The following is a 57,671-nucleotide window of genomic DNA, read 5'->3' as shown; positions in this document are numbered from 1 at the left end:
ATAAAGAATCAGACGATAAAGGTTACGGGGAAGGCTCATGGACTGTATTTTGAATAAGCTGCTGACGGCCGTTTTCCTGGTTTTGTCGGTGTCGGCAACGGCGAAGGACGGCCGCGGCTATATTCCCGACGACTACTCATGGACGACGCAGAGCAGCAACAGCAGTGGGTCGATGCCTTGCGGCGGCGGGTCGATAGGACTGAACGTGTGGGTTGAGAACGGCGACCTGATGTTCTACGCCCAAAGGAGCGGGACCTTCGACGAGAACAATACGATGCTGAAGGCAGGACGCTACAGGCTGCGGCTATATGACGCCAGGAATCAAAAAAGCAATGGTAAAAACGGCAACGGGAAGGTGAGTGTCTTCGACAGCAGGTCGTTCCGCCAGACACTTCATGTCTACGACGGTTATGTGAGCGTAGCGACGGATAAGGTAAACGTCAGCATCTGGGTCGACGTTTTCCGTCCGGTGATTCACGTCGACATCCACGGCCGTGGCTTCACGGGCACCGTGAGCTATGAGTCGTGGCGATACCGCGACCGCGAAATACGCAAGATGGAATGCCAGCAGTGCAGCTATAAATTCGGAAAGGTACCGGGGCTGAAGACCACCGCCGACAGCATACAACCTTATGCGAACGGGGTCTGGGCATACCACGAAAACGGCGATTCCACCGTCTTTGATGCCACAGCCATTGAGCAGGACTTAGGCAGCGAGCGGAGCCGGACGTTCAACCCCATAGGGCGGCTCGTGTCGGGAGGTCTTTTAGTGTGTCCCGATTTCCGGTTCAGTGGTACCGGCGACGGCATCTATGCCTCCACCGACTACCGGAGCTGGAATTTCACGACGACGAAGGTGCTGACGCGGACGCAGATTCTCATCGCTCTCGACGACACGCAAGACGGTGTCGATGCTTTCAAGCGGCAGATTAGGGCTCTCGTCAGCGGCAGCAAGAGGACGAAAGCGGACGAGTCGCGACAGTGGTGGCATGCTTTCTGGCAACGCAGCCACATCCGCGCTACGGGTGAGGCGGCAGCGATAACGCGCAACTACACGCTCTTCAGATATATGCTCGGGTGCAATGCTTACGGCAAATGGCCCACGAAATTCAACGGAGGACTGTTCACTTTCGACCCCGTTTATGTCGACAAGCGATATCCTTTCACTCCCGACTTCAGACGATGGGGCGGCGGCACATTCACGGCTCAGAACCAACGGCTCGTTTATTGGGGAATGGTCAAGAGCGGCGACTACGACATGCTGAGGACGCAACTGGACTTCTACAAGCGCATCCTGCCCACGGCAATGCTGAGGGTGAGGACATACTGGGGTCACGGTGGGGCAAACTTCACGGAGCAGATAGAGAACTTCGGACTGTCGAATATCGATGAATACGGCAAAAAACGACCGACGGACTACGACAGAGGGGTCGACTACAATGCGTGGCTCGAATATACCTGGGATACTGTCCTGGAGTTTTGCGGGATGGCTTTGGACGCAAACAGAAACGGAAATATGAACATCAGCGACTATATTCCGATGATAAAGGAGAGCGTGAGGTTCTTCGACGAGCACTATCAGTGGCAGGCGCGGAAGATGGGACGGAAGACTCTCGACGGCGACGGCCACCTTATTATATATCCGGGGTCGGGATGCGAGACGTTCAAGATGGCCTACAATCCGGCAAATACGGTGGCGGCAATGAGGGTGGTAGCCACGAAACTGTGTGACTATCTGACCGTTAACCACGCCGACAGCTCTACGATAGCTTACTTCAGGGGTGTCGTCGGCAGAGTGCCGCCAATCCCGACAAGAATCATCGACGGCCATAAGGTGATAGCTCCGGCAATGGTCTGGGCGAGAATAAACAACCGTGAACTGCCTCAGCTCTACCCCGTGTTTCCGTGGCATTGCTACGGCGTGGGCCTCGACTCACTGCAAACGGCCGTCAATACGTGGAAGTTAGACCCTTACGTGCAGCAGTTCAAGGGCGTAACGAGCTGGGAGCAAGCAAATATCTTTGCCGCCGACTTAGGGCTGACCGACGAGGCCGCCACGCTGAACACAGCCAAGTTGAAGGACGGTCCCTACCGTTTTCCGGCTTTCTGGGGTCCCGGTCACGACTGGGCACCGGACCATAACTGGGGCGGAAGCGGGATGATTGGACTTCAGGAGATGCTCTTGCAGCGCGATGCTGAGGGCCGACGGATCCTCAAACCGGCGTGGCCGGAGAAGTGGGACGTGGATTTTAAATTGAATTAGACGTTTAAACGGACTCCTGCATAGACTCTTACCGAAAGAAAAACAATTCGAACGGTCTGTCGCTTAGACTGTTACAGAAAGGAGAAGCGATTTGAATGGACTGTTACATGGATTGTCGCAGAAGGAAAAAGCCGTTTAAACAGATATTGACAAGGACGATTTCAAAATGAATCAGCCCTGAAAGCTGAAGAGCGGGAGGACTGATTCATTTTGTTTTTTCGTTATACTGATGCAGGAAAATGGCTGTGGGGACTCAGAAAGAACGGGCTCCCGTGAGTTTCATCTGGCGGAAAGTCTCCGACGAGCGCAGCTTCATCATACCACGGTGTACGAGGTTGCGGACGCATGGATAGTTCATCTGGAGAATCTGGCAGATTTCATCGTACTTCTTCTGCTCTATGAAATAAAGGTTGAAAGCCTTGCGCTGACGGGGTGTGAGCTCGGCAAAGAGCTTGCTGACATCGGCATGAAGGATGCTGTCGTCCTCCTGACGGATAAACAAATCCTCAGCACTGTCGTCGCTTCTCCGCATCTTATTGTCGTTGATGGGGGTGTCGGTGCTGAACGAACCGCGCCGAAACTCATCGGTGAGACGATTACGGAGGGAGATAAATAGGTAGCTGCTGACCTTGCTTATCTTACTTGTCTTGCACTTGACAAGGAGCTTCACGAATACGTCATGAACACAATCCCTGACCATTTCCTTATCGGAGGTGAGACACATGCCGTAGTTCAGCAGTGCCACGGCATACATATTATATAGTGACGAGAAAGCTTTCTCGTCTCCATTGCGATAATCATCGATCAAGCGCAATGCCATTTCCTCTTTTGCAACAGTATTTAAATCCATGAGCTTGTTTTAGTTTTTAGCTTAGTGTAGGTTGATTTGATTCTGTTGCAAAGATAGGAAAAAAGTGCGTTTCGATGTGGAAAAATCAGGTTTTAAAATGGGAAAAACTGGTAAAAACGACTAAATAATACCATTTTCAGTCGGAAAGTGAGGTCTGAATGCGTTTTTTCAAGCCATCGATCTCAGCATCGCTGAACTGGCATTCCATCTCGTCAAGATGCAGCAAGAGGTACTTCGACCGCAATACGGCATCCTTCTCTTCGGGTCGACGGGCTATATAGCCACGCCAATAGTTCAACTGCGAGGGTGTGCCCTCGAAGACAAACCGAATGAAATCGGCATCTTTGATGTAGCGGAGTATGTCGTCGTTGATTGTCATGACGTAGCTGTTATTATTTTGTTAAAATTATCTTTATATGCTATTAAATGCGGCTTAATCTGGTCTTTCATGCATTTTAATCTGTGATTTAATGCATTCTAAGCAGCGGTTGATTGCATCATAACACGTAAATCATTGCATTTTCATCTGCAAATCATCACATTTAAATCTGCGGTTCACTTTGTTTTTGTCAGCCAATAGATGCCGCGATTGAAGTCGGCGGCTCCGTTTTTAATTGTAATCTTTGTCGGACGGCCGACGATTCCGGTCTTTTCGTCGATCTTTCTGACGGCAAAGGTACCGTCAGACAGTCCCCTCGCAATGTAGACCTGGTCGGTATCGACATATATTACGCAGTCGCCGGCGGTATTCATGATAACGTATGAGCCATCGGTCGAAACCGCCGGATTCATCGTCGCGACAGCTTTGAGGAAAGCATCGTCGCGGACCGGAATAGCGGGACAGCTGCCACCGGCCATGAGAACCGCCCACCCGAACTGGTCGTAAGCGTTGGCATAATAGACAACGGCCTTGTCGGGCCACTGCGAACGGCACTCGACGACACTACGGTAGACATCGGCGAAAGTCACCTTTCCGGGCCGCAACCGGCGCAGATACTGTCGCGGGGCGATATTCTTACCGCCTTCCGGAGCATAGAGCCCTTTCTTATTATACCACCATTGCTCTATATTTATGATGTCGACAGCCCCTGCCGATACCGAATCCTGCATGACCGAATCCTGCACATCCTTATTAGCGGCGAGCGCGACGAGCACATGCCGACCCGTCTGAGCCTCCCAGTCGGCGATGGTATGGAGCCAGAAAACAGTGAAATGGTACGGTCCGGTGTACTCTTCTCCGATGGAATGGATGATATTTGGCTCTCCGGCGAAGGCCGAAAGCATATTCTTGATATAATGAGAATGCAACCGCGCCATCGTTGGATTGGCCGTATCGTAGAAATATTCGGCCATATAGACGCGCTTGTCACCAATGAACGGCACCGGCTCAGGGAACGCGGTAGAGTTTAAGTTGTTCACCGGTCGCCACGGACAGTCCACCCAATGGGCTCCGGCCTCAAGGATATTATGCTGGAAATAGTGCTGGTTGAGGATAACGATGCCGTCGGACGACGTTGCCTCGGCAAGGCTCTTGACGCGATAAACATACCACTGGTTGAGTCGGCTGAGGTCATACTTGCTCAGTCCGTCCCACGCATGGCCCTCTCCGCTGCGCGCTATCGTCTGCTCATAGAATGGAGCCCACACGTCGCCATCGCGCCGACGGATGCGCTCATGGTCGTCGCGGCGACGGTCATACCATAGTCCGTAGTTCTGATTAAAGAGCGCAATATGGTGCATTTTCAGGTGAGCAGCAACGCTGTCGATACGCGTTGTCGTTCCCTGACCCTCCATTCCGGGTACGAAACGGGTGACGGCATCGGCAATTTTAGGGAAAGCCGAGTAGCGCACGCGTCCGTTCCACCATGGGGTATTCTGTCTTCCGCCGACTATCAGACGCCCGTTCATAACGAGTTTTCCACCGACAACGGCATAATTGTCGGCCGTTTTACCGTTTTGATCGGTTGAATTCAGACTTCCATTATGATTTTTTCCTTGTACAGCAAGGTCTTTATTACTCTTTTGAGCAGTTGAGTTCTGGTCTCCGCGGCTACCTCTCAGCACGAACGAAGGCAACGGAGTAGCGACCGGAGCCGACAGTTTAGCACTGTCAATCCACGATTTCATCGTTATTCGGGGCACCTTTGCGATGTCCGCCATCATCCTTGCCTCAGCGGGAGTAGGATTGTTGCTGACTGAGTTTAGGCTCCTCTCGAGTACGCGGCAGACCTTTCCTGCCGTCGCACTGTCCGTTCTCGCGGCGAGCTGAGCCCAGAACAAGCTCCACGGCTTTACGTGATCGTTGAGTTCGGAGAACGACCCCGTGCCGTTGAACTGACCCCAGCAGCCCCGGACAACGTTGCCGCTGCCGTCGGGAACGCTATCGGCAAAGATGCCGGAAGCAGTACACTGATAAGCCGTTCCGTTCGACGAAGTCCATCCCGAGCCATATCCCTCAAGACCGCGGAACCCGAGATTTATGTCGTTTCCATCGATATTTACGCAGTCGAGGAGCAGTCCTGTGCACCAAGGGCCTAAGGAACCGCTGAAGCCCAGCGACTCGTAGCTGTCGCACTGGGAGAAGACGTTAGGTCCGGCGGCACACAACCCCACAGCGAAGTCGTGGATGCCATGTTCCGAATAGAGCCGTTGGAAGAGACAGCACTCACCCATACAATAGAATGTCCGGCGACGATAGCCTCCTATCTCCGATACCGGCTGCGTCGACTCACAATCCTCCACCGTCACCTGCGAGGCCGACCGCTGGACGACAACTGCCGACCCCGCAAGATGGCGGAAGTCGACCATGCGCACCCAGCAGTCGGTAGCATTGGCCACATAGACCCCGTCCCAAGCGTGGTTCTCATCCTTCGGGTTCGAGCTGTCGGTAGCGCAGTCGATTGTCAGGTTCTCTATTCCAGAGTTTTTCAGTCTTCCGTCGGCCTTAATCCGCATCAGACGGACGTGTCCCAACTGCTCCGGCGTCATGGTGAGAGGCACGTCAAACCCGATGAAACCGCCGTTTTTGGCGTTCAGCACACCTCCGTTTTGATTCTCAGACGTCCCGACAGCCGTTACCGTCCGGGTCCATTGCACATCTATTTCGCCCGGATGCCAACCCCAATAGCCAAGGTCTCCGCCACCGCCAAAGTTGTCGCAGCCTAAGAGATGAATCCATTGTTTTGTCGAAGGACGCACCACCACGACCCTGTCGCCGACCCTCACGTCGGACAAGGGGATGCTGTCGCCGGTGACGATACCACTCTTTCCTTCGATATAAACCACCGCACCACGGTCTACACCTTTCTTATATAGTACCGTTGCCTGCCTCCCCGCACCACGGATAACGATGCCGTCGGCACTGAGGCGCAGAGGTTCGGAGAGTTCGAATCTACCCTTGCCGAGGAGGATGGCACCCCTCAGCCCCGTCCGTCTGTCGGCTTTCCGACGCGCAACAGCATCGATGGCGGCCTGGATGCGCGCACTCTGGTCACCCGGTTGCCAGTCGACGAACATCACGACCGGGGCATCGGGAATCGTCTGCGCCGACTGTTTGTATCCCACCTGGGAATAACCGAAGGGCACAGTGTAAGCATCCGACGACACGACGGTCAGCACACAGAACAATAACAGGGATAGAATCTTTCGCATTTTTCGTTCGGCAGGATTTACTTTTTGTCTTTTTCAGACTATTTTTTATTTCCTTTCAACTGATTTTTCTGTTTCGAAGCCTCGATGCGTTTGTACCATGCCTCACGCTCAGCCTTTAGGTCGTAGCCACGGCGAGTAAGCCAATTGTTGATTCGTCCCTTGTATTTTCCGAACCAGCCATGCTTCGATTTAGCGTCGGGAGCGTCGATGGCAAACTCACGGGCCTCCTTGAGCCAGTTGAGAATCTGCAGTTTCTCACAGTCCTTGAGTGTCGGAATCATCTCGAGATGAGCCTGATACGTCTTCGGCACCACCCCGAACGTCATTCCGTCCTTAACCTTCTCTATCTGACTGTCGTCGAGATAGTTGGCCAGGTCGGCTGCAAACTCGAAGTGATGCTTGTAGAGTTCGGCGTCGCGCTGGGTAGGATCAGTGTACTTACTGTCTATATCGTTAATCTTGAAGTAGCGGTTGCAGACGATGTTCAGCACATTAGCGTACTTCGCCTTGTCGGTAATGTTCAGCGCGTCGACAATCTTCCGACTCCTGTTCACAATCGTTGTGACATACGCGGCACTGCGCCCGGCACTGTCGAGAGCCACATCCTGCGCGGCGGCTGCCAAGAAGCAGCCGACGCAACAGGCTATAGTCAATAATATCCGTTTCATATCAGCACATTAGTCCACGCCTCCACGCTCCTCGAGAGTGTCGTGGTTGTTCTTCAAGTCGGTCCAGTCGACCTTCTTCTTAGTATCGATACCGTTGATGTACTTCTCGATATTGGTGTAGCCGTCGCCGTTGATGTCGCCGTTGGCGTCCGTCGGGTCGTTGGGGTTCAGGCCGTTGGCAATCTCCCAGTCGTCAGGCATGCCGTCGCCATCGCTGTCCTTGCGTGGTTTTCCCTTATATTTCGGGTAGCCACCCATCTGCCGTGGGTCGGTGATAATGCCGAGTTTATAGGAGTCGTTGCCGAGACGGCGGTACTTGAAGAGTCCGTCGGCGTTCTTCGACTTGTCGGCGAGGCCCCATGTGTCGCCGTAAGGATTATCCTTCGGGAGCTTGTCGACATAGTAAGGTTTTCCCGTCCGCACCTCGTCGACAACCCTCTGGTCGATGATATCGCGCTTTGGCAGGGTGGCTCCGACATGAGAGAGGACATAGTCGAAGGTCTGCTCCTTAGGCAGGATGGTCACTGTCGGCATCGGGAACGGCTCGTCCGACCGCATCAGTGCCTTTATCGTGTCGGGGAAGTTGTTGTAACCGTTGATTTTATCGCCAATCTGCACACCGCCGTCCCAGTTGTCATTCGTCACGCGGTCGTTGCCTTCGATGATATTTCCGTTGGCATATACACGTCCATACTGAGGATAGGGGAAGAGCTTTCCGCTGCGGCTCTCCGACTTTACGATTCTCCATCCCACCGGCTGGTCCTTAGGTGTGACGGGTCCCGGCTTATAATAGTTGTTGATGAAGTTCGACATCGTCGAATATTCGCCGCCGTCGGCAGTGCGGTGCATCCAGTTGTAGACGATATTATTGATGAAGTTGAACACCCCACCCCATCCTATCGACGGGTTGCGGCCCGTGTTGTCGGCCCAGAGATTGCGCATGAACGTCGTGTTCTCGCCGCCGATTGTAGAGCCGAAAGCATGATTATAAGTGTCGAGTGCCTTCGCCGAGATAGTATTCTGGATAGTCACGTTCACGGTCGGTTCCTTTCTCTTTCCGAATTTATCGCCCAATGAGAACATGTGGCGGTAGAAAGAGATGTTCTCGTCGAGTCCCCACTCACACGAGCAATGGTCGATCATGATGTTCCCCACGGGGTTGCCGCCGAAGGAGTCCTCCCGATACCACACATGGGTGTTGCCCCGGCGGAAGCGCATGTGGCGAACAATGACATCGTGGGTATCGACCTGGAAGCTCTCACCACCGATGCAAACGCCGTCGCCCGGTGCCGTCTGTCCGGCTATAGTAATATAAGGTGCACGGACAATGATTGGCGTTTTCAGCATTATCACGCCGCTGACGTTGAACACGACGATACGGGCGCCACCCTGCTCGCAGGCCCAGCGGAACGAGCCGGGACCGTCGTCGTTGAGGTTGGTGACCACAATCACCTTACCACCGCGGCCTCCCGCTGTGTACATGCCGCCGCCCTCAGCACCGGGGAAAGCCGGAATCTTGGCCTGCTTGAGGTCGTAAGGACGGAAAGCCCATGGCACATAAGGCCGTCCGTGCATAGCTTCTTCTTTGACGATTGGGAACGCCACGGCCCAGGCACTGTCGCTATGGGCTGTCCATTCAGCCTGGAGCGCATCGAATTTAGCTTGGGCCTCCGGTGTTATGGAGGGATATTGCGCATTGGCAGTCATGGCGACGGCCAACGAACAATAAGCGGTAAGCAATAACTTTGATTTCATAGTTTAAGCGATTTTGTTTTCTTTAATGACGTACCGGAGCCACTTTTGTAACGCCACGAAACGGTAAAAGACTGTCTGAGAGTCAACGAAGAACCGCCATGAGCCCACAAATGATAAAAAAGATGAACTTCATGATTACGCCACCGTCCTTAGTCCGTCATAAAGGAAAATAACTAATTCAAACCAAAAAAGCTTATGAACAGAATTATTACCCTTGCAGCTGTAGCCCTGATGGCTATGAGCGCCAATGCACAAACCGAAAGTTGGAATGCTGTTGCAGCCGACGGCACCATCGACTCACAGTTCGGTGCTGATGGAGCATGGAACAACGACCTGACCCTCAACCCCACATCGAACGTCACAGTCCACTTCCTTTCGAGCGGAAACCCCATAGAGGTAGAGAAGAGCGGAGCCTGGGCCACCGTCTGCCCCACTCAGGAGCAATGGCCCAACTACTCGGAGGCTTCCTACAAAACAGAGAATATCATGGTCGACAGTGTTGACGCCACGGGAGCACAGGTAGGCAAGCGCTTCTATGCTGTACATGGATCAGGAGTCCCATATACCATGTTCGTCGGCGAGGAGCAGATGAAGGACGATGCCCCAACGGGCTTCTGGTATGTGAAATCGCAGGAGATCGGTGCCGACGACGGTAACGGCGGCACTAACACCACCGGCTACAAGTACTACGCTCCGGACGGTTCGAAGGGCGTACCTACCCACGGTTTCTTCGTCGAGATTACTCCTAAGGTGGCTGGACAGATGAAGGTGGGTTTCTGGGCCAACAAAGGCGGCGGCCGCAAGCTCTACATCGTCGACAAGGCTACAGGAAAAGCCCTCGACCCGGCTACCGACTACCATGCTGAGGGATGGGTGCAGAACGTCAAGGACGCTGCCGGCAACATGATATATGAGAAGCCGATGCCTATCACCGACTACTGTTTCGCAGGTCAGTTCCACACAGGAACATTCGACGACAATGGTGAGGAGAAGGTCGTCGAGATTGCCAACCAGCGCAAGGTGGGTTATCTCGTATGGAACGTGGAGGCCAACAAGACCTACATGCTCTTCGGAAACAACTGGCAGTTTGGTTTCCAGGGCTACGAGTTCACCACCGGAACAACAGGTATCAGCGAGGTCAGCACCACCGCAACGGTCGCTGCCAACGCTCCTATCTACAATCTCGCAGGACAGAAGGTAACGAAATCGTATAAGGGTGTGGTCATCCAGAACGGCAAGAAATTCGTCCAGAAATAACGATTTCATCGGTTCGCGCTGACCGTCAGGACCATCCGACAGCTGCGGCTGACGGGTTTCTCGCTACGGCCGCGACCGGACAATATGACAAGGGCATTGGATCACGTATCCAATGCCCTTGTTTCGTTACGGTCGGAAAGAGGGAATTTCTCTTCGGCGGAGGGGACAATGTGATTCTTTCTGACCGAAATACCATCACCACACAGCACGCATTTAATGTAAATTTATTTCAAAGCACAATACAAAATTTACCCCGTTTGTAAATCGCTGAGTACCAGCCAGTTGACAATACATGCCATTTGGCGTTCTAAAACAGGCCGTTTGAGGCTCTAAAACGGACCGTTTCATCGTGCAAAACAGGCCGTTTCGCAACGCCATTTGGCCCATATTGAAATGGTGTAAGGATTTTTCAGAAATGGAAATGCAATCGGAGGGTAACAGATTACGTATCTTGTTATCTGGATTCTTGGACCTTGAATCATCCTTAAATAATTGATTCAGTGAGATTTTTACGGGAGAAAGCAGGCAAGAAAATGCAGGTTTCGGCGTTTTACTATTACAAAACCGGGGGATAATCGTCTGATTAATAAAGTAGTATAGCATGAAGAGAATCCTATTCCTTAGCAGTCTGCTGATGGCTACCGCCACTGTTCAGGCTCAGAAAATCGACTTCGACATGGCCGGGCGCCAACCGTCGGAGGTCACCGAGGACGGCTACACCGGATGGTCTGTGGCCGGAGCCACCGACACGAAGACTGTCGACGGCATTACGTTCACTATCGAGGCTGCGGGCGGTGCCAACATGTTGCGGCCGCAGTGGAGCAAGGCCGACGTCAAGTCGGGGAAGGCCGACCTGAAGCTTCTCGGCGACGGTGTGGCCGCTTTCATCGCTGATGCCGACGGCAACACGCCGATACTCACCGACAAGAGTGTAGCTGTGAAGGTGACAATCAGCGGTCTCAGTGCCGGCCATCATACCATCCAGGCCTATCACAACGGGGTTAACGGCTACAAGAATCTTGCTCCCATCGACGTGAGCGTCAACGGACGGACGGTCGAGACGGGTGTGGCTCAGTCGGCAAACGCACAGACTGCCGCCGACGCCGGCATGAGCTACGTAAGCGTCGAGGCCACCGCGGGCGCCGATGTCGTTATCGTCTACAAGAGTGTTCCAGTCAGTGGTCAGACTTACGGGGCCACGAATGTATATCTCAACGGCATTGTCCTCGACGAGGTCAATACGCGAATGATGGCTCAGACACCATCGCCGGCCGACAAGGATTATCACTTCGATGCCGACACTGGGCACGCAACGCTGTCGTGGACGGCTGCCAATGGGGCCACACGCCATCACATTTTCTTCGGCACCGATGCCTCAGCGATGCGCGAAATTGCCACAACGACGCAGCCGAACTACACCGTTGACGGTCTCAGTCATAAGCTGACATACTTCTGGCGCGTCGACGAGGAAATCGACGGAAATACTTATACGGGTGCGACATGGACGTTCCGGCCGCGCCATCTGGCGTTCCCCGGTGCTGAAGGCTACGGCCGCTGGGCCATCGGCGGGCGTGGCGGTGTGGTCTATCACGTCACCACGCTTGCCGACAACGGCGACGACAGTAATCCCGTCGAGGGCTCGCTGCGCTACGGAATAAAGAAGGTGAGCGGACCGCGGACCATCGTCTTCGATGTCGGCGGCATCATCCACCTGAAGAGCAGGCTGACATGCGCCGACAAATATGTGACGATAGCGGGACAGACGGCACCAGGCAAGGGCATCATGCTCGCCACATGTCCCTTCGGTATGGCCAGCGACGGACAGACACGGTTCCTGCGCATGGGTCTCGGCCATAAGAAACTCGTCAACGGAGTCATTCCCGGCACACGCAACGGCGAGAGCTACGGCAGTGAGGCCGGAACGTCGTACGAGACCACCGTCGACGGTATCGACGGCATGGGCATGGCCGGCAACAACTTCTCCATCATGGACCACTGCTCCATCTCGTGGACCATCGACGAGGCATTCTCATCGCGCAGCGCACAGAACGTGACACTCCAGCGCACCCTTATCTCGGAAGCACTCAACGAGGCCGGTCACCCGAACTATGAGGCGGGCAAGTGTCACGGTTTCGCAGCCACCATCGGCGGTGGCGAGATGCTCTCGACGCTGTCGGTGGGCTCCTATCACCATAATCTCTTAGCGCACAACGAGGGACGCAACTGGAGCATCAGCGGTGGTCTCGATGCGTCGGGCAGCTACGACGGTCACCACGACATATTTAATAATGTGGTATACAACTGGGGCGGACGCGCCACCGACGGTGGGTCGCACGAGATAAACTTCGTGGGCAACTACTACAAGATGGGGCCGGCAACGACACAGAAGAAGCTTCTCCGACTGCAGCTCGAGGGTACCGGAAAGGGCACTCAGAGCGCGTATGTCAAGGGGAACATCCGTCAGGCCAAGGACAACGGAGCTCTCACCACCGACAAGGAGGGTGACACGTATGCCTACGAACTTTCTCACGGACAGAAGCTTACATGGCAGCCGTTCGTCGCCGAGCCGTTCTTCGACAGTCAGGCTACGGTCGAGACGGCGCTCGCGGCATATAAGAATGTGCTCTCCGATGTGGGTGCCAACGAGCCTTTCATGACCAATCACGACCGCAGAATGGTCAGCGAGACGATAAGCGGAACGGTATCGACAAAGGGCAGCCGCAGCGGCAAACCAGGACTCATCGACTCGGAGGAGGACACGGGATGTGAGGGTTTCGACGGTCTCGGCCTCACCGAGGTGCACCGTCCCGACGGCTATGACGACGATGGCGACGGCATGCCGTACTGGTGGGAGATGGCTGTGGGCACCGATCCGGAGGTCGCCGACAACAACGGCGACGACGACGGCGACGGTTACACTAATCTTGAGGATTATCTAAACTGGATGGCCTGCCCCCACTTCACAATCAACGAGCACGAGACGGTCACCATAGACATGAAGGAATATTTCCGCGGATACAATAATCAGCCTTCGTTCAGCATCAGAACGGAAGGCAATGTGAGATATTCCGATAAGGGGAATGGTGTCGTCGACTTCGAGAGGAGCACCGGCGAGGCTATGCCTTTGGCCGCAGCCGTGGTGACAGCCACCGATGCCGACAATGCGGGACAGTACACCCGCACGTTCAACTTCTATCTTCCGCCGACGGGAACGGGCATCAGCGCAAAGCAAAAGACTCCGAAGCCGACACGATACGAGGTGTACAATCTGGCCGGAATGAAGGTGGCCGACGGCAAGTCGGTCAAGGGTCTGCGACCGGGAACGTACATCGTCAAGGGAATCTGCGGCGCAATGACCGTTAAAACCTATAAAACAGTTGAAAAGTAACAAAAAAGACAGGCTGCCTGTTAAAATAACATAAACATCAAGCGCAAAGTTACCATTTTCCAATCAAAATGATAACTTTGCATTTGATTGTACATAAATTCCACGGCTATGGAGTTTTTCGCACTCATGAATGACGTGGAAAAGTATTAATTGAAAACCAAGAAGTAAAATAGTTATGAAGAAGAACCTTTTTGTAGTAGCACTGATGGCAGGAGCTCTTCTCCTCTCCGGATGTGCAAGTAAGAAAGAATTGCAGAACTGCCAGACTGAGAACGCGCAGCTCACCAGCGACTATAACACTGCCAAGACAACCATCGCAGCCAACAACGAGCGCATAAAGAGTCTTGAGGAACAGCTCGCTGCCGCTAAGAGCCATGCCGACGCACTGCAGTCGAGCCTCGACAAGAGTCTGTCGAACGCAGGATCGAGCAACGTGAATATTGAGAAACTCGTCGACCAGATCAATGAGTCGAACCAGTACATACGTCACCTCGTGGAGGTAAAGAGCAAGAGCGACTCGCTGAACCTCGTCCTCACCAACAACCTCACACGCTCGCTGTCGAAGGATGAGATGAAGGAAGTCAACGTCCAGGTGCTCAAGGGTGTGGTATATATCTCGCTGGCCGACAACATGCTTTTCAAGACAGCAAGTTATGAGGTCAACGACCGCGCTAAGGAAACGCTCAGTAAGATTGCCAAAATCATCAACGACTACAAGGACTACGAGGTGCTCGTAGAGGGCAATACCGACAACGTGCCGGTCAACTCGGACGCTCCGTCGATGAAGAACATTCGCAACAACTGGGACCTCTCGGCTCTCCGCGCGTCAAGTGTGGTTCAGTACCTGCAGAATAACTTCGGTGTCGACCCGAAACGTATGACCGCCGGCGGACGTGGTGAGTACAACCCGCTCGTCAGCAACGACACCGAGATTGGCAAGCAGCGCAACCGCCGTACGCAGATTATCATCACGCCGAAACTCGACCAGTTCATGGATCTCATCGACAAGGCACCGGAAGAGAAATAACAACGGACGGAAAGCTGAATGAGGAAAGAACGTTTTAAATAGTACTATAATAAGAAAGGTAAACAGATAAGGACAAAGGTCTTTTCTGTTTACCTTTTTGCGTTTTCTTTGCACAATATGGAAGGCATCCTACTTTTTATTCTACTTTTTATGGTTCTTCCTTCCTTCTTTTTCAGTTTTTTACTACCTTTGCAACATATAAATATACACCTATTTAATAAATAAGCAATGATTCTTTTCTTCAAAACACAGTCGAAGAGCGTGATCGCCACTGAGGCCGACCACAAACTGACAGACGATGAGGTCAGCGAGCTTTGCTGGCTTTATGGTGACGCAACACTACTGAAGGACGAAAAACTTGACGGCTACTACGTAGGTCCACGCCGCGAGATGATCACCCCGTGGAGTACCAATGCTGTTGAAATCACTCAGAACATGGGATTCAAGGGCATCAGCCGCATCGAGGAGTACTTCCCCGTCGACAGCAAGGATGCCGACCACGACCCGATGCTGCAACGCATGTATGACGGTCTGGACCAGAAAATCTTCACCGTCGACCATGAGCCGGAGCCGATAAAGCACGTCGACGACATCGAGAAGTACAACGAAGAAGAGGGTCTTGCCCTGTCGGAGGACGAGATTGCCTATCTCCACAAGATTGAAAAGGAGAACGGACGTCCGCTGACCGACTCAGAGATATTCGGTTTCGCACAAATCAACTCCGAGCACTGCCGCCACAAGATTTTCGGCGGACAGTTCATTATCGACGGAAAGCCCATGGAGTCGTCGCTGTTCAATCTCATCAAGAAGACGACAAAGGAGCACCCGAATAAGATTCTCTCTGCTTATGCCGACAATGTAGCGTTCGCTCAGGGTCCTGTTATTGAGCAGTTTGCCCCTGCCGACCAGTCGACAGCCGACTACTTCCGCATCAAGGACATCGAGAGCGTAATCTCGCTGAAGGCTGAGACCCACAACTTCCCGACAACCGTGGAGCCGTTCAACGGAGCCGCTACGGGCACAGGAGGTGAGATTCGCGACCGTATGGGTGGCGGAACAGGCTCATGGCCGATAGCCGGAACAGCCGTTTACATGACTTCCTACCCCCGTCTCGACGGCGGACGCAAGTGGGAAGATGTGCTACCGGTACGCAAATGGCTCTACCAGTCGCCGGAGCAGATTCTCATCAAGGCCTCCAACGGAGCCAGCGACTTCGGAAACAAGTTCGGACAGCCGCTGATTACCGGTTCACTGCTGACCTTCGAACATCAGGAGAACGGTGAGAAATACGCTTACGACAAGGTAATCATGCTTGCAGGAGGTGTCGGTTACGGCACCAAGCGCGACTGTCTGAAGAAGGAACCGCAGAAAGGCAACAAGGTCGTTGTGGTCGGTGGCGACAACTATCGCATCGGTCTCGGCGGCGGATCAGTATCGTCGGTCGACACCGGACGCTACAGCAACGGCATCGAACTCAACGCCGTTCAGAGAGCAAACCCTGAGATGCAGAAACGCGACTATAACCTTGTGAGGGCTCTCACCGAGGAAGACAGCAATCCGGTTGTCTCGATCCACGACCACGGATCGGCCGGTCACCTCAACTGCCTGAGCGAGCTCGTAGGCGAATGTGGCGGCAGCATCGACATGACAAAGCTGCCAATAGGCGACAAGACGCTCAGTGCCAAGGAGATAATTGCCAACGAGTCGCAGGAGCGCATGGGCATTCTCATCGACGAAAAGTACCTCGACCACGTGAAAAAGATTGCCGACCGCGAGCGTGCTCCGATGTATGTCGTCGGCGAAACGACCGGCGACGCTCACTTCTCGTTCGTTCAGGGCGATGGAAAACGTCCGTTCGACCTCGACGTAGCGCAGATGTTCGGCCACACTCCTAAGACTGTGATGAAGGACGAGACCGTTGAGCGCCACTACGCCAATGTGGAATACGACCCCGCAAATATCGATGAATATCTCAACAACGTCCTTCAGCTCGAGGCAGTAGCCTGCAAGGACTGGCTGACGAATAAGGTTGACCGCTCCGTTACGGGTAAGGTGGCACGCCAGCAGTGTCAGGGTCAGATTCAGCTGCCGCTGAGCGACTGCGGCGTTGTGGCCCTCGACTACCGCGGCAAGGCCGGTATCGCCACCGCCTTAGGCCATGCACCGCAAGTGGGACTGGCCAATCCGGCTGCGGGCTCGGTGATGTCGGTGGCCGAATCGCTTACAAACATCGTCTGGGCACCGCTCGCCGACGGCATGAAGAGCCTCTCGCTGTCGGCAAACTGGATGTGGCCGTGCCGCAGCCAGAAAGGTGAGGATGCACGACTCTATACTGCCGTAAAGGCCCTTTCGGACTTCTGCATCGCCATCGGCGTGAACGTGCCGACCGGAAAGGACTCGCTGTCGCTGAGCCAGCAGTATCCTAACGGTGAGAAGATTATCTCTCCGGGAACCGTTATCGTCACTTCGGGTGGTGAGGTCAGCGACATCCGCAAGGTCGTTTCGCCCGTCCTCGTCAACGACAAGAACTCCTCGCTCTACCATATCGACTTCAGCTTCGACAGCCAGCGCCTCGGCGGCTCGGCCTTTGCGCAGAGTCTGGGTAAGGTTGGCGACGATGTTCCGACGGTGAAGAACCCCGATTACTTCGTCGACTGCTTCAATGCCATCCAGGAACTCGTCAACCGTGGATGGATTATGGCCGGTCACGATATCTCGGCAGGTGGTCTCATCACCACATTATTGGAGATGTGCTTCGCCAATACGGACGGCGGCATCAACGTAAACCTCCACGATCTCGACTCAACGGATATAATCAAGACCCTGTTTGCGGAGAATCCGGGTGTCGTTATCCAGGTTAGCGACAAGCATAAGGACGAGTTGAAGAAGTTCCTCGACGAGGCTGGAGTGGGATTTGCCAAGATTGGCTACCCCGTACCGTCGAGTCGCGAGATAACGGTCGTCAACTACGGCTACGAGCACAGTTTCGACATCGACGCTCTTCGCGACGTATGGTATAAGACGTCCTACCTCCTCGACGAGAAGCAGAGCTTCAACGGCATGGCCCGCAAGCGTTTCCTGAACTACAAGAAGCAGCCTATCGAGATGAAGTTCCATCCTTCGTTCAAGGGCAGTTTCAAGAGTTACGGCATCAGTCCCGACCGCCGCAAGCCGTCAGGAGTTAAGGCCGCCATCATCCGCGAGAAGGGAACGAACGGTGAGCGCGAGATGGCTTACAGCCTCTATCTGGCCGGATTCGACGTTAAGGACGTTATGATGACCGACCTCATCAGCGGCCGTGAGACCCTTGAGGACATCAATATGATTGTCTTCTGCGGTGGATTCTCCAACTCCGACGTTCTCGGCTCGGCCAAGGGATGGGCAGGAGCGTTCCTCTACAACCCCAAGGCCAAGGAGGCCCTCGACAAGTTCTACAGCCGCGAGGATACCCTCAGCCTCGGTATCTGCAACGGTTGTCAGCTGATGATTGAGCTCAACCTCATCAATCCCGACCACACTCACCGCGCTCATCTGACCCACAATGTCAGCCGGAAGTTTGAGTCCAGCTTCCTCGGCGTAACCATTCCTCAGAACAACAGCGTGATGTTCGGCTCGCTGAGCGGCGACAAGCTCGGTCTGTGGGTGGCTCACGGCGAAGGCCGTTTCTACCTGCCGGAGCCCGAGGACCACTACAATGTCATCGCGAAGTACAACTATGCCGAGTATCCGGGCAATCCTAACGGCTCCGACTACAACGTTGCCGGCATCTGCTCTGCCGACGGCCGCCACTTAGCGATGATGCCTCACCTCGAGCGCGCCATCTTCCCATGGCAGCAGGCATGGTATCCTCACGACCACATTGATGACGATGTCACTCCTTGGATTGAGGCTTTCGTCAATGCGCGCAAATGGATTGAAAAAACAATGAAGTAACAATAACCAATCTCCTTCCACAAGTCAGTTGTGGAAGGAGATTTCTTTCAGACAATTATGAGTTTCTATTGGCAGGCTTTTACCACATTTTTCAAGATTGGAGCGTTCACCCTTGGCGGTGGCTACGCTATGATACCGATCATCGAGAATGAGGTGGTTGAAAAACGGAAGTGGATAGACGAGAAGCTATTCACCGACCTCATAGCCGTTGCCCAGACCTGTCCCGGTGTGTTCGCGGCCAACATCAGCATCTTCATAGGCTACAAGCTGCGCAAGACGCGGGGAGCCATCGTCACGTGCCTTGGAGCCTGTCTGCCGTCGTTTCTCATCATTCTGCTCATCGCGATGTTCTTCCACCAGTTCATGGACATTCCATGGATAGCCGCCATGTTCCGCGGCATCCGGCCGGCAGTGGTGGCTCTCATCGCCGTTCCTACCTTCAACCTCGCGCGCCGCACGGGTATCAACTGGCGGAACGCTTGGATTCCCATCGTTTCGGCGCTCCTGATATGGCTCTGCGGGGTCAACCCGATATGGATAATCATTGCCGCCGGCATCGGTGGCTGGCTGTATGGGAGGATGGCAAAATGATCTTCGTAAGTCTTTTCTACACCTTTTTCATCATCGGACTCTTCGGATTCGGTGGCGGATACGGCATGCTGTCGCTCATCCAGACCGAGACCGTATTCCATCACCACTGGCTCACGACCGCCGAATTCACCAATATCGTGGCTATCAGCCAGATGACGCCGGGTCCGGTGGGCATCAACACCGCCACCTACTGCGGCTACGTGGCCGCCCGCAACGACGGTTTCAGCATGTGGATGTCGGTTCTCGGCAGTGCCGTCTCGACCTTTGCCCTCGTCCTGCCGTCCCTTATCCTCATGATTCTCATCAGTAAGATGTTCATGAAGTATATGAACACGAAGATTGTACAGTCGGTATTCTCCGGTCTACGCCCCGCCGTCGTCGGCCTCTTGGGTGCTGCCACACTGCTGCTGTGCAACGGCGAGAACTTCTCCACACCTAATATAAATATGTGGCAGTTCATCATCAGCATCTTCCTCTTTGCCGCCACTTTCGTCGGCACGATGTGGATAAAAGTCAATCCCATCCGCATGATTCTCTATGCCGCCGTCGCCGGACTCGTCCTCCTATACTGACCACCACCGGCAGAAAACGGAAACAGGGCTGGATTTCCACTGTGGAATCCAGCCCTGCTTTCGTTTTACACTTCTTTGTCGTCACCTCCGGCGACAAGAAACGTATTATACGAGATTACGCATAACCTCGGTAAATATCTGATCATCAGTGAGATTATTGTCCTCGATGAGCTTGTTGACGTCGTAACGGTCGTAGAGTTGCTTGCTGATACCGAAGTTCAGCACCTTCACCTGCGTAGGACCATAGTAGCGTGCGATGCGCTCGCCGAATCCACCGTCAAGACATCCGTCCTCGAGAGTGACCACCACCTGATGCGAGAACTGCAGGTCGTGAAGCATCTGCTCGTCGATTCCCGAGAGATAGCGCGGGTTGATAAGCGTTGCCTGGATATTCTCCTTGGCATCGAGGGCGTCGACGAGGTTGCGGCCTTTCTGATAGAAGTTGCCGGCAGCGATGACAGCAATCTTCATTCCCTTCTTTACCATCTTATACTTATTGATGTCGCTGTAGTCGGTATCATACTCTGTTGTGGTGTCGTGCTGCACCTTTCCTGCCGGCACCCGGATAGCCACGGAGTACTTCTCCTGCGCGATGGCCCAGTTTTCCATAGCTTCGAACTCCTCCCACGTTGTCGGTGCGAGGTAGACGAGGTTCGGGATGTGCGCCAGCATCGGTATATCGAAGAAGCAGATGTGCGTGAAGTCGTTCATGCCGTAGATACTTGCACCCATAACATTGATTACTGCCGGATTGCCGTTGACGGCAAGGTCCTGAGCCAGCTGGTCGTAGGTGCGCTGCAGGAATGTGGCATAGGTGGAGAATACGGGGTGGGCACCACCCTTGGCCATGCCCGACGCGAGGGCCACAGCCTCCTCCTCGGCTATGCCGACATCTATATATTGCTTTCCAGCGGCACGACGGCGCTTCTTGTCGAAGCCGAAGCTTGCCGGCACTGCAGCTGCCACGACGACGAGTTTCGGGTCCTCCTTGACTTTCTTGCTGAGGTACTGACCGAGCAGCTCGTTGTAGTTCTCGCCCTCAAACTTCTCCGGGTTCTTGATGTTTCCGGTCTTTACGTCGAACGGGAAGTTCCAGTGCCATGCCTCCTTATCCTCGGTAGCAGGCTTGTAGCCATGGCCTTTCTCGGTGTGGATGTGCACAACGACAGGCACCTTCGTATTCTTCACGCCCTTGAAGACCTCGATGAGCTTGGCGACGTCGTTGCCGTCCTCGAGGTACTGGTACTCAAATCCGAGAGCCTTGAAGAAGTTCAGCTCTGCCTTTCCACCCGTCTCACGGAGGAGTTTGAGGTTGCGGTAGATGCCGCCATGGTTCTCGGCTATCGACATTTCGTTGTCGTTGACGACGATAACGATGCCGGTGCCAATCTCGGCCACGGTGTCCAGGCCCTCGAAGGCCTCACCGCCAGAGAGCGATCCGTCGCCGATGACAGCCACGATATTATACTTCTGCTTGCTAATGTCGCGTGCTTTCATCAGTCCGCTGGCCAGAGCTATCGACGTTGATGTGTGTCCCACCTCGAAGTTATCGTACTCCGGCGACTCTAACGGCGAGCTGTAGCCCGATATGCGGTCCATCAGCGAGGCGTCGAGGAATCCCTCCTTGCGGCCAGTGAGCATCTTGTGGGGATAGCTCTGGTGGCTGACATCAAAGATGAACTTATCCTTCGGACTGTCGAAAACATAGTGGAGGGCTACGGTAGCCTCAACGAATCCGAGGTTCGGACCCACATGGCCACCATGAGTGCTGACGCGGTTGAGGACGCCGGCGCGTACCTCCTCGGCGAGAGTCTTCAGCTCGTCGATGCCAAGACCCTTGAGGTCGGCTGGTGAATTGATATTCTCTATAAACATGATTTCTGCTGAAATAAATTGTTATCCAAATATAATCTGATTCTATTTTCGGCGGCAAAGGTATATATTAAATATGTGAAAAGGACTAACCGGGGGACAGTTTTTTCGTTATAACCCTAATTTGATGATTTTAGTCAAAGACCGTACTTTCATATTGTAACGGCCAAACGAAAGGGCAAAAACGACAAATGACGGTCGCAGGACAACGGAACGGGATGTAAATATATTTCAAACAGATTTCTCTTTCTAACCATCTTCGTAAGTATTTGGTAATCAATCGCTTGACAATACATGCCATTTTGCATTGCAAAACGGCCCGTTTCAGCTTGCAAAACGGACCGTTTTAGAATGCGAAACGGCCCGTTTTAGAAGCCCAAACGGTAGGTATTGAAACGGTGTAAAGATAATTCGCATTTCCGAGGAGTTTCAGTTTGCAAGCTAATATGGCACAAGCAACATTTAGAAACGGCCAATGGTGCATTCTCAAACCAGTTTATAGCCACACGAAGAACGCCATCATAACGAAGCCAAAAAATCCACGGAACAGTTCGATGCAAACGATTGCATCACCTTATCGCAAAATATTCATATCGCCAGAGTACAACCGATGAAAGATATTCCTAACTTTGCAGCGTAAACCTAAGAAAAATAACTATTTATGAAAAAGATACTCACACTCATCGCAAGCGTTTGCATAGCAATCAGCTCTGTTGCACAATCATCATCATTTTCGGGTTGGCCAGCCAACTATGGCGGCGTGATGTTCCAGTCGTTCTACTGGGACAGCTATCAGGACACGCAGTGGACAAACCTCACATCGCAGGCCGACACGCTGGCAAAGTACTTCGACCTCGTATGGGTTCCGCAGAGCGGATACTGCAACAGCCTCACGAATCAGATGGGATATGCCGACATCTGGTGGTTCGACCAGAAGAGTGCTTTCGGCACCGCCGACCAGTTGAAAACGATGATCAGCACCTTCAAGAGCAAGGGATTGGGCACCATCGCCGACGTTGTCATCAACCACAAGAACGGAAATACCAACTGGTGCGACTTCCCCACCGAGACATGGCCGGGCCACGGCACGATGACATGGTCGTTGGCCGACATCTGCAGCAACGATGATGGCGGAAAGACGAAAGCAGCCGGATACAATGTCACGGGTGCTGCCGACACCGGCGACGACTTCGACGGATGCCGCGACCTCGACCACACGAGTGCCAACGTACAGAAAAACATCAAACTGTACCTCCACTTCCTCCTCGAGGAGATGGGATACACGGGTTTCCGCTACGACATGGTGAAGGGTTACGCTCCGAAATACACCAAGCTGTACAACGAGGACGCCCAGCCGGCATTCTCCGTCGGCGAGTACTGGGACGGCTCGGCATCGAAGGTGGAAAGCTGGATATACAATACCGGCAAGACAAGCGCGGCTTTCGACTTCCCGATGAAGTACCTCATCAAGAGTGCTTTCGGTGGCGACTGGAGCAAACTCAGCAACTACGCCTCGTCGTCAGTGGCCGGCAACAGCAGTTGGGCACAGTATGCGGTGACCTTCATCGACAACCACGACACTGGCGAACCGGCATCCAACGCCGACCCGCAGCGCGCCAACGTAGCGGCAGCCAACGCTTTCATCCTCGCCATGCCGGGCACACCATGCGTGTGGATATCGCACTGGAAGAAGTATAAGACCATTATAAAGAAGTGTATCCTCGCCCGCAAGTTGGCAGGAGTGACGAACACCAGTGAGATTGACGCCTCAGAGACGGGCACAACCTACGGTGGATTCACGCTGACGGTAAAGGGCAAGAACGGCAACGTGAAGCTCCTCCTCGGCGGTTCGACAGCTCCCACAACGGGATATCAATTGGCTTGCGAGGGCGACAACTTCAAATACTATGTTTCCGACGGCCTCGACATCTCCGGTATCAACAGCATCACTGACGAACCGGCTGAGACTCACGAGATTCCGAGCTTCTGCACCGTTGCCGACGGCGAGGTATGCGCCTTCTTCGAGGTTCCCTCGACATGGGGCAACGTATCGAAGATAAACTGCTGGGCATGGGACAGCAAGGGCAACTACACCGGTAATAAATGGCCGGGCAAGACCTGCACCTATCTCGGCACGACAACGAAGGGCAACAAGGTGTACAAGTGGACATGGGACCGCAGCTACGTCTCGGCATCAGGAGCTACAGCCTCCGTTCCGACATACATCATCTTCTCGGCCAACAGCGGCTCGCCGCAACAGGACGACATGACTTTCAAGAACGGCAACTACTACGGACTGTCAGAGGTCTACGGCAACGTAATCGAAAACACCAATGGCATCAGCACCGTCACACGGACACCCGACGGCACGTCGGAAGCTTGGTACTCAATCTCAGGAACACGATTCAGCAATAAGCCCACGCAGAAAGGGCTCTACATACATAACGGGAAAAAGATAGTTATTAGATAGGTTATTCAGACACAAGATTGTTATTAGGTTTTAGTAAGTTTGGGGAAAAGGGGACAAGTGATTGCCCCCTTTTTTGTTTTTTTACCGATTATTTTTGTCTGTGCGAACGAAATGATGTAATTTTGCGGCACAATTACATCACAATACTAAAACAGAAATATCCAATAACAAATACATCGACTTTTACCATTCAACTGAAATCATGAGAGGAATCAAGGCAAAAACACTCATCCTTGCACTCTTTGCACTATGCATCAGTGCAAAAGCGCAAAAATATGTCGGCGGCGACATCTCCCTCCTCCCCACCTACGAGGAGCACGGTGTGCGCTATCTCGGCCGGCAGGGCAACAATAATCAGGTGCAGCCGCTACAGTACTGGGCCGACAGCGCAAAGTGGAACGCGCTCAGGGTGCGCATCTTCGTCGACCCGTCGAAGGCCAGCGAGAGTGACAAAGGCGAGGGGGTACTCCAGGACCTCGACTACGTAACGAAACTCGGCAAGCGCATCAAGGACGCGGGATATGCCTTCATGCTCGACTTCCACTATAGCGACACATGGACGGACCCGGGAAAACACTCCACACCGGCATCGTGGAACTCTGACAACCCGACGGTCCTCGCCGACAGCGTGTACAACTACACGCGGCGGGTGCTCAACCATCTCATCGCCAACGGGGCAAAGCCCGACTTCATCCAGCCCGGCAACGAGATCACGTACGGAATGCTCTGGCCTACAGGACACTGCTATCCATCGGGAGCCGGATACGGCGGCGGCACATGGGCCAACTTCATTAAGTATCTCAAAGCCGGCGTAAAAGCATGCCGCGAGGTGTGTCCGGACGCTAAAATCGTGCTTCAGACGGAGATGAGCAGGGCAAATAATGTGCCTACATTCTATAATACCATCGGCTCGCAGGTCGACTACGACATCATCGGTTTCAGCTACTACCCCGACTGGCACGGTCCGCTGAAGAACTTACGCAGTGTGCTCAACAAGCTCGAGACGCAGCATGCCGACAAGGATATAATGGTTGTGGAGACGGGATATGAGGCACAATGGCAGATAGGAAACACCTACAGTCCCTCGCAACTTGGCTGGGAGCTGTCGGAGGAAGGACAGAGGCAGTTTGCCGCCGACCTCGTCGACGAGCTCAACAAGCACCCGAAGGTGACCGGACTCTTCTGGTGGATGCCCGAAGATAACGAGTTTTGGGCCGACAAGGACCCGGCGTTGAAGGCGTGGTGGAACGCATCGCTCTACACGCAGAATACGGGAAAGCCGCTCGCGGCGATGTTCGAGATGCAGCGTTTCCTCAACAGCACGCCGTCAGCAGTAGAGAAGGTCACGACAGAGGGGGCCAAGAGCCAAACTTCCAACATTTGGTATAATCTTCAGGGTCAGCGCGTTAGCAGTCCGAAAGCCAAAGGAGTATACATCAACGGCGGCCGGAAGATTGTAGTGAAATAACGAAAACGAAACTATACGGGGGCTACGTGATGCCCCCAACAGAACAAAAAAAATGGGCTGGAGAATCTAAGTGAAAAAATAATGGGGTATTTTTAAGCCCCCAACAGAACAAAAAAAACGTGGGCTGGAGATTCTCCGGTCCACGTTTTTTGGTTCATTTTATTATGTAGAATTATATTTTCCGCAGCGTTAAAACTCTATCGGCATGAAGTACTGAGCCTGCACCGGACGTCCGTTCTCGGTTGCCGGCTTCCAGTTTGGCATGCTGTTGATTTCGCGGATAGCCTCGTTCTGCAGTTCCGTCATGCATCTGTCGGTAACCGATTGCTGGCGTTCCTTGGTCAGCTTATTAAACTTCTTCGTGTTGCCAATCTTGAAATCCTCAACGCGGATGACCGATGCGCCACTGACTTTTCCGTCGTAGGCCACCTGGAAACGGCAGATGAAACGGCCCGTAGCCTTATATCTTCTCGACAGAGGAGGATAGAAGCTGTTGTCGTTGATGTACTTTCCGAATCCCTCCTTGCCGCCGGGGAAGAGGTTGACGAGCTCGTCGGTGCTCAGCATTGGCACCGGAATCTTCTGCAGGTAGCTGCGAAGGCGGTTGATGTCGACCGTTCCTACGACCACGCGGCCGTCGGGATCGATGAGATACATCGTCGGAATCCAGTTCACATGATACAGGCGGTCGGTAGTGGTTCCATGTTTCCACTTCTTCAACTCGCTCACCTGAGTCCAGTACATCTTATATGTGTCCCAGTAACAATTTATCCATGCCGCGCGGTCGGTATCGAATGAGACACCTACGAAGTTGACGTTGAGGTCCTTAAACTGGTTGAAGAGCTCCTTCATCTGGGGGATATCCTTCCGGCAGTCGGGGCACCACGAAGCCCAAAAGTCCAAAACGACATAAGAGCCGCGGTAGTCCGACAGCGTGATATCCTTGCCGTCGGCCGTCTTCAGGGTGAAGTCGGGAGCCTTAGTGCCCTGGCGCAGCAGGTCGCGGCCGTATTTCTCATCTAACGAATCAGTCTGGGCGCTGACCGTCAGCGATAGGAGCATCAGCGCTAAAAGCAATACTTTCTTCATGTATCTTATTCTTCTATTGTTTCGATTATAGTCCAGTTGGATTGCAAAATTAGGGTATTTTATTCACAATTGCAAGTTTTTCGCGAATTAATAATTTCCCCGCCACATTACTGTGGGCTCTTACCAGCAGCGGGAGACGGTTCCGCGGGCTTTTCGCCGCCGTCGGCCTTGGGCTTATGACTGTGCTCTATGGTCCTGACGACATGCAGTGTCTGGTCGCAATAGTCGACGACAGCAGGGCGGTGGGTGATGAAGATGATGGTCTTGTCGTGCCGTCCGAGGATATTCTTCAGCAGGTTCCGCTCCGTCTCGGGGTCGAGAGCCGATGTCGCTTCGTCGAAAAGCATGACGGCACGGTCGCGGAGAAGGGCTCTGGCGATGCTGATTCGCTGGGCCTGACCCTCCGAGAGACCGCCTCCTTGCTCAGCGCACTGAGTGTCAAGGCCATCGGGGAGCTCCATGACGAAGTCGGCACAAGCCCGGTGGAGAGCCTCTTTCATCTCTTCGTCGGTGGCATCGAGGCGTCCCAAACGGAGATTCTCGCGAATCGTTCCGCTAAGAAGGGTATTGCCCTGAGGCACGTAGACGAGGTTGGCACGCATCCGCGGCGACATCTCACGGGTCTCACGGCTGTTGTAGAGCACCACCCTGCCCTTCTTCGGACGCAGCAACGAGAGGATAAGACGCACGAGGGTGGTCTTTCCGGCACCAGTCTCACCGAGCACGGCGGTACACGATCCGGGTCGGAAATCGAAGCTTAGATTGTCGATAATATTCCCCTTGCCGTCGTCGTAGGCGTAGCTGACATTCTCGAAGCGTACTCCGCAGGGTGCGTCGACGATGATGGGATCGCCCTGTTCCTCCAACGGGTCCTCCTCGAGTTCCATAAGTCGCTCAGCAGCAGTGAATACGCTGACGAACGCCGGGACAAGTTTCGTGAGCTGACGGGCCGGATTCTGGATTCTGTTTACGAGCTGCAAGTAGGCTGTCATCTGTCCGAAGGTGAGGGCACCGGCTGCCATCCGTACCGCAGCCCAGAGGAAAGCGATGAGATAACCGAGTGCAAAGCCGAAGTTCATGGCTAAATTGCTGAAGACGGAAAACACCGTCCGCTTCACCACTTTGTGGCGGAGGATGCTCTGAGTGCCCTCAAGTTTCTCCACGGCGGCGTCGTCGCTCTCCAACGTTTTGATGAGCATGCGGTTCTGAACCGTTTCCTGAAGGACGCTCTGGACCTTCGAATCCTGGTCTCTGACGTCACGCGTCAGACTGCGCATCTGTCTGACATACACCTTACTAACGAGCACAAAGACCGGTATCATGAACGTGATGACAAGGGCGAGGCGCCAGTCGAGGGCGCAAAGATAGACGAAAGCGCCAAGAAACATCGCCAAGGTCGACAGCGCTCCGGGGATGGTCTGGGTGAGAAAAACGACCACATTACTCACGTCAACCTCCAAACGGTTGAGCACATCGCCCGAATGTCGCGACTCCTTTCCGTGCCATTCGGAGTGCAGAAGGCGGTCGAGCAACTCCTGCTGCATACGGTTCTGAGCCTTGATACCAAGGATATTCTGTACCCAAATGCTGGAAATATTCAACGCAAAATCACAAAGGATAAGCACTCCCATGATGCCTACGGCCCAATAAAGGTTGCCCTCGACGGCATGCGAAGCTACGTCGATGGCATTCTGGACGGCCCACACCGATGCCAGCGAGACGCCCACCGACAGCAGTCCGATGACCGCATTGAGCACAGCCTGAAGCCGGTTGCCGCTCCAGGCATGCCACAACCACCGGAAAATTTCTCCGGAAGTGTAATGGGTCTTCGGTACTTTAAACAAGTCTTTAAACATAAGCTACTCTCTATTTGTTCGCAAACGGACGGACCGTCGCTATCACCAGACCGTCCATCTCCGTTCTTTTTTAATTTTCAAACGATATTGTTAAGCCATTCAAAAACATCATTTTCAATCGTCAGACGATATTGTCAAGCCATCCAAAGCTATCATTCTCAATCGTCAAAGGATATTGATAAGCCATCCAAAACTATCATTTTCAATCGTCAAAGGATATTGATAAGCTATTCAAAACTATCATTTAAACTATTCATCTGGCAGTGACCGGGACCTCACAGAAGCCTGTCGGTCACCCGTCGTCAGCCTATTTGTCGGACGAGAGGCTCTGCGGTGCCTTGCCCCACATCATCTTTTCGCGTAGATTCTTGTAGTATTGCTTGCTCAACCGCTTCACGATGTGAATGTTGAACGGGGCCCGGCGGATTGTCACCGTGGTACCCTCGCGGAGCTTCTCCGACCGTCCGTCGACGGCGATGAGGAAGTTGTGCGACCGGCTTTCGACGCTCATCTCCACCGTTACGCTGTCGTTGACGACTATCGGACGGATGTTCAGCGAGTGCGGGGCCACGGGGGTGAGGCACAGAACGTCCGTCGACGGAACGATGATTGGTCCGCCGTTCGACAGCGAGTAGGCCGTGCTGCCCGTCGGAGTGGAGACAATGAGACCGTCGGCCTTATATGTCGTGAGGTATTCGCCATTGATTGTCGTCCTAATCGAAATCATTGAGGCATTGTCGCGCTTCAACACCGCTACCTCGTTGAGAGCGAACGGGTTAACGGCGAGATGCCCGTCATCCACCGATGCCTCTATGACCGAGCGCTCAACGAAACGGTACTTTTTCATCATTATGTCGGCGATGGCTGCCGAAGCCTCCTCGGGGGCCACGTCGGCAAGGAATCCGAGGTGCCCCATATTGACTCCGAGGATTGGAATATTCTTCCTCCCTACCCTGCTGGCGGCCCTGAGGAAAGTACCGTCACCGCCAAGCGACACCGCAAAATCGGCCTCTACATCAGTCCCCGAGAACACTCCGGCGGGCTGGATGTCGAGATGCAGCGTCGTCGTAAGGTACTCGTAGTAGGGTCGGTCGATGAAGTATTCGGCTCCGTTGTCACCGATGGCACGCAGAATATCGGTCACCGTTCCGGCACGCAACGGCGAGTATTCATTGCCGAAAATGGCAAAACGTATTGGGTTTGAAGCCATAAATTCTCTCTTTTTTAATCTTTTTGACGCAAAGCACACCGCAAGTCAACAATTATTTGTATCTTTGCGAATGCTAATATCTGCAAAGATAGAACAAATTGAAGACAATTCAAAATGATTTGTCATTTAATTTATATGATATAAAGCATAAAAATTCAGTACTATGGCAAAAGTTTATGAGTTTCTCGCCAACGGCTTTGAGGAAATTGAAGGATTGGCACCAGTAGATATTCTCCGTCGCGGCGGTATTGACGTTACTACCGTCAGCATCACCGGAAGCCGCGAAGTGACTACCTCTCACGGTGTTACAATCCTCGCCGACACCACTTTTGAGGATGCCGGAGAGATGACTGACGCCGATCTTCTGATGCTTCCCGGCGGCATGCCCGGCTCTACCAATCTCAACGCCCATGCGGGAGTGCTGAGCGCTATGCGCCGTCAGTTCGACAGTGGAAAGCTCGTTGCGGCCATCTGCGCGGCACCGATGGTTCTCGGAACAGCCGGAATACTGCAAGGAAAGCGCGCTACCTGCTCACCGGGATTCCAGAAATATCTTACCGGTGCCGAGTATACGGGCGAGCTGTTTACCGTCGACGGCAATGTCATCACCGGCGAAGGACCATGCGCAACACTGCCTTACGCCTATAAGATTCTGTCGCTTTTCATTGGCGAAGAGAAAACGCGGGCACTGGAAACGAAGATGCAATACACCCATTTGATGGAAAAATAACTGCTTTTCGAAAGAGACGAAACTCACATTTGATGGAAAAAGAACCGTACTCGAAATGAGACGGGACTCACATTTAATGGAGAATTCACCATTATCTGACAGAGACAAGAATTCCATCCAACCGATAGACAGCCACCGTTCGGCCGAGATGTAACTACCATATAATAAGGATGTTGCCATCATTCGGCCGGGAGCTGACAAACAATTAATATTCTACTGACAATGAACTATATGATTATCGTTGCCGGAGGCCGCGGAACGCGCATGGGGAGTGATATTCCCAAGCAGTTCCTGTGTGTCGGAGGCAAGCCCGTGCTGATGCTCACCTTAGAGCGTTTCCACGCTTACGACCCGTCGATGGAGCTTATCGTCGTCCTTCCCAAGGACCAGCACGACTACTGGCGCAGTCTCTGCGAGCGCTACGCCTTCACCATTGCCCACCGCATTGCCGACGGTGGCGCCACCCGTTTTGAGTCGTCGAAGAACGGTCTTGCCCTCATTCCCGACGATGCCGACGGTCTTGTGGGATTCCACGACGGGGTGCGTCCGTTTGTCTCCGATGCCACCATCCGCCGCTGTTTCGAGACCGCCGAGGAGGAATATACCGCCATTCCCGTCATGCCGGTGACGAGTACGCTCCGCGTCGTCGACCCCCGTGGCGGCGGATTCACCGTCGACAGATCGCGCTACCGTGAGGTTCAGACCCCCCAGGTGTTCGACATCAAGCTCGCCCGTCAGGCTTTCAGCCAGCCCTACCGCCCACAGTTCACCGACGATGCCAGCGTTGTCGAGAGTCTCGGCTGCCGCGTCACCACCGTCGAGGGCAACAAGGAGAACATCAAACTCACTACACCCTTCGACCTGAAGGTTGCCGAGGTGCTCGCAGGCGAAGATTTCAAGGAAGGAGGCGAGAACTAATCCATGGCCGATTTTCTCCAACAGGACATCATGTATCTGCCCGGCGTAGGTCCGAGGCGGAAGGAGATACTGAGCAAGGAGCTCGGTATCAACACCTTCGGCGACCTGTTGGAGCGCTACCCATATAAATATGTGGACCGCACAAAGGTCTACACCATCGACACGGTGAGCCCCGACATGGCCTTCGTACAGGTCATCGGCGAGATTCTGAGCTTCGAGATGACAACGATAAGTCCGCGGAAGAAGCGTCTCGTAGCCCACTTCACCGACGGCACCGGGGTCTGCGACCTCGTATGGTTCAACAGCGTCAACTACGTCCGCGAGAACCTCCACCCCCGCAAGAAATACGTCGTCTTCGGCAAACCCGGGGTCTTCAACGGCCGCATACAGTTCAGTCACCCCGACATTGACGACGCCGACAAGATACAGCTCAACGACATGGGCATGCAGCCCTACTACACGACGACGGAGAAAATGAAGAAAGCGGGACTCACCTCGCGCAGCATCGAGCGCCTGACGAAGACCCTCTTAGCCAAGATGAGCACCCCTCTGAGCGAGACCCTGCCACCCTTCATCACCGAGCGCCTGCACCTCATCAGCCGCGACGACGCCGTCCGCCTCATCCACTACCCCAAGACCACCGACGACGTGCGCCGTGCCGAGATGCGTCTGAAGTTTGAGGAGCTCTTCTATGTCCAGCTCAACATCCTCCGCTACGCCAGCGACCACAGGCGCAAATACCGCGGTTATATCTTCCAGCACGTCGGACAGCAATTCAACTGGTTCTACTCCCACAACCTCCACTTCGAGCTCACCGGAGCACAAAAGCGCGTCATGCACGAGATTCGCGCCGACATGCGATCCGGACGACAGATGAACCGCCTGCTGCAGGGCGATGTTGGATCCGGCAAAACCCTCGTAGCACTGATGTCGATGCTCATAGCCATCGACAACGGCTACCAGGCCTGCATCATGGCGCCGACGGAAATTCTCGCCGAGCAGCACCTGCAGACGATACGGACGTTCCTCAGGGGCATGGACATCAGCGTCGAACTGCTCACCGGAATCGTCAAGGGCAAACGGCGGCAGGAAGTGCTCGACGGCCTCATCAGCGGCCGCGTCAGCATCCTTGTGGGCACCCATGCCATCATCGAGGACAACGTCCAGTTCAACCGCCTCGGCCTTGCCGTCATCGACGAGCAGCACCGGTTCGGCGTGGCTCAGCGTGCACGGCTGTGGACGAAGAGCGAGAATCCACCCCACATCCTCGTCATGACGGCCACACCCATCCCCCGCACCCTGGCCATGACCATCTACGGCGACCTCGACGTGAGCGTCATCGACGAGCTGCCACCGGGCCGCAAGCCCGTCGTCACCATCCATAAATACGACGATCAGATGACAAGTCTCTACTCCGGCATACGAAACCAGATTCTCAAAGGGCGACAGGTGTACATCGTCTACCCCGTCATCAAGGAGAGCGAGAAGAGCGATCTGAAGAACCTCGAGCAGGGATATGAGGGCCTTCTCGACGTTTTCCCCCAATTCCGGCTCAGTAAGGTGCACGGAAAGATGAAGGACAAGGAGAAAGAAGCGGAGATGGAGAAGTTCGTCAGCGGCGAAACGCAGATTCTCGTTGCCACGACCGTCATCGAGGTGGGCGTCAACGTGCCCAACGCCTCCGTCATGGTCATCCTCGATGCCCAGCGCTTCGGCCTCAGCCAGCTGCACCAGTTGCGAGGCCGTGTGGGGCGCGGCGCCGACCAGAGTTTCTGCATCCTCGTCACGAAACGGCAGCTGACGAAGGAGACCCGCCGCCGGATAGACATCATGTGCGATACCAACGACGGATTCCAGATTGCCGAAGCCGACCTCAAGCTCCGCGGTCCCGGCGACCTCGAGGGCACTCAGCAGAGCGGAATAGCCTTCGACCTGAAGATAGCAAACATCGCAAAAGACGGACAAATAGTGCAGATGGCTCGCGACGAAGCACAGAAAATTGTCGACACCGACCCCACCTGCTCGTCACCCGAATACCAAATACTGTGGGACAGACTTAAAGTGTTAAGAAATACTAATATCAATTGGGCCGCAATTTCTTGACATAGAGCAAGCATGAAACGCGTGAAACATCGATAAACAAGAGCATAGGAACGTTTCAGAAAGAATAAAGCAGTAATGTTAACGCACACATTTTGTGTTAAAAACGAAATAAAATACGTTAAGGGTGAAACATTTTCGTAATATTTTTGCTAACTTTGCAATGTTCAAATTTTAATTTTGGACTTTTGTTTTGCCCAAATTACAATATTTGACGTTCTATGGGGACAACCACTATCAAGTATTTCCCATAATACCAATCTGACAACCGCTCTAAAAGACAGATATGATTATAAACAGAATACGAACATTTGCAATAGCATCTATACTGGCTTTCTCAGCCGCTACCGGTTCCGCTCAGGACCTCTTGGCCCGCCAGGCACCGGTCGACCGCCGCAGCGCTGCCGCCGACACCATCGTTCTTCAATCGCTTCGCCATCGTGAGGAGATGGAGAATCCGTCTTCCGACCTCTACCCCACATGGGAGAACCGCTACGCCCACAAGGCAACACCGATGCCCGACGTTTACCGCATCGACCTCAGAGGTTTCTGCATGCCCACCCCGAGCCGCGTCATCACGAGCAACTTCGGACGCCGCTGGGGCCGCTGGCACAAGGGATTGGACATTAAGGTGTACATCGGCGACACCATCCGCGCGGCTTTCTCAGGCAAGGTTCGCATCGTCGACTACGAGGCCAGCGGCTATGGCAAGTACATCGTCATTCGTCATAACAACGGTCTTGAGACCATCTACGGCCATCTGTCGAAACAGATAGTAACCGAGAACCAGTACGTCCGTGCCGGACAACCCATCGGACTCGGTGGCAACACGGGACGGTCGACGGGTTCACACCTGCACTTCGAGACCCGCCTTTGCGGCGTAGCACTGAACCCGGCACTGATGTTCGACTTCCCAAATCAGGATGTCACGGGCGACTTCTACACCTATCGCAGCTCAACTATCGACGACGAGTCAGCACAGGCCACCGCTGCACGCGGCAAGGCATCGAGCCGCGGCTACTCGCGCGAGAACATCCAGGGCAACGGACAGATTAGTCATGGCAACATCAACCATAACGCAGTGCGCCGCCAGGCCCAGCCCCGCCGCACCGAGAACGAGCAGGCCAACAGCGGTGCGCAGATGCGCTACTACCGCGTAGAGGCCGGCGAGACATTGGAGAACGTCGCCGAGAAGTGCGGTGTCTCAGTCGAAAAGCTCTGCAACCTCAACCACTTCGGACGGTTCACTGTCGTAAGGAAGGGGCAGTTGGTGCGCTATTCATAAAGAAAACGATCAAGAAGAAGTATTCTCAAATATTTTTCTCTTCAATTATAACATAAGCGTAAACTCTAACAACCAGTAAAAAAGATCGTAAGAAGGTCCGTCTGCAAGTGATTGTAGGCGGACTTTTTCGTTGCATATAGCTCGAATCCATCGCAGCCACGCAGCCACAATTGCCATCCTTCCCCCTATTGTCACATCACAACACGGCATCACCCATCGGCAGACATGCGTTTCATTGTGGCACAGGATTATTCATTCACAGTGTCAGAACGCTCCACGTTCCGCTCCTCATTGTTTCACCAACACCATTTTTGCTACACAATCATTGGGAAATATCTTTACAGCATTCCAATATGGTCCATTTGGGCTTCTAAAACGGCCCGTTTCGCGTCCTAAAACGGCCCGTTTTGCATCCTGAAATGGACCATTTCGCAACGCCAAATGGCATGTATTTGTAAGTCATTGGCAATCAGACGATAACAGAAACGGCAGAAATTGTCATGTCGTTTGAATTATATTTACATTATTATTTGTTTTATTACGGATGCTGACAGCCTGATTTTTGTGCATCTTACGACGCTTGAGGCACGTCATTTGTCGATTCACGTACCGCAGTTTTGACAGTCTCCCGCATCCATATTGCAAATGCGGTCATACGCTATCCTAAATCTTGTAGGGCGAAGCAAACAAGGCATAATACGGAAGAAGGTCCTTCGTTGTTGTCATAGTTTATATTATGATGTTTGGAAATGTCGATTTTCTGTTGTAACTTTGCACAAAAATAAAGAAATATGCACGAAATTAAAGGTTTACTGTTAGCAATCGTGATGCTGTTTGTCGTGACATTGTCGCGCGCAGGCAACTACTACTTTTCGCCACTGAGCAAACCTTTCGACAATATTGCAGAACGACTGAACACCCTCGACCGTGAGAATCGCCGTTCGGAAGCTCAAGTCAAGGATTTAAGTCAACTGAAGAAGCTTGCCGGCAACAATACCCAACTGCAGGCCCGTGCCCTGTTTTGGGATGTTCGAATGAGTCAGTTAGACCGTTCGCCGGCCGAGTGCATCAAGCAATTGCTACGGGCCGAAAAGCTTTGCCGCCCTGAATATGACTATGATTTAGCCGTTATCTACTATCAGTTGGCAGGCAATTATGAGCGGTTAGGACAATATCTGCTTTGCTATAACTATTGCAACAAGGCCCTGAATGTGCTGAAACGCTATGACGACAACTTCTTCTTGGGCAACACCTACTTGCTTTTAGTGCAGCTGTTCTATGACATAGACGACATTGTTCAGGCACGCGACCAGTTGGGTCTGGCCGAACAGCATTATCGGAAAGCACATTTCTCGCTCAACCGTATATACTTCTTCCGTGCATTACTGACTGATGACTTGCACCAGAAGACAGCTTGGATAAAGAAGAGCATACTATACGGCGGCAACGACTGGGCCCTGACTCTTCAGGACTATACCAATCTTAGCGAGCTGCTTGTGAAGACCGGCGATGTGAAAGGTGCCATGCGGGCATGCGACGCAGGCGCTGAGCTTATTAGCAAACATCTTCAAGACAATGTGTACTTCACTACTCTGCTCTATATAGCCCGCGCTAAGGTCTCCTATGCGCAAGGCGATTACATCAGGACCATAAGCACAATAGACAGTCTGAAACCGTATGCAAAGATGTTGGACGGCGAGACCTTCATGTTGGATGCCTACTATCTGATGTGGAAATGCTATGACAAGTTGGGCAAACAGCCACAGGCGTATTTGGCCCTTAAGCAATATCAGCAACAATATGAGCGCAATACGGCCATCGCAAAGGCACATGACATTCCCAAGACTCAGGCCCGAGAAGAGATAATGCGGCAGAACGACAAGCTGAAATTAGTGGAAAAGGATGCCCAAATAAAGACGAACTACCTTTATCTTGCACTCCTTGCCATTGCTTTAGTGCTCATCATAGGACTGGCTTTGACCATCTACTACCGGCAGAGGTTCAAGATCAGGAAGATAGAAAATGAGCAACTGCGCGAGAATTTGAAGCAGGAAGCTCTTATATATGCCGTAAACAGAAAGAACTTTGAGGACGATATCAGGCAGAAAGAGAGCGAGATAAGCTCTAATACGCTCCTCCTGGCCAACAAAAATGAGGTGCTCAAGCAGATTAGCAGCATCACCCAGCAATTCTCCAACGACGGACTAATACCACGCTCTTATGTACAGCAGGTGAACCATGTGATTGGACAGAGTCTGAGGAACGACGACGAATGGCAACGGTTCAAGACACATTTCAACGCCGTCCATCCCAATTTCTTCCTCAAGCTGAAGGAGACATGCCCCGAGCTGACGGAGAATGACCTTCGTCTTTGTGCCTATATATGTATCGGGGTGAGGCCTAAGCAGATAGCCGAGATGCTCAGTGTGACCCCCGACAGCGTGAACAGCAACCGCTATAGACTGCGTAAGAAGTTTGGGCTCAATCGCAACGACTCTCTTGACGACTTCATCAGGCGATTGGGATAGATTAAGTATAGATAGAAACTGACAGCAAATGAAAAGCCGGCTTTGAGCTTGCCGTTTATCAGTATATTGATTACATTTGCATCAGTTTAATAATATCTATCTCATATATCTTATGAAAAAGAAGTTTTCTCTCATTTTGATCGCTTTGCTCACAAGCATCGTGGGCAAAGCGCAAACCGCTTATTTCGAGACAGGATTCGACAATGGAATGCCCGACGGAGTAACTACCTACGACTTAGACGGTCGCACACCGTCTATCGACATGCAGAAGTTGGGCTTTGAGGTGGGCAAGGGCTGGATTGTAGCCGATGGCGTTGACCCAAAGGACTCGCTCAACGAGGTGGCCATTTCCACTTCGTGGTATAAGAATGCAGGTGCAGCCAACGACTGGATGGTGCTCCCCGCCGTGACCGTAGGAAGCAATAAGGCTGTTCTTACGTTCCGGTCGATGGCGCGTGACAAGGACTACAGCGACGGATTTAAGATTTACGTAAGCGATAAAGGCTGCGTGCCCGACAGCTTCAAAAGTGCACCCGTGCTGACGGTCAGCAAGGAACAGGCATCATGGACGCAGCATACCGTGAGCCTGTCCGACTATGCCGGCAAGACTGTCTACATAGCCTTTGTCAACGACAGCAAGGACAAGGCTGCCCTGTACGTCGACGACGTGTTTGTGGGAGTGCCCTCCCACGTAGGATTGCAGGTGAGCCTCGGGCGCACGTATGACGGTTGTGGCGATGTGCCGGTGAGCTTCAAGGTCAGTGCCCACAATGAGGCAGTAAAGGGATTTACACTCACTTTCACACCCGACAATGGCACGACGCCGTTCAGCAAGACGTTTACGGCTGCGCAAAGCACTATCGCCTCGGGCGACACGATAACGCTCGACAGCCTCTGCACAGTCAATATTCCGCGTAACGAGCATGTAGGCTGGACTGCAAAGGTGAGCAGCGAGGGCGATGAAACATCGCTGACGGGAAAGACATACGCGTTCCCCTGGCGCGTGGTGGCCGAAGAAACGACCGGCACATGGTGCAAGTGGTGTGTCAGGGGTATCGGGGCCATGGCCTGGATGAAGGCTAATCATCCTGAAGGATTCATCGGAATAGCCGTTCATTATAACGGGAACCCTAACGTGCCCGACTCTATGGACTACTCAGAATACATTGATGCCATCCATAACGACATGGGAAATGCCGGTTATCCGCACGCAAGCGTGAACCGGAATGCTGAGTTCTACGGCGATCCTGCTGATATTCCCGAAACCTATAACTACATAAAGAACTCACAGACCAACAATGTCGGCATTTCGACCAAAGGCGTTTATGATGCCACAACTAAGAAGATTACAGCCACGACGGATATATATTTCAGTGAGGATGTGGATAAAGCCGACTATAAACTGGCTTATGTGGTGATAGAGAACAACGTGCATAGAACTCATGCCGAAACGGGAGTAATCAACGGTTATTGCGGTTACGACCAGATTAACGCTTATGCCGGAGGAGCCAATGGAGCGATGTATGGGTTCGAGAACAAGCCGTCGGTCATTAATGCCGACAGTATCTGGTATCAGGATGTGGCAAGGGTGATTGCTCCTTCGTATTCAGGAATAGCCAATGTCTTGGGTACGAGCACCGTGAAAGAGGGCGACCACTTTACAAATACCTACACGCTGGATATGCCAACGACGGTCTTGAAGAAAGAAAACACGCAGATTGTGGCACTGCTCATAAACTCCTACAATCAGATAGCCAATGCCGACTGCGTTGATATAGAGGGAACTGGTAATACGACTGGTATCAACGAGGTAAATAAAAAGAAGATGCCGGTCAACGCCAACATCTTCTATAACTTGCAGGGAGTCCGCACTGAACATCCCACAAAGGGCATCTACATCTGCAATGGCAGAAAAGTGATACTGTAATAATCAGTGGGCTACGGCCTTAAACAGTGTTTTGCCACGCCTCTCAATGTACAAACCACGTTGGGGAGCGTGGCTTAACTTTTTGCCATCAATCGTGAAATATTCGGCGGGAATCTTGTCGCTGTCGGTTGTCCGCGGCGTTTTTATGCCCGTGGCGAAATCCGTGAAAAACACTAAACTGTCTGACCAAGGACTTTCTTTTGCGCTTTCGGAACCCCGAGTCTGCACTTCAACAGTATAATAAGTATCCTTTTCCAATCCGTTAAGCACATAGCTGTTGACAGGAATGCCTTCCACCAAGGTAGTGTCGACTGCTATCAGCGAGTCGCTGACCTCTGCGTTTGTCGTCGAAGCGGCAGTTCCAGTAACCGGAACATTGTAGGTGTCGCCCGAGAAAGCCGAGCCGTCACCCCTGACAACGACGATACTGTCGATGAAAGCGCTGCTTTTAGCCACGTCCAAGGTAATATCGGTCTGCGTAAGACCATTGTCAAAGCGGAAGATATAATTCCGGCGGGTAGCCGAAAGTCTCGTCCTGCCTTTCTTGCCGTTGGCACTTACGGTGAAAACAGGGGTACTGCCGGCCTGACTGTATGCCTTGACGATAACCGCAAACTGCCCGTTTTCGGCGCTCAGATTAAGCGTCGGAAGCGTTAGCGAAGATGCGTCAAGGGTGTGCTGACCGTCAGTATAGGCTACCGGAATCGTCGATTCGTACACCATTTTGTGATAACGGACGTTATAACCGGCATTTTTTGCCATGTCATCCCATTGTATTGTGGCCCCGTTATCATTGATTTCAGAAGCATGAAGGTTGGTCGGAGTCTTGTAATGGTTACTCATATAGTCGAACGAAACTACGCCGTCAGAGTTTCTGATGCCCGTTATCCAACGGTCCAGAGCACCATATCCGAAAGTTTCGGAGGCCGGACTGCTCTCATCGGTGAACGAATCGTTAATCAGAATGTTGTCGGAAAGATATGGATAAAGGTCGTTTTTCTCCGTTTCCTTCTTCGCTACAGCATCATAAGCAGCCTCGTTGTCGGCACAAACAAGATAAAAACGGCGATGGTTTGACGTAGCGTTTACGGTGTTGCCCGTCCAGTTGCTCTTGTCAAAATCGAGGTGGGTAATCATCATTCCGCTGCCTTTGATGGCTTTGTCCCAACCCGTTTGCTGTCTGTTCTCCAGCAGATAATACTGGTTGGGAGCGTTTGTCGGGATGACATAAGCCTCGTTGCTTGTAGCTATATTGTTCAGTGTAAGTCCGTCGGCGGGGTCCTTCAGAATGCGGGGAGTCATCCATCCAAGCGACAAACGCTCAAAAGCGTTATACGAGGGCGGCACATTGGTTGCGTCGTTATAAGGGCCATAGTCCATGATGTCGTAGCTTCCAAGTTCGTAATCGTACGACGACGTGGTGTTGTAATGGTCAGCCAGTCCCAACACATGGCCAAATTCATGACAGAGCGGACCTATTCCGCATGGCGTAGTTCCCTCTGTGCCATACAGTTCCGCCGAACATGCGTAGGTGTCGAGTGTCTTTCCGTCTTGCTTGATGGTGTATCCTGCTTCCGAAAGCTCATACTGATGGGGCCAAATGGTATTAGGATCGGCTCCGAAGTTCTCGCCGTATCCGGCGTAAATCACGTAAACCATGTCAACTTTTCCATCGCCGTCGGCGTCATATTTGCTGTAGTCAACGAGGCTGTCAGCCAACTGCACGGCCTCGGCAATGGCCTTTGCACCGTCGGCGTCACCTGTATTGTTGCCGAAAGCATCTTTCTTGTCGGCTCCATAATAGGCGTAGTTGTGTGATAAGGTGACTGGACCGACAACGTCGAAGTGGGCATTGAACTGTCCCATACTCTGCGAATAATAGTAGTCATGGGCACTTCCAATGGCCCCATTGTCACTGAATCCCTCCTCGTTGAGCATCCGATCGAAGTACGCTTGGGGGTAAGTGAACTTGGCATCTTGAAATTGTGCGAGGATGACGATGCCCTTGAAGTCGCCCTTAACAGGGAAATTATGCATGCGCATCTTGCTGAATTCGGTCGTCGTCTGGGTTGCTGAAGCATGCTTCGTCTGCGGTGTCGCAGCAGGAAAGGCCATCACTTCCGAGGTCTTGACAGCTTTCTCCAAAAGCAGTTTGTCCGCAGCTGAGCGTCCAGACTCACCTCTTACTATAGGCATCCCCTCAGTTGTGAGCCTTTGGTCGGCTCGTCTGGTGAGGTAATGATAATAGCCGTCGTCAGCCATCTGTATGGCATAGCCGTCTGTTGTGCTTATGCAGCTGTGGTGTTCGTCGCCCATCAGCAATGTGGTTATTGCTGTTCCGTCGGGTTGTATGCGCTTTATCTTCCCCCGATAGGCAGGCATTGCCGTCATGGCCAATGTTGAACAAGCCATAAAAGCAGTCATAATGAGATGTAAGTGTTTCATAAACTGTTAAGATATATAATTGAGTTGCGGTTGCAAAATTACACATTTTTATTTCAAAATGTTATGAAAATGACTGTTATAGCTTTAAATTCTATATAGATAAAAACTGACAGGACCGTTTTTTAAGGCTTTTGCTAACATTTGCACCTATTTTTTTTATAAATTTGCAACGTTCTTTGAAATACAAAAACATATTTACTTGATATTATAATTATTAGTTTATGAGACACAAGACACTTCAATTTCTGGCCGCGTTGCTGCTATCTGTGGGTAGCGGAACGTATGCGTCAGCGCAAACAGTCTACGGTCTAAGCTCTCAAAGAGACGGTTCTCCCGGCATCTACTCCTATGAGTTGTGCGACACTGGAGTGACTAACAAGCAATTAGTACAGCCGATTGAGCTTACCGGAGACGACGCTTCGCGACGGTATGAGTCGTTAGCTGGTGGCATCTATGTCAATGGCAAGTACTATTATGTACGCTACACGCAGACCATGTCGGGCTATGAGGCGGATGGTTTCTGGGTGTACGACTTCGATTCCAAGACAACCAAGCAGATAAAAGACCTCGGTTCGGTTGCTCAGGGGCCTATCTTTGGTGAGGAAGAGTACGACTACCAGACCGGAACGATGTACTGCGGCAACTCTTTCAGTAGTGCCGGCAGCACATTACAAATACTGGATCCTTCCACGGGAAACACAACTGCGGTAGGCAACTTCACCCTGGACCGTTACACAGAAAAGGCTCAGCAGTATCCTGATTTCCCCGATTACCTTGTGGCCCTGGCCATGAACTACGACGGCGGCATGTATGGCGTTAGCTATTGGGGCGGACTTTATAAGGTGAATAAGCAGACTGCTGCCTGCACTTTGGTAGGTGCTCTCGACTATCTTCCCGGCGGTGCCCTGCAATACGCTGATGCAGCCGACTTGTTCTTCGACAATAACACCGACAAGCTATACCTTTATTTATATCAGCATCCGTCGCTTGGCGGTCACGGAAGCGGTGCCGAGCTGGTCAGCATTGACCCTGCAACGGCTCACGTAACGCCCGTTGAACTGCTGCCAAGCATAAAAGACCTGCTTCATGGCAACACTGTGACCTTCACGGTGGCTGAGGCCAGCGCACCGCAAAAGCCACAGAACTTCACGGTAACAGCCGGAGAAAGAGGCGCCCTCACCGCTACACTGGAATGGGATAACCCTTCAAAGACTTACGGAAGAGGTGGAACGCTTGAAGATCTCGATTCTATTATCATCTATCGTAACGGTGTTGAGATTCACAGAATAGCCAACCCGACTATTGGCGGCCACGAAACTTACACTGACAACGTGCCATCACGCGGTTTCTACAACTACAGATTGGTAGGCGTGAACGACATGGGACACGGCGACAGAGTGGCTGTTGGGACCTACATCGGCACCGGTGACCCTCAGAGCGTTACCGATCTGCATGTTGAAAACGCCGTGCCTAACGCTGTTGTAACATGGACTGCACCCACCAAAGGTAAGTTGGATGCATACATAGACACCACAGCCCTGACCTACGACATCACGCGTCTGCCTGACTCCGTGAAGGTGGCGAGCGACATAAAAACGACTTCCTACACTGACAATACGATTCCCAAACTGGCCAAATACCAGTATCAGGTAGTGGCAAAGGCCAGCGGCTACAGCAGCGATGCCACCGTCTCGGAAACAGCTATCCTCGGTCCGGCCATCGAAGTGCCCGACACATTGCTGGCAACAGAGGAAAACTTCAACTTATGGAAGACTGTGGATGCCGACGGCGACTATGCTTGTTGGTCATGGAATAATCCATCGCCATGGTCGTTCGGAGGTGCATATTCAGGATACAACTACACTGATTATGCTCCGGCCAACTGGCTTATATCACCTTATATACACCTGCTGAAGGACAAGCATTATAAGATTACCTTTGAGGCTTATCCCTCCAACAAGAAGATAACCGAGCAGTTGTCTATTGGATTCGGCAAAGGTCAGGATATAGCTCAGCAGGACAGCATCAACAACTTCAACATTAGTGGCAGCTATGCCCATACGCTGCGCTCCAACTTGCCGATCGTTGGCGAAGACGGTTACTACTACTTCAGTTTCCTCCAGCGCACGCTCTACGCCAACTTTGGTCTCTCCCTCAAGAACGTAGTCATCGCTGAGGACCACGAAGGCTATATAAAAGGAACGGTGACCGCTGCTGGCAAGGCCATTGCCGGTGCTACTGTAACGGTTAACGGTGGCGAATTCAAGGCCACAACCGATGAAAACGGCGAATACACACTCTCTTATCTGCCAGAAGGTACCCACGCAGTAAGCGTCAAGGCTTTAGGTTATGAGGATACCGAGGCACAGGCCACTGTGGCCCAATATGATACTACCATTGTGGATATTGCCCTTACCGCCCTGCCCACCTACACTATTTCAGGTGAGGTGAAGGATATCGCCGGCGATGCAGTGAGCGGTGCTGACGTTGAAATTAGCGGCTATAACAGCTACTCGGCAGTCACCGATGCAGAAGGAAAATTCAGTATCGGAGGTGTATTCAAGAACGATTATTACGCTATAAACGTCACTAAAAACAAGCTGAAGAGCTACAACACCAACTTCAAAGCCGACAAAGACCAGTCGTTCAGCATCTTACTGCGCGACGACATACGTCCGGCCACGCATCTGACAGCAGCTGTTGACACAGCCAATGCCGGCACGGTGAACGTAAACTGGAACGCTCCTGCCAACGATGCAGTGGTGAACCGTATAGATGACGGCACCCTGACAACGACAGTCGGACTGCAGAGTGGCACTAATAATAGTGTATTCGGAGTCATCAACCGCACACCGTCGCTCGTCTCTGGCATACAATATTATATAGGCTCAACAGCCACAAAGACGCATTATAGCGTAGCTGTGCGCATCTTCGACCTTGACGATGACGGTAATCCCACGTCCAATTTGCTCTACGAGAATACCTATGTGCCATGTACGGATGACCAGTGGAACACCTTCATGCTGCCTGCATCGGTAGACGCGCCACGTGGTTATTTTGCAACGATAGCATCCTACGGATTCCTCGGAATAGGCATCGACGGCGCTGGCGACAGCCAGAAATATCCGTTCAGACAGTACACTAACTGCTTTGCTTCCGACTATACCACAGGTCAGTTTGGCTATTTGGACAATCAGTCGAGCGAGAGTCTTCACCATAACTTCCTCCTGCGCACAATAGCAGCCCCCTATACTGTGGCCGACGACAGCTTAGCAGCGAACGCTCCAAGGTTCATATTCTCAGCTTCACGTCCATCAGCTGACAATGCCGAACTGACCAGCCTTGCAGCCTCGAATAAGCAAATTGCTGATCCGGAGCCTATTGCTCAGAAAGTTATCCAGCAGCGCGTGCGCTACAACGTGTACCGCATGAAGACAACAGACGAGGCTAATCAGGACGCATGGACCCTTCTCTCGGAGAAACAGGCAGCCCACTCGTATGCCGACACCCAGTGGGGCGGCCTGGAGAAAGGTGTCTACGCTTATGCCGTGACCGCCGTCTACACCGGTGACACACTCTCTACACCGGTCGTATCTGATTCTATCGGCAACAAGATGAACACTACAGTGAAGATTCATGCCGTTACCAACACACCCGACAACGAGGCTTATGGAGCCAAGGTGGTGCTGATAAACGGTGGCGGAAGGCACTATTACGAGACAACGCTCAATGAAAACGGCGAAGCCACCATCAGCAATGTGTGGAAAGCCAATTACGAGATGCACATAACACTCGACGGCTTCAACGCGATAGACTCTGTGGTGAATCTGGCCGACAAAGACACTTACGACTTCACGTTGGGACTGACCGAGAACATCGTAAAACCATACAACCTGATGATAGATAGCGGAAGTGCCGACAACGCACGCACCTTTATCTGGAACTATGCCGACTATTACGCCGACGACTTCGAAGGACACACCGACTTCACCATCAATTCGCCGGGTAAACTCGGCTGGCAATACATCGACGGTGACGGTGCCTCGACGGGTGCTTTCAACACAGGCGACGACACGTCTTGGCCTAATGCCTTCCAGCCCATGGCCTTCATCGTGTTCAATCCTTATCAGGTAAAGGAGAGCGATGGCAGTACGCTGGCCGACTACTTCAGCACCATGCGCCCGCACTCGGGCGAGAAGGCACTTGCCGACTTCGGTACTACTGACGCCGACCAGGACGACTGGCTCATCACTCCAAAGCTTCACTTCACCCGCAACTTCAAATATCGTTTCTATGCTCGCTCGTACGATGGTTACGGTTATCCAGAGCAGGTGGAGGTTCTCTACTCTACCACTACGGTAGACCCGTCAGCTTTCACACGCATAGACAGCGTTTCGGTATCGTCATACTATAGTTGGGTATACAAGGAGTACGACATTCCGGCCAACGCCAAGTACGTTGCGCTGCGCGCAGTGACCAAGGCTGGCAAGAGCAGATGTTTACTTATTGACGACGTAGCCTTCGGTTATGCCGATGCACTGCCTGCAACACCTGGTTATATGCCTGCAAGTCATGTCTCGACAAGCCGCATGCCGGCTCTCGACGGAGCTTACGAGATATACCTTGACGGCAATAAGGTGGCACAGCAGGACGAGACTGAGTATGAGTTTACCAATCTTTCGGCCGGCACGCACACCGCCGGCGTAAGGTCAGCTTATACTTCCGGCTTCAGCGAAATGAGCACAATAGACTTCACGGTGAGTGCTACCGACGGCATACAGAGCCTATCGACTGATTCCACAGAGCCCGCTGAGTACTATAATCTCAACGGTCAGAAGCTTAGCGGGAGCCAGGCTCGTGGCGGTGTTTACATCGTAAAGCAAGGCACACGCACTACAAAGAAAGTGAGAAAGTAGTTTTCTCGATATAGTTAACACTTTTACCATTAGGCTGTCAGCTGGCATATCAGCTGGCAGCCTTTTCTGTGATCCATTGCATAAAAACGGATGCTTTATTGTCAAAAGACTACGCATCAAAAAATCGAAAGAACCACTTTCAGCGCACTACCGTCTGAATCCATCGCAGCCACTTGGCCGCAAGGGTCATTCTTCCCCATTATTGTAACATCAAAACACGGCATCAGCCATCGGCCGACATGCGTTTCATTGTTGCAGAGGATTAATACGATGGCGTTACTTATGGCCGTCAGGAGCCTACTAACATCCAATAATCACGATATTATCCCCGTTTATAATGTCAAAATAATTCACATTTTGATTCCGTTTGTACCATCTCTGCAATTCACTGATACACACCCGCTTAGCAAAACATGCCATTTGGCGTTCTAAAACGGCCTGTTTTAGACGACGAAAACAGATAATGTAAAGCTTTACATAATCTGTTCTGGCTCTACAAGAATATCATCGACAGTGACAGGGTAAACGTGCATTCAGACTACAGCGTATATGCCACCGAACTGATTAATTTTCTCTCCGTTGTCATAACGACAAGGGTTAAGAATGAGTTTGTCAAGTTGGAACTAAACAAGAAATATTCTTACAAAGCTATATTCCGATACCTCTCAAAATACAAGAAGGTGAGGACCAAAGATGGTGGGAAATGGAGCACGACAACCATGCTTATAGCGACAATACATACGATGCGCTTGATCGCATAACAAGAACAACCACACCAGGCGATGCATGGCACTCGGCAGGCAAGAGCGTGACAAAAGAACACATAACCAACGGCGCGAGTGACGTAAAACTTTACACCGCTCCGATGGATGGGGAAAACCATCTCGTCAAATCGGGATATTATGCCAAATGTACACTGTCCGGCGAAAAGACGACCGACGAGGACGGGCATACGCTGACCATATTCACCGATAAACTCGGCAGGAAAGTCCTTGAGCGAAGGGCAAGCGACGAGGGCAACAACGACACGTACTTCGTATACAATGATCTCGGACAGCTTCGCTTTGTTTTGTCGCCAGAGTACCAAAATGACCGACATAAGGCAATATTTGCCTACGAATACCGTTATGATAACAGGGGAAACGTAGTGAAGAAGATTCTTCCCCAGTGTGAGTACATACAATATTGGTACGACACAACCGACAGACTAATCTATATGCAGGACGGACGCATGAGGACTAAAGGACTATACCGCTTCTACCTTTACGACAATCTTTCAAGGATTGTCGTCGAGGGCACATGCTCGTCGTGCAACCGAGGTGGCTCAGTAACGCACACGAAATTCAATGCCTCGAATGCCGGATTTCTGAACACGGGCTATACCTTTGATCATAATCTCAACTTGGGCAACCCAAAGCTTGAGGTGGTCAACTATTATGACGATTACAGTTTCTTAAATCTTCCCTTGTTCAAGAATGACAAGGCCTTGAAGAAAGCAACCAATACATCAAATCCGACTTGTGCAAAAGGATACGTCACCGGCACTATAACTGCAACAAACAATGGAGATTTGTTGTTAACTAAAGTTTCCCACCCTCAAAAAGTAGACTTAAAATAACAGTTTCTCAATAATTATTGGTAACTTTGTAGTATCCAAATACAATGATTATCAATAAATTAAAGAGGAACTGTTATGAATGCAAAATTAGGCAATTTTAGTGGGCAAATGGAAAATTGACCAAATTAATAAATTATGGAAAGAATTTCGATAAATTATTTAGATAGAAATATCTTTTTCTATATGCTATTTCTTTTAATTATAGAATTTTCATTTTGTCAAACAAGTTGTACGTCTACAAATGATTTTTATATAAATTATAAAGAACAAAATTATTCCTTATAGAATTCAGTCCCGCATTCGTTGCATTTGTAGTTTTTGCGCTCTCGCTGGGGTATGACAAGGACAACGCCAACCGCCAATGAGATTAGTGATATAATAAGAAAGCTAACCGTAGCTGACTCTATAGACTTCACACAGAATGGTAGGATAATGCAGACGATTCCGATGACAACTAAGAGAACGCCGATGATGACCGCCCACTTCGACAGCTTGGGCCTTACCTTGCCTAACGCTACGACATTCTGACTGCCGCAATTGGGGCACCATGGCAGTTGCTTCTCTCGCTTTTCGGTTATCTCATGCAATATGCTCTGGGCTCGCTCCAAGTCCTTCTTGAACACCCTCACCTCAATCCCGGGATTAGGTCCGTAAGCGCCATAAGCGGGGTCGTTGAGCTCGTCGTGGAGCGATGAAGCTATACCAGCGTTGGCCAGCTTAGAAACGATTTCATCGGCCAGAATAGAGTTGTCGCACTTCGTTAAGCTAATGGTTTCTTCGTTCTTGTCCATATTTCGGTTGTTTTTATCATTGACAAATTTACGAAATTATCTGTAATTCGCAAGCAAATTAACTTTTTTTAGGTTCTTCAGTTAGTTATTGTTCCTCAGGGACTTATAAAAAATATTAATAAAAAATACGCAATTAGTTGCGGAATTAAGGCGTTTCCTTTCTTCTTACTTATTGATGAATATTCAGTTTTCCGACGGCAAAGTTAAGGAATAATCTCTGATGCAGCAAGAGGGCACATGAAGATGGCTTACTTACTTTTTGGTAGGAAATGGATGTAAAGGGGAGGAAATGGGATTGCCGTTAACTTGCTTTAACTAAGCAGTCTTTTGCCGTCGGACAACTTTTCCCGCTTTCGTCGCCTTTTTGAAGTGACAAAGCTAATTGCCCGGAAATCAGCCTTTGGACCTTTGAAAATACGCGAAAATGGGTGTTTCAAGCGAATCAAATACATTTTCTTATGGCAAATATAAGGAAAAAACCGGCAATTCGTATCATCCGATGGTATTTATTCGTAACTTTGCGCATGATTTTATAACAGTAATTATTGCTGTCCGGTAAAACCCGGATTCCGTGATTTTAGCTCTCGGAACCCCAGTAAATACGGGACATGATTCTTATTTCTGAAAAGTAACCCCTATAGGTCATCAAAGAGGCTTAATTGTATATATTTCGGATTGTAAGCCAAAGCCTGCTTTCGCTGGGCCTCCTTGAGATCACGCCAAGCACGTAAGGGGTCTACGACCATGGCTACAATATCAATATAGGAGAACATTGTAAGCCGGATAGCGCATACGAGATTGGAAAACGACATCTTATCTTTTGCCTCTCTGGAGATAACACTTGTCAAGAGATAGGCTATCATAACCGACCAGATCTGTATTTCTATGGCATTAACGCTGTCTCCCAGGAAATACTTCAAGGGAAAGTTCTGCTTAAGACGTTTAAACAAACATTCTATCCCCCAACGCCGTCTATATATTTCACAGATTTCACTTGCTGACAAACTGAAATTATTGGTAATGAACGCAATAGTCCCTTTCTTATCATCGGTTTTCTTTACGACGCGTCTGAGAACTAACGTTCCCGTCTCAGTTTGTTTAACTGTAGGACGCTTCTTTGGCTTCCTGCCTCGTCTGTGTTTCATTTCCTCCTCGGTCAGCTCTCTTTCCGTAGTATGACGATAGACGACCGATATCTTCTGGTCAGATACAATGTCATCATCGCTACTACATGTTATATTCTCTATCACAGTAAAGCTCATTTTGTCCTTTTGTCTGGTGACAAAGAAGATATCATGGTCTGTGAATTGCTTCCACATCCAGTAATCTACATAACCCATGTCAAACGCAGCGAATGATCCAGATGGGAGCGACAAGATACTGCTCATTCTACTGTGGTCGTGTATGGCAGCGGCGGAGTAATCTACAAAAGACGGAAGCACACATGAGGCCTCTAACAGCGTATGAGCCTTTATACCGCCCTTTTTCTCGCTATTTTTAGGAGTCCGTCCAACACCCTTAAGTATCTGAGAGAAAAGGCTTATCGTGGTCGAGTCAAGGATGTATAACCCCTTCTGAAGAGCCTTGGAGGACTTGCTGTCCGATAAAAAGGACGAATATCGCTCGTACAGGGCCTTGTAAACATCACCAAAAAACTGGCTTGTCCGCTTCTTGTTTGCGTCAGACAGAGTGCTGCGTCTCACCAAATAGGCGATGCCTAAGTGATTCAGGCGGGTTACGTTGGCCTCAAAACCCTCTACAACTTGCCTGATAGACTTGGCACCGCTCAATGCCGCATATATCATCACTACAAGATGCGTAAAGGCATCGAAGCTCTTCACGTATCTGTTGACTTTTGTAGTTGTGGCTAACTCGTTCACTTTATCTCGGTTTATCAACTTTATTATCTGACTTAGTACTGGATGTCCGGAAGAATTAATATCTTTGCTCATGGTTACCATCGTTTTTGTTTAGCAACACAAAGATAGTAACTTTGGGGAAGAATCCAGCGGGATTTATTCCCCTTTTTTCAGCTTTTGAATTTTTCGTTTACCGGACAACAATAATAAAAAATATTAATAAAGAATTGCGCAATTAGTTGCGGAATTAAGGATTATTTTTCTTCTTGTCAAGTTTGATACCTGACACTTCGATAATTCTTCGATATATGAACATGTTGTGCATCAGCATACTATATGACGCTAAAGACATACCCTTGTATTTGTCATCACGTGCCATTGCCACCTTTGCAGTATTGATTGCGGCGAACGCGGCATTGTAAGCAAAGTGTAGTTTCTTTTTGCTTCTGGCCTGACAGTCCTGCAGGCCGGTAAACTGTTTGCCGTCGCGGAAAAGATATTCCTCTTGGAACCTGGCATGATAAATGGCCATGGTATCCTCTCCGCTCATGTCCTTGTCAGTTGAGTAATATAGACGGAAACCGCCGCTCTTAACCCGGTCGAGACCCTCAGGATACCATACCACCAGTCTGACATTCCGCTTGAGGCATTTCACATTTGCAACTATTGTATAGTACTCACCATCATCACCACTCAGACTGTCGATCTTCTGCATTCTGTCCAAATCCGGACTCTCAAAGTCAATGTATCCGTCAAATGTCTTCGGCCGGCCTCTCTTCCCCGTCTTCTTACCTGCGTACAGATATCTGACCGCTGTGTCCTTTCTCAGACGGCTGACGAATGTGAAACCTAACTCTACCATGCTGTCGGTGAAGTGCTTAGTAGAGAACGCCGCATCACCTACCATGTTATGGGTAATCCTCTGCATTCTCTTGGAGTACTTCTTGACTTGTTTGATGTAGAAGTCTGTAAGCGACATCTTGCGTCCGTCAGCTTTACCAGGCGTCTGTATTGCCCGGAAGGCCATCGCGTCTTTCTGTGTCGCATTGACGATGGCCAGCAGGGTAATCTCACAGCCGTGCTTGACGGCCTGTGCACATCCGGACCAGTAATTGCCGATGCCATAAGTCTTTTTCCCGGCCTTACGGATATAGCTCTGGTCTATTGCCACAGCAAGCAGGTCATTCTCTGTGTCAAAAAGTTCCCTGATGAGCTTTGTATTATAGACACACCAGTCGATGCCTTTCCTGAAGGCACTTCTGTATGTGTGCTCGTTGTGTTTACCGTACTTTGCCATCTGCGTAAAATTCTTTTTTCTCAGGACCAGCAAAAGAATCACGATCTCAGGGAAAAGATCCTGAAGATTTTTTCGTACCTTTGCACAAGTTGCGAGGAGAGTATCCTTTGCAAGTCCCATATAGTGGCTTATATCTTCTTGATTTGTCATATAACTTCATTATTTATTCAACCATAAAGTTACTGAAAATCAACGATATAGCCACTATTTTATGTCATAATTAATCTTATCATAATGTTAAACTTTATTATTTGCAAGTATCTAATAATCAACACGTTAAATAAACTTTGATGGAGGCGGTTTTCTTACCGAACCATTGCAAACAATAGCGGGGAAGATTTCTTAATGTGGAAGATTCTTCGTATTTTTGCATTGAAAACAAACTAACAAGATTATGATCTACCGCAAATTATTGCTATTAACAGCGCTGATGATTGCCGCCACCACACCAAAGGCTGGGGCGCAGCAGCCGACTCCACATTATGAAATTGCAGGGCGCGACACCACATGCCGGATATTCCTCTACTCGCCGGAGCCTACCAAAGGGGTTCACGCCGCTTACCTCACCGGCAAGGGCACCTGGCAGGACATGGGACAGCTATGCGCATCGGACTACGGACCATGGGGAAAGGAGAAGAAGATGTACGACCCTTACGTCCTCCATGCCCAGGACGGCACGTGGCGACTGCTGTTCGCAGTCAACAGCTACGCACCTTGTTTCGGGGCAGCCTACAGCGACGACTTGGTGACATGGCGGCCGCAGGACTTCCCGAGGATGAAGGAGCGTGGGGTACTGTCACCACTAGCTACCCAGAAGGATGCGGAGAATATCGGCATCTACTTCAAGACAAATGACGGGTCGACACATTATGTGCTGGCCTCCAACGACTTCCGGCATTTCAGCGAGTCGGGGACGACGGCCGGCACTGTCGGCTGGCTGCGCGACTCGGCCACCATAGACGGACGGAGGTACCCGGGCAATGCCTTCAATGTGTCGAAGAAGCAGTACGACCGACTCGCCAATCATTTCATAAATACGGCGAACGAGGCTAAGGAGAACAGCGAAAGCCTGCGCGACGACAAGCGGCGCTTCGGCCATACGACGGCAACGGTAAAGGCGGTGCTCGACGTCGACATGCAGAAGAGGAAGAAAATCAGCGACCACATGATGGGTGTGTTCTTCGAGGACATCAGCTATGCGGCCGACGGAGGATTATACGCCGAGCTCGTGCAGAACCGCGATTTCGAATATTCGAAGGAGGACCACAGGGGGTGGACGGCCACGACAGCGTGGACGAGCAACAAGCCTGTCGTTATCGACAGCTGCAATCCCATAAGCAAGAACACCCCCCACTATGCCGTCATAGCACGACGTGACACATTATATAATGTGGGATGGGGCGGAATTAGCGCCGCTCCGATGCAGAAATATGACTTCTCGGTATTCGCAAGAAACGCGGAAGGCGGCAACAACGTGCTGCAGGTGGCCCTGATTGGCGATGACGGAACGGTGACGGCAAAGGGAAGAATAAAACTCAAGGGGCACGTCTGGCAACGGTATTCGCTGCCACTCGCCGTGGACAGCAAGGCCACGAGGCAGAACGTCCGTCTGGCTCTGACAACGCTCAAGGATGGCTGCATTGACGTCGATATGGTCAGCCTCTTCCCCAACGACACGTTCAAAGGTCACGGACTGCGCAAGGATCTGGCTCAGGCCGTGGCAGATTTGCACCCGAAATTCGTGCGTTTCCCAGGTGGATGCATGAGTCACGGACAGGGTATCGGAAACATTTATCACTGGCAAGAGAGCATAGGACCATGGCAGGACAGGAAACCGGCAAAGAACATCTGGTCGTATCATCAGACGCGCGGACTCGGATTCTATGAGTTCTTCCAGTTCTGCGAGGACATAGGCGCAGAGCCCCTGCCGGTACTTGCGGCCGGTGTGCCATGCCAGAACTCGGCTGCCGACAGCGATGGATATGCCGGACAGCAGGGAGGAATAGACATGAAGGACATGCCGGCATATTGTCAGGAAATATTACATCTCATAGAATGGGCCAACGGCGACACCGCAACGTCGGAATGGGCCCGCATGAGAGCACGCGCCGGACATCCCAAGCCGTTCAACCTCAAATATATAGGCATTGGCAACGAGGACCTCATATCGACGGCGTTTGAGGAGCGCTACGGGATGATATGTAAGGCAGTAAAAGACAAATTTCCGGAGATTACGGTCTGCGGCACCGTCGGTCCGTTCCACAACCCGTCGTCCGACTATATCGAGGGATGGAAGTTTGCCAATGCCCACAAAGACATCATCGACATGGTGGACGAGCATTACTATGAGTCGCCGGGATGGTTCCTGCATCATCAGGACTACTACGACGGCTATGACCGCAGAGGGCCGAAGGTGTATTTGGGCGAATGGGCATCGAGAGGCAGCAGAGTGGAGAACGCACTCGTAGAAGCTATTCATCTCTGCAATCTGGAACGGAACGGCGACATCGTGGATATGGCCAGCTACGCCCCGCTCTTCTGCAAGGAGGGTCACAGCAACTGGAATCCCGACCTCATATACTTCAACAACGATTCGATAACGCGGCTCACCCCAAGTTACTATACGCAGAAGTTGTGGGGCACCACTGCTGGCAACGAATACATCTACTCCCGTCTGCAAATAGCTGACTCGCTGCGCTATAGGGTGGCTGCAAGCATCGTCGGCAAGCTGTCGGCGGATGACGAATCTGCCGGAATAACACCAGGTAACGAGGCCGCCAAGCAGCCGGTGGGCCAGCTATGGCTGAAACTTGTCAACGCCCTACCCTATCATCTTGAGATTGCGGTAAACGGACTGGCTATACCTAACGGAACCGAGTGTTACGGATTCACCGGTGCTCCCAACGACTCACAAGTCGAGCCTTATCGCTCCTCCATCAAGGGGTCTGCCCTCTCCCTGCCCCCTTATTCTGTAGTCATAGTGCCGCTGAATGGATATAACAGCAAGTAAATCAGGCCTTAACCTGTATCTTATTCTGTGACCGCAGTGCCACAACAAGTGATACGACTCACACAATGACATTTTCACATAATAGAGAATGTTATTGTGTGAGTCTCATTTAATGTTCAAGGTTTACAAAATGTACCTTTTCATCTAAGCGCCTAAGTATAAGAATGTTATATTGTAACGATATTCGAGAAGTGTACTAAGTGTACATACGATTTTCCTTCATTTTAGGTTTTTATTGTAATTTTATAATCAAAAGATTTAAAGAGTAAAAGTATGAAAAATTTGTTTATCTTAGTTTTAATGCTTTGTGGTATAGTTGTTAATACGAATGCTCAGCCACTGTTTCAAGATCATATTATTATTCAACTACAAATGCAGGCAAAGGATTTGCCTGACTATTCGGGGTCAACTCAGCCTGTACGTCGTCTCCCTCCTTATAATAAAGAGCAACTAATAACAATAGCTAATGGAATCATCTACTTCGATGAAAGCCTTTCTCCAAGTATTCTTACAATAAAGAACGAGAAGGGAGAAATTATATATACGGAAATAATAGAAGATGGCGTATCGAGTATAGCATTACCGCAAGTAGGTTCTGGTAAATATTATATACTATTCGAAACTCAGAGTTCTTTTTATTGGGGTTATTTCAATTTATAGGGAATTGACAAAAACTTCGTGACTAATTATCTTAAAATTATATACCTCATATAGTTTGGCTATTTGAAAGCAAATGATTATCTTTGTCAGAAATTTGCTATAATATGCGGAAAATACTATATTTTTTTCTCTTGTGCTTAGCATCATGCTCTGTATCGTCAGGCCGTATGGCACTAAAAGAAGCAGAGCAACTTATTGACAGTTTACCAGATTCTGCACTATCTATTTTAAACAGCAAAGAAAAGGACATTAATCATTATAGCAAAAAAGATAGAATGGCTTTTTTACTTCTTAAAGCAGAAGCCATGAATAAGTCTTTCACTCCAATGGACACCATAAAGTTTATGGGCGATGTCTTAGATTATTACAAGGGACATGGTAACGTTACCGATTTAATAAAAGCCAATTATCTAATGGGCTGCGTTTACCGTGATAAAGGCAATAGCCCTTTAGCTTTAAAATTTTTTCTTGATGCAGTAAGTATAAATGACTCTTCGTATAATAGGCACAATGATGAATTAGCATCAAGGGTTTATGGTCAAATAGGTTTGCTTTATCATCAGCAAAGGATTCCTCAAAGAGAAATAGGTGCATGGAAAAAATGTATGCATTATTCATTACTCTGTAGAGATACATTGTCGGCAATACAAGCGTTGGAATATACTAGCTTTGCCTATTCCATAATGAATCAGAAAGACTCTGCATTATCTATAGCAGAAAGAGTCTATTCTGAGTATAGACGAATAGGTGAAACCAGATATGCGGCTTCGTCGTTAGGAACAATAATAGCACATAATATAGAGATTGGCAACCTTGATGAGGCCAAAAAAGGGATTGATGAATATATTACTTCATCGGGATTATATAATCCACGAACAGGAATAGCGCCGGGTCATGAGATATTTTATTCTATACTTGGTAAATATTACGAAAAGAAACATCAACTGGACTCTGCTGACTATTATTATCGAAAACTAATTTCGTCAGCTTCTGATATAAGTAGTCTTGAAAGTGGGTATCATGGCCTATTAAGGGTTTCTTCACTGCTTCACAACACAGATTCCGTTTTGAAATATGCAAGCTTATTTGCTGAAACAAATGATTCGGCAAATATTAAGCATTCAGCCGACGAAATTAATCGTACAGAGGCCCTATACGATTACAGCGAAAGCCAGAAAATTGCCAGGGAAAAGGCTAAAGAAGCAGATAAACTACGGCTAACAGTTATATCTCTAACATTTATTATTTTTATAGTTCTACTTCTAATCTATATTTACACAAGGAGTCAAAGAAACAAAAGAGATAAAGAACTACGTGAGATTAATACTAAATATTCTGACGCTCTAATACGATATTACAGGGCCTTAAAAGAAAGAGAAAGTCTCGAATTAGGACTAAAAAAAGTCAAAGCAGACAAAGATGAAGAAATATCGGAACTGAAGACTTTGCTGTCAGCATTTTCGGATTATTCAAATAAAGACAGTTGGGATGCTGAGCAGAGTTTAATGGATCATGAAATTGTTCGTAGAATCCACAAGCATGCAGCACAAGGAGCCATGCTCCCGATCAATGAATGGAATGATTTAATAGGCTTAATTGAAAAAATTCTACCCGATTTCTATAATTTTATCAGTCGGGTAGACCTTTCCTTAACTCTTCAGGAGAAA

34 protein-coding genes (2 of these 34 only partly in view) are annotated in these 57,671 nt (G+C 51.1%); 21 read left to right on the top strand and 13 right to left on the bottom strand.

The window, feature by feature from the left end; all coding sequences use genetic code 11:
- A protein-coding gene (locus LDN30_RS02135; protein WP_223928605.1) for a glycoside hydrolase family 28 protein crosses the window boundary here: on the top strand, positions 1-57 show its 3' end. 1,314 nt of this gene lie to the left of the window's left edge; 57 of the gene's 1,371 nt are visible here — the last part of the coding sequence; its start codon lies beyond the left edge, outside the window; it ends in the stop codon at positions 55-57.
- Entirely contained in the window at positions 38-2,263 is a 2,226-nt protein-coding gene (locus tag LDN30_RS02130; RefSeq protein ID WP_223928604.1) for a DUF5703 domain-containing protein, read from the top strand. The genes LDN30_RS02135 and LDN30_RS02130 overlap by 20 nt, the downstream gene beginning before the upstream one ends.
- A gap of 253 nt (positions 2,264-2,516) precedes the next feature.
- Here the strand turns inward: LDN30_RS02130 and LDN30_RS02125 are convergent, their stop codons facing one another.
- The 5 genes from LDN30_RS02125 to LDN30_RS02105 form a co-directional block, all read right to left on the bottom strand.
- Positions 2,517-3,113, bottom strand: a complete 597-nt coding sequence (locus LDN30_RS02125) for an RNA polymerase sigma factor (protein WP_223924955.1) — start codon at positions 3,111-3,113, stop codon at positions 2,517-2,519.
- Positions 3,114-3,249: 136 nt separating this feature from the next.
- Complete coding sequence (locus LDN30_RS02120) at positions 3,250-3,492, bottom strand: hypothetical protein (protein WP_223924953.1); 243 nt, start codon at positions 3,490-3,492, stop codon at positions 3,250-3,252.
- A gap of 176 nt (positions 3,493-3,668) precedes the next feature.
- The gene (locus LDN30_RS02115) at positions 3,669-6,764 is read right to left on the bottom strand and encodes a DUF6298 domain-containing protein (RefSeq protein WP_223928603.1); all 3,096 of its coding nucleotides are present in this window, start codon (positions 6,762-6,764) and stop codon (positions 3,669-3,671) included.
- Positions 6,765-6,802: 38 nt separating this feature from the next.
- Entirely contained in the window at positions 6,803-7,432 is a 630-nt protein-coding gene (locus LDN30_RS02110; protein WP_223928602.1) for a DUF3826 domain-containing protein, read from the bottom strand.
- A gap of 9 nt (positions 7,433-7,441) precedes the next feature.
- A complete protein-coding gene (locus tag LDN30_RS02105; RefSeq protein WP_223928601.1) occupies positions 7,442-9,187 on the bottom strand; it encodes a polysaccharide lyase in 1,746 nt (581 codons plus the stop codon).
- Positions 9,188-9,382: 195 nt separating this feature from the next.
- Between LDN30_RS02105 and LDN30_RS02100 the strand changes: the two genes are divergently transcribed.
- The 6 genes from LDN30_RS02100 to LDN30_RS02075 all read left to right on the top strand — a co-directional run bounded on the left by LDN30_RS02100 (position 9,383) and on the right by LDN30_RS02075 (position 19,955).
- Positions 9,383-10,444: a hypothetical protein gene (locus LDN30_RS02100; RefSeq protein ID WP_223928600.1), complete on the top strand. Its 1,062-nt coding sequence runs from the start codon at positions 9,383-9,385 to the stop codon at positions 10,442-10,444.
- Positions 10,445-11,045: 601 nt separating this feature from the next.
- Complete coding sequence (locus LDN30_RS02095; RefSeq protein ID WP_223928599.1) at positions 11,046-13,832, top strand: hypothetical protein; 2,787 nt, start codon at positions 11,046-11,048, stop codon at positions 13,830-13,832.
- 175 nt (positions 13,833-14,007) lie between these two features.
- Positions 14,008-14,859 (top strand): OmpA family protein, encoded by an 852-nt coding sequence (locus LDN30_RS02090; RefSeq protein WP_223924945.1) that lies wholly within the window; start codon positions 14,008-14,010, stop codon positions 14,857-14,859.
- Positions 14,860-15,087: 228 nt separating this feature from the next.
- Positions 15,088-18,792, top strand: coding sequence for a phosphoribosylformylglycinamidine synthase (purL, locus tag LDN30_RS02085; RefSeq protein WP_223928598.1), 3,705 nt, complete (start codon positions 15,088-15,090; stop codon positions 18,790-18,792).
- Positions 18,793-18,849: 57 nt separating this feature from the next.
- Complete coding sequence (locus LDN30_RS02080) at positions 18,850-19,383, top strand: chromate transporter (protein WP_223924941.1); 534 nt, start codon at positions 18,850-18,852, stop codon at positions 19,381-19,383.
- The gene (locus LDN30_RS02075) at positions 19,380-19,955 is read left to right on the top strand and encodes a chromate transporter (RefSeq protein ID WP_223924939.1); all 576 of its coding nucleotides are present in this window, start codon (positions 19,380-19,382) and stop codon (positions 19,953-19,955) included. Before LDN30_RS02080 ends, LDN30_RS02075 begins: the two co-directional genes overlap by 4 nt.
- Positions 19,956-20,060: 105 nt before the next feature.
- Here LDN30_RS02075 and LDN30_RS02070 read toward each other — a convergent pair whose 3' ends face one another.
- Entirely contained in the window at positions 20,061-21,830 is a 1,770-nt protein-coding gene (locus tag LDN30_RS02070; RefSeq protein WP_223928597.1) for a 1-deoxy-D-xylulose-5-phosphate synthase, read from the bottom strand.
- Between the two features lie 658 nt (positions 21,831-22,488).
- On the opposite strand from LDN30_RS02070, the gene LDN30_RS02065 reads away from it, so the two are divergent.
- Positions 22,489-24,297, top strand: a complete 1,809-nt coding sequence (locus LDN30_RS02065) for an alpha-amylase family glycosyl hydrolase (RefSeq protein WP_223928596.1) — start codon at positions 22,489-22,491, stop codon at positions 24,295-24,297.
- 202 nt (positions 24,298-24,499) lie between these two features.
- Positions 24,500-25,765 (top strand): glycosyl hydrolase 53 family protein, encoded by a 1,266-nt coding sequence (locus LDN30_RS02060; RefSeq protein WP_223928595.1) that lies wholly within the window; start codon positions 24,500-24,502, stop codon positions 25,763-25,765.
- A gap of 189 nt (positions 25,766-25,954) precedes the next feature.
- On the opposite strand, the gene LDN30_RS02055 is transcribed toward LDN30_RS02060, so the two are convergent.
- The 3 genes from LDN30_RS02055 to LDN30_RS02045 form a co-directional block, all read right to left on the bottom strand.
- The gene (locus LDN30_RS02055; protein ID WP_223928594.1) at positions 25,955-26,854 is read right to left on the bottom strand and encodes a TlpA disulfide reductase family protein; all 900 of its coding nucleotides are present in this window, start codon (positions 26,852-26,854) and stop codon (positions 25,955-25,957) included.
- A gap of 107 nt (positions 26,855-26,961) precedes the next feature.
- The gene (locus tag LDN30_RS02050) at positions 26,962-28,710 is read right to left on the bottom strand and encodes an ABC transporter ATP-binding protein (RefSeq protein WP_223928593.1); all 1,749 of its coding nucleotides are present in this window, start codon (positions 28,708-28,710) and stop codon (positions 26,962-26,964) included.
- A gap of 307 nt (positions 28,711-29,017) precedes the next feature.
- Entirely contained in the window at positions 29,018-29,920 is a 903-nt protein-coding gene (locus LDN30_RS02045) for an NAD kinase (RefSeq protein ID WP_223924928.1), read from the bottom strand.
- A 163-nt stretch (positions 29,921-30,083) separates the two neighbouring features.
- Between LDN30_RS02045 and LDN30_RS02040 the strand changes: the two genes are divergently transcribed.
- The 6 genes from LDN30_RS02040 to LDN30_RS02015 all read left to right on the top strand — a co-directional run bounded on the left by LDN30_RS02040 (position 30,084) and on the right by LDN30_RS02015 (position 39,408).
- Positions 30,084-30,650 (top strand): DJ-1 family glyoxalase III, encoded by a 567-nt coding sequence (locus LDN30_RS02040; RefSeq protein ID WP_223928592.1) that lies wholly within the window; start codon positions 30,084-30,086, stop codon positions 30,648-30,650.
- Between the two features lie 222 nt (positions 30,651-30,872).
- The gene (locus LDN30_RS02035) at positions 30,873-31,568 is read left to right on the top strand and encodes a 2-C-methyl-D-erythritol 4-phosphate cytidylyltransferase (protein ID WP_223924924.1); all 696 of its coding nucleotides are present in this window, start codon (positions 30,873-30,875) and stop codon (positions 31,566-31,568) included.
- Between the two features lie 3 nt (positions 31,569-31,571).
- Positions 31,572-33,671 carry an ATP-dependent DNA helicase RecG gene (recG, locus tag LDN30_RS02030; RefSeq protein WP_223928591.1) on the top strand — a complete coding sequence of 700 codons (2,100 nt, stop codon included), beginning with the start codon at positions 31,572-31,574 and terminating at the stop codon, positions 33,669-33,671.
- A gap of 283 nt (positions 33,672-33,954) precedes the next feature.
- On the top strand, positions 33,955-34,953 hold the full coding sequence (locus tag LDN30_RS02025; protein WP_223928590.1) for a peptidoglycan DD-metalloendopeptidase family protein: 999 nt from the start codon (positions 33,955-33,957) through the stop codon (positions 34,951-34,953).
- 791 nt (positions 34,954-35,744) lie between these two features.
- Positions 35,745-37,481: a tetratricopeptide repeat protein gene (locus LDN30_RS02020; RefSeq protein WP_223928589.1), complete on the top strand. Its 1,737-nt coding sequence runs from the start codon at positions 35,745-35,747 to the stop codon at positions 37,479-37,481.
- A 145-nt stretch (positions 37,482-37,626) separates the two neighbouring features.
- The gene (locus LDN30_RS02015) at positions 37,627-39,408 is read left to right on the top strand and encodes a choice-of-anchor J domain-containing protein (RefSeq protein WP_223928588.1); all 1,782 of its coding nucleotides are present in this window, start codon (positions 37,627-37,629) and stop codon (positions 39,406-39,408) included.
- A 3-nt stretch (positions 39,409-39,411) separates the two neighbouring features.
- On the opposite strand, the gene LDN30_RS02010 is transcribed toward LDN30_RS02015, so the two are convergent.
- Entirely contained in the window at positions 39,412-41,853 is a 2,442-nt protein-coding gene (locus tag LDN30_RS02010; RefSeq protein WP_223928587.1) for a M6 family metalloprotease domain-containing protein, read from the bottom strand.
- A 221-nt stretch (positions 41,854-42,074) separates the two neighbouring features.
- On the opposite strand from LDN30_RS02010, the gene LDN30_RS02005 reads away from it, so the two are divergent.
- Together LDN30_RS02005 and LDN30_RS02000 are read left to right on the top strand one after the other, a co-directional pair.
- Positions 42,075-46,769: a carboxypeptidase regulatory-like domain-containing protein gene (locus LDN30_RS02005; protein ID WP_223928586.1), complete on the top strand. Its 4,695-nt coding sequence runs from the start codon at positions 42,075-42,077 to the stop codon at positions 46,767-46,769.
- 703 nt (positions 46,770-47,472) lie between these two features.
- Complete coding sequence (locus LDN30_RS02000) at positions 47,473-48,387, top strand: hypothetical protein (protein ID WP_223928585.1); 915 nt, start codon at positions 47,473-47,475, stop codon at positions 48,385-48,387.
- 272 nt (positions 48,388-48,659) lie between these two features.
- Here LDN30_RS02000 and LDN30_RS01995 read toward each other — a convergent pair whose 3' ends face one another.
- The 3 genes from LDN30_RS01995 to LDN30_RS01985 form a co-directional block, all read right to left on the bottom strand.
- A complete protein-coding gene (locus LDN30_RS01995) occupies positions 48,660-49,178 on the bottom strand; it encodes an LITAF-like zinc ribbon domain-containing protein (protein ID WP_223926898.1) in 519 nt (172 codons plus the stop codon).
- A 635-nt stretch (positions 49,179-49,813) separates the two neighbouring features.
- Positions 49,814-51,130, bottom strand: a complete 1,317-nt coding sequence (locus tag LDN30_RS01990; RefSeq protein WP_223928584.1) for an IS4 family transposase — start codon at positions 51,128-51,130, stop codon at positions 49,814-49,816.
- Positions 51,131-51,284: 154 nt separating this feature from the next.
- Positions 51,285-52,334 carry a transposase gene (locus LDN30_RS01985; protein WP_241427215.1) on the bottom strand — a complete coding sequence of 350 codons (1,050 nt, stop codon included), beginning with the start codon at positions 52,332-52,334 and terminating at the stop codon, positions 51,285-51,287.
- Positions 52,335-52,728: 394 nt separating this feature from the next.
- Here LDN30_RS01985 and LDN30_RS01980 point away from each other — a divergent pair, with 394 nt between their 5' ends.
- From LDN30_RS01980 to LDN30_RS01970, 3 genes are all read left to right on the top strand, one after another.
- Positions 52,729-55,344 (top strand): alpha-L-arabinofuranosidase family protein, encoded by a 2,616-nt coding sequence (locus LDN30_RS01980; RefSeq protein WP_223928583.1) that lies wholly within the window; start codon positions 52,729-52,731, stop codon positions 55,342-55,344.
- 273 nt (positions 55,345-55,617) lie between these two features.
- Complete coding sequence (locus tag LDN30_RS01975; protein ID WP_223926895.1) at positions 55,618-56,004, top strand: hypothetical protein; 387 nt, start codon at positions 55,618-55,620, stop codon at positions 56,002-56,004.
- Positions 56,005-56,171: 167 nt separating this feature from the next.
- Positions 56,172-57,671, top strand: partial view of a hypothetical protein gene (locus LDN30_RS01970; protein ID WP_223926894.1) — the 5' portion only. Its footprint extends 162 nt past the window's final position; only the first 1,500 of its 1,662 coding nucleotides appear in the window; its start codon is at positions 56,172-56,174; its stop codon lies beyond the right edge, outside the window.

This window comes from Prevotella lacticifex (genome assembly GCF_019973375.1).
Taxonomy (GTDB): domain Bacteria; phylum Bacteroidota; class Bacteroidia; order Bacteroidales; family Bacteroidaceae; genus Prevotella; species Prevotella lacticifex.
The sequence above is the reverse complement of the archived record's forward strand: the minus strand, read 5'-3'. Positions and strand labels throughout refer to the sequence as shown.

What these genes read in the sequence shown, in the direction of transcription:
- LDN30_RS02130 (WP_223928604.1), top strand. Translation starts at nt 38, where the DNA reads ATGGACTGTATTTTGAATAAGCTGCTGACGGCCGTTTTCCTGGTTTTG.
- LDN30_RS02125 (WP_223924955.1), bottom strand. Translation starts at nt 3,113, where the DNA reads ATGGATTTAAATACTGTTGCAAAAGAGGAAATGGCATTGCGCTTGATC.
- LDN30_RS02120 (WP_223924953.1), bottom strand. Translation starts at nt 3,492, where the DNA reads ATGACAATCAACGACGACATACTCCGCTACATCAAAGATGCCGATTTC.
- LDN30_RS02115 (WP_223928603.1), bottom strand. Translation starts at nt 6,764, where the DNA reads ATGCGAAAGATTCTATCCCTGTTATTGTTCTGTGTGCTGACCGTCGTG.
- LDN30_RS02110 (WP_223928602.1), bottom strand. Translation starts at nt 7,432, where the DNA reads ATGAAACGGATATTATTGACTATAGCCTGTTGCGTCGGCTGCTTCTTG.
- LDN30_RS02105 (WP_223928601.1), bottom strand. Translation starts at nt 9,187, where the DNA reads ATGAAATCAAAGTTATTGCTTACCGCTTATTGTTCGTTGGCCGTCGCC.
- LDN30_RS02100 (WP_223928600.1), top strand. Translation starts at nt 9,383, where the DNA reads ATGAACAGAATTATTACCCTTGCAGCTGTAGCCCTGATGGCTATGAGC.
- LDN30_RS02095 (WP_223928599.1), top strand. Translation starts at nt 11,046, where the DNA reads ATGAAGAGAATCCTATTCCTTAGCAGTCTGCTGATGGCTACCGCCACT.
- LDN30_RS02090 (WP_223924945.1), top strand. Translation starts at nt 14,008, where the DNA reads ATGAAGAAGAACCTTTTTGTAGTAGCACTGATGGCAGGAGCTCTTCTC.
- purL (WP_223928598.1), top strand. Translation starts at nt 15,088, where the DNA reads ATGATTCTTTTCTTCAAAACACAGTCGAAGAGCGTGATCGCCACTGAG.
- LDN30_RS02080 (WP_223924941.1), top strand. Translation starts at nt 18,850, where the DNA reads ATGAGTTTCTATTGGCAGGCTTTTACCACATTTTTCAAGATTGGAGCG.
- LDN30_RS02075 (WP_223924939.1), top strand. Translation starts at nt 19,380, where the DNA reads ATGATCTTCGTAAGTCTTTTCTACACCTTTTTCATCATCGGACTCTTC.
- LDN30_RS02070 (WP_223928597.1), bottom strand. Translation starts at nt 21,830, where the DNA reads ATGTTTATAGAGAATATCAATTCACCAGCCGACCTCAAGGGTCTTGGC.
- LDN30_RS02065 (WP_223928596.1), top strand. Translation starts at nt 22,489, where the DNA reads ATGAAAAAGATACTCACACTCATCGCAAGCGTTTGCATAGCAATCAGC.
- LDN30_RS02060 (WP_223928595.1), top strand. Translation starts at nt 24,500, where the DNA reads ATGAGAGGAATCAAGGCAAAAACACTCATCCTTGCACTCTTTGCACTA.
- LDN30_RS02055 (WP_223928594.1), bottom strand. Translation starts at nt 26,854, where the DNA reads ATGAAGAAAGTATTGCTTTTAGCGCTGATGCTCCTATCGCTGACGGTC.
- LDN30_RS02050 (WP_223928593.1), bottom strand. Translation starts at nt 28,710, where the DNA reads ATGTTTAAAGACTTGTTTAAAGTACCGAAGACCCATTACACTTCCGGA.
- LDN30_RS02045 (WP_223924928.1), bottom strand. Translation starts at nt 29,920, where the DNA reads ATGGCTTCAAACCCAATACGTTTTGCCATTTTCGGCAATGAATACTCG.
- LDN30_RS02040 (WP_223928592.1), top strand. Translation starts at nt 30,084, where the DNA reads ATGGCAAAAGTTTATGAGTTTCTCGCCAACGGCTTTGAGGAAATTGAA.
- LDN30_RS02035 (WP_223924924.1), top strand. Translation starts at nt 30,873, where the DNA reads ATGAACTATATGATTATCGTTGCCGGAGGCCGCGGAACGCGCATGGGG.
- recG (WP_223928591.1), top strand. Translation starts at nt 31,572, where the DNA reads ATGGCCGATTTTCTCCAACAGGACATCATGTATCTGCCCGGCGTAGGT.
- LDN30_RS02025 (WP_223928590.1), top strand. Translation starts at nt 33,955, where the DNA reads ATGATTATAAACAGAATACGAACATTTGCAATAGCATCTATACTGGCT.
- LDN30_RS02020 (WP_223928589.1), top strand. Translation starts at nt 35,745, where the DNA reads ATGCACGAAATTAAAGGTTTACTGTTAGCAATCGTGATGCTGTTTGTC.
- LDN30_RS02010 (WP_223928587.1), bottom strand. Translation starts at nt 41,853, where the DNA reads ATGAAACACTTACATCTCATTATGACTGCTTTTATGGCTTGTTCAACA.
- LDN30_RS02005 (WP_223928586.1), top strand. Translation starts at nt 42,075, where the DNA reads ATGAGACACAAGACACTTCAATTTCTGGCCGCGTTGCTGCTATCTGTG.
- LDN30_RS02000 (WP_223928585.1), top strand. Translation starts at nt 47,473, where the DNA reads ATGGAGCACGACAACCATGCTTATAGCGACAATACATACGATGCGCTT.
- LDN30_RS01995 (WP_223926898.1), bottom strand. Translation starts at nt 49,178, where the DNA reads ATGGACAAGAACGAAGAAACCATTAGCTTAACGAAGTGCGACAACTCT.
- LDN30_RS01990 (WP_223928584.1), bottom strand. Translation starts at nt 51,130, where the DNA reads ATGAGCAAAGATATTAATTCTTCCGGACATCCAGTACTAAGTCAGATA.
- LDN30_RS01985 (WP_241427215.1), bottom strand. Translation starts at nt 52,334, where the DNA reads ATGGCAAAGTACGGTAAACACAACGAGCACACATACAGAAGTGCCTTC.
- LDN30_RS01980 (WP_223928583.1), top strand. Translation starts at nt 52,729, where the DNA reads ATGATCTACCGCAAATTATTGCTATTAACAGCGCTGATGATTGCCGCC.
- LDN30_RS01975 (WP_223926895.1), top strand. Translation starts at nt 55,618, where the DNA reads ATGAAAAATTTGTTTATCTTAGTTTTAATGCTTTGTGGTATAGTTGTT.